Annotated in this window: 52 protein-coding genes (2 of these 52 only partly in view); 25 read left to right on the forward strand and 27 right to left on the reverse strand. The window is 72.5% G+C overall.

The genetic code is table 11. The features are described from left to right. Positions 1-598: the 3' portion of an enolase C-terminal domain-like protein gene (locus tag ACIGDI_RS17505; RefSeq protein ID WP_399897040.1), read on the forward strand. Its footprint begins 494 nt before the window's first position; 598 of the gene's 1,092 nt are visible here — the last part of the coding sequence; its start codon lies off the left edge, out of view; it ends in the stop codon at positions 596-598. Between the two features lie 39 nt (positions 599-637). On the opposite strand, the gene ACIGDI_RS17510 is transcribed toward ACIGDI_RS17505, so the two are convergent. Then, the gene (locus tag ACIGDI_RS17510; RefSeq protein WP_399897043.1) at positions 638-1,657 is read right to left on the reverse strand and encodes an SDR family oxidoreductase; all 1,020 of its coding nucleotides are present in this window, start codon (positions 1,655-1,657) and stop codon (positions 638-640) included. A 24-nt stretch (positions 1,658-1,681) separates the two neighbouring features. Then, complete coding sequence (locus ACIGDI_RS17515) at positions 1,682-2,200, reverse strand: phage holin family protein (RefSeq protein WP_399897046.1); 519 nt, start codon at positions 2,198-2,200, stop codon at positions 1,682-1,684. Positions 2,201-2,338: 138 nt separating this feature from the next. Here ACIGDI_RS17515 and ACIGDI_RS17520 point away from each other — a divergent pair, with 138 nt between their 5' ends. Beyond that, on the forward strand, positions 2,339-2,887 hold the full coding sequence (locus tag ACIGDI_RS17520) for a hemerythrin domain-containing protein (protein ID WP_399897049.1): 549 nt from the start codon (positions 2,339-2,341) through the stop codon (positions 2,885-2,887). 82 nt (positions 2,888-2,969) lie between these two features. Next, positions 2,970-3,317 carry a VOC family protein gene (locus tag ACIGDI_RS17525; RefSeq protein WP_399897052.1) on the forward strand — a complete coding sequence of 116 codons (348 nt, stop codon included), beginning with the start codon at positions 2,970-2,972 and terminating at the stop codon, positions 3,315-3,317. A gap of 6 nt (positions 3,318-3,323) precedes the next feature. Here ACIGDI_RS17525 and ACIGDI_RS17530 read toward each other — a convergent pair whose 3' ends face one another. From ACIGDI_RS17530 to ACIGDI_RS17555, 6 genes are all read right to left on the reverse strand, one after another. After that, positions 3,324-5,252, reverse strand: coding sequence for a DUF5107 domain-containing protein (locus tag ACIGDI_RS17530; protein ID WP_399897055.1), 1,929 nt, complete (start codon positions 5,250-5,252; stop codon positions 3,324-3,326). Between the two features lie 69 nt (positions 5,253-5,321). Further along, the gene (locus tag ACIGDI_RS17535) at positions 5,322-5,867 is read right to left on the reverse strand and encodes a GNAT family N-acetyltransferase (RefSeq protein WP_399897058.1); all 546 of its coding nucleotides are present in this window, start codon (positions 5,865-5,867) and stop codon (positions 5,322-5,324) included. A gap of 29 nt (positions 5,868-5,896) precedes the next feature. Further along, a complete protein-coding gene (locus tag ACIGDI_RS17540; RefSeq protein WP_399897061.1) occupies positions 5,897-6,832 on the reverse strand; it encodes an LD-carboxypeptidase in 936 nt (311 codons plus the stop codon). Continuing rightward, positions 6,829-8,781 (reverse strand): prolyl oligopeptidase family serine peptidase, encoded by a 1,953-nt coding sequence (locus ACIGDI_RS17545; RefSeq protein ID WP_399897064.1) that lies wholly within the window; start codon positions 8,779-8,781, stop codon positions 6,829-6,831. The genes ACIGDI_RS17540 and ACIGDI_RS17545 overlap by 4 nt, the downstream gene beginning before the upstream one ends. 16 nt (positions 8,782-8,797) lie before the next feature. Continuing rightward, positions 8,798-10,102: a M20/M25/M40 family metallo-hydrolase gene (locus ACIGDI_RS17550; protein ID WP_399897067.1), complete on the reverse strand. Its 1,305-nt coding sequence runs from the start codon at positions 10,100-10,102 to the stop codon at positions 8,798-8,800. Continuing rightward, the gene (locus tag ACIGDI_RS17555; RefSeq protein ID WP_399897070.1) at positions 10,095-10,928 is read right to left on the reverse strand and encodes a M55 family metallopeptidase; all 834 of its coding nucleotides are present in this window, start codon (positions 10,926-10,928) and stop codon (positions 10,095-10,097) included. Before ACIGDI_RS17555 ends, ACIGDI_RS17550 begins: the two co-directional genes overlap by 8 nt. Before the next feature lie 125 nt (positions 10,929-11,053). Between ACIGDI_RS17555 and ACIGDI_RS17560 the strand changes: the two genes are divergently transcribed. After that, positions 11,054-11,284 carry a hypothetical protein gene (locus tag ACIGDI_RS17560; protein WP_399897073.1) on the forward strand — a complete coding sequence of 77 codons (231 nt, stop codon included), beginning with the start codon at positions 11,054-11,056 and terminating at the stop codon, positions 11,282-11,284. 10 nt (positions 11,285-11,294) lie between these two features. On the opposite strand, the gene ACIGDI_RS17565 is transcribed toward ACIGDI_RS17560, so the two are convergent. The 4 genes from ACIGDI_RS17565 to ACIGDI_RS17580 all read right to left on the reverse strand — a co-directional run bounded on the left by ACIGDI_RS17565 (position 11,295) and on the right by ACIGDI_RS17580 (position 17,838). After that, a complete protein-coding gene (locus ACIGDI_RS17565; protein WP_399897076.1) occupies positions 11,295-12,020 on the reverse strand; it encodes a class I SAM-dependent methyltransferase in 726 nt (241 codons plus the stop codon). A 174-nt stretch (positions 12,021-12,194) separates the two neighbouring features. Continuing rightward, positions 12,195-14,708 (reverse strand): SpoIIE family protein phosphatase, encoded by a 2,514-nt coding sequence (locus tag ACIGDI_RS17570; RefSeq protein ID WP_399897078.1) that lies wholly within the window; start codon positions 14,706-14,708, stop codon positions 12,195-12,197. A 144-nt stretch (positions 14,709-14,852) separates the two neighbouring features. Further along, the gene (locus tag ACIGDI_RS17575) at positions 14,853-17,225 is read right to left on the reverse strand and encodes an MFS transporter (protein WP_399897081.1); all 2,373 of its coding nucleotides are present in this window, start codon (positions 17,223-17,225) and stop codon (positions 14,853-14,855) included. 169 nt (positions 17,226-17,394) lie between these two features. After that, entirely contained in the window at positions 17,395-17,838 is a 444-nt protein-coding gene (locus ACIGDI_RS17580; RefSeq protein WP_399897084.1) for an SRPBCC family protein, read from the reverse strand. Positions 17,839-18,027: 189 nt separating this feature from the next. On the opposite strand from ACIGDI_RS17580, the gene ACIGDI_RS17585 reads away from it, so the two are divergent. The 3 genes from ACIGDI_RS17585 (at position 18,028) to ACIGDI_RS17595 (ending at position 21,237) form a co-directional block, all read left to right on the forward strand. Continuing rightward, positions 18,028-19,071, forward strand: coding sequence for an Rv2578c family radical SAM protein (locus tag ACIGDI_RS17585; RefSeq protein WP_399897088.1), 1,044 nt, complete (start codon positions 18,028-18,030; stop codon positions 19,069-19,071). A 135-nt stretch (positions 19,072-19,206) separates the two neighbouring features. Further along, positions 19,207-20,781, forward strand: a complete 1,575-nt coding sequence (locus tag ACIGDI_RS17590; protein ID WP_399897091.1) for an alpha/beta hydrolase — start codon at positions 19,207-19,209, stop codon at positions 20,779-20,781. A 57-nt stretch (positions 20,782-20,838) separates the two neighbouring features. Then, positions 20,839-21,237, forward strand: coding sequence for a RidA family protein (locus ACIGDI_RS17595; RefSeq protein WP_399897094.1), 399 nt, complete (start codon positions 20,839-20,841; stop codon positions 21,235-21,237). Positions 21,238-21,272: 35 nt separating this feature from the next. Here the strand turns inward: ACIGDI_RS17595 and ACIGDI_RS17600 are convergent, their stop codons facing one another. Further along, complete coding sequence (locus ACIGDI_RS17600) at positions 21,273-21,848, reverse strand: adenylosuccinate lyase (RefSeq protein ID WP_399897097.1); 576 nt, start codon at positions 21,846-21,848, stop codon at positions 21,273-21,275. A 394-nt stretch (positions 21,849-22,242) separates the two neighbouring features. Between ACIGDI_RS17600 and ACIGDI_RS17605 the strand changes: the two genes are divergently transcribed. The 9 genes from ACIGDI_RS17605 to pssA all read left to right on the forward strand — a co-directional run bounded on the left by ACIGDI_RS17605 (position 22,243) and on the right by pssA (position 33,196). Beyond that, on the forward strand, positions 22,243-24,048 hold the full coding sequence (locus ACIGDI_RS17605; protein ID WP_399897100.1) for a 3-hydroxyacyl-CoA dehydrogenase family protein: 1,806 nt from the start codon (positions 22,243-22,245) through the stop codon (positions 24,046-24,048). A 160-nt stretch (positions 24,049-24,208) separates the two neighbouring features. After that, positions 24,209-25,024: a TetR family transcriptional regulator gene (locus ACIGDI_RS17610; protein ID WP_399897103.1), complete on the forward strand. Its 816-nt coding sequence runs from the start codon at positions 24,209-24,211 to the stop codon at positions 25,022-25,024. A gap of 411 nt (positions 25,025-25,435) precedes the next feature. Continuing rightward, positions 25,436-26,779, forward strand: coding sequence for a crotonyl-CoA carboxylase/reductase (ccrA, locus tag ACIGDI_RS17615; protein WP_200697876.1), 1,344 nt, complete (start codon positions 25,436-25,438; stop codon positions 26,777-26,779). Between the two features lie 17 nt (positions 26,780-26,796). Then, a complete protein-coding gene (locus ACIGDI_RS17620) occupies positions 26,797-28,845 on the forward strand; it encodes a protein meaA (protein WP_399897107.1) in 2,049 nt (682 codons plus the stop codon). Then, positions 28,842-29,801: an HpcH/HpaI aldolase/citrate lyase family protein gene (locus ACIGDI_RS17625; RefSeq protein ID WP_399897110.1), complete on the forward strand. Its 960-nt coding sequence runs from the start codon at positions 28,842-28,844 to the stop codon at positions 29,799-29,801. Before ACIGDI_RS17620 ends, ACIGDI_RS17625 begins: the two co-directional genes overlap by 4 nt. A 5-nt stretch (positions 29,802-29,806) precedes the next feature. After that, positions 29,807-30,319, forward strand: a complete 513-nt coding sequence (locus ACIGDI_RS17630; protein WP_200697879.1) for a MaoC family dehydratase — start codon at positions 29,807-29,809, stop codon at positions 30,317-30,319. Between the two features lie 3 nt (positions 30,320-30,322). After that, positions 30,323-31,528: an acyl-CoA dehydrogenase family protein gene (locus tag ACIGDI_RS17635; protein ID WP_103783615.1), complete on the forward strand. Its 1,206-nt coding sequence runs from the start codon at positions 30,323-30,325 to the stop codon at positions 31,526-31,528. Between the two features lie 170 nt (positions 31,529-31,698). Continuing rightward, positions 31,699-32,355 carry a phosphatidylserine decarboxylase gene (locus ACIGDI_RS17640; protein ID WP_058922170.1) on the forward strand — a complete coding sequence of 219 codons (657 nt, stop codon included), beginning with the start codon at positions 31,699-31,701 and terminating at the stop codon, positions 32,353-32,355. A gap of 22 nt (positions 32,356-32,377) precedes the next feature. After that, positions 32,378-33,196 carry a CDP-diacylglycerol--serine O-phosphatidyltransferase gene (gene pssA, locus ACIGDI_RS17645; protein ID WP_399897678.1) on the forward strand — a complete coding sequence of 273 codons (819 nt, stop codon included), beginning with the start codon at positions 32,378-32,380 and terminating at the stop codon, positions 33,194-33,196. 1,108 nt (positions 33,197-34,304) lie between these two features. Here the strand turns inward: pssA and ACIGDI_RS17650 are convergent. Further along, positions 34,305-35,435 (reverse strand): glycerate kinase, encoded by a 1,131-nt coding sequence (locus ACIGDI_RS17650; RefSeq protein ID WP_399897114.1) that lies wholly within the window; start codon positions 35,433-35,435, stop codon positions 34,305-34,307. 200 nt (positions 35,436-35,635) lie between these two features. On the opposite strand from ACIGDI_RS17650, the gene ACIGDI_RS17655 reads away from it, so the two are divergent. Both ACIGDI_RS17655 and ACIGDI_RS17660 read left to right on the forward strand, forming a co-directional pair. Next, positions 35,636-36,709 (forward strand): ADP-ribosylglycohydrolase family protein, encoded by a 1,074-nt coding sequence (locus ACIGDI_RS17655; protein ID WP_399897117.1) that lies wholly within the window; start codon positions 35,636-35,638, stop codon positions 36,707-36,709. A gap of 26 nt (positions 36,710-36,735) precedes the next feature. Beyond that, positions 36,736-37,230: an NUDIX hydrolase gene (locus tag ACIGDI_RS17660; RefSeq protein WP_142143898.1), complete on the forward strand. Its 495-nt coding sequence runs from the start codon at positions 36,736-36,738 to the stop codon at positions 37,228-37,230. A gap of 40 nt (positions 37,231-37,270) precedes the next feature. Here the strand turns inward: ACIGDI_RS17660 and ACIGDI_RS17665 are convergent, their stop codons facing one another. Continuing rightward, positions 37,271-37,651 (reverse strand): hypothetical protein, encoded by a 381-nt coding sequence (locus ACIGDI_RS17665; protein ID WP_399897120.1) that lies wholly within the window; start codon positions 37,649-37,651, stop codon positions 37,271-37,273. Positions 37,652-37,731: 80 nt separating this feature from the next. On the opposite strand from ACIGDI_RS17665, the gene ACIGDI_RS17670 reads away from it, so the two are divergent. Then, positions 37,732-38,487 carry an SIR2 family NAD-dependent protein deacylase gene (locus tag ACIGDI_RS17670; RefSeq protein WP_399897123.1) on the forward strand — a complete coding sequence of 252 codons (756 nt, stop codon included), beginning with the start codon at positions 37,732-37,734 and terminating at the stop codon, positions 38,485-38,487. Here ACIGDI_RS17670 and ACIGDI_RS17675 read toward each other — a convergent pair. Beyond that, a complete protein-coding gene (locus ACIGDI_RS17675; protein WP_399897126.1) occupies positions 38,484-38,966 on the reverse strand; it encodes a methylated-DNA--[protein]-cysteine S-methyltransferase in 483 nt (160 codons plus the stop codon). The two genes, ACIGDI_RS17670 and ACIGDI_RS17675, sit on opposite strands and share 4 nt — an antisense overlap. A 32-nt stretch (positions 38,967-38,998) precedes the next feature. Further along, complete coding sequence (locus tag ACIGDI_RS17680; protein ID WP_399897129.1) at positions 38,999-40,483, reverse strand: AlkA N-terminal domain-containing protein; 1,485 nt, start codon at positions 40,481-40,483, stop codon at positions 38,999-39,001. 147 nt (positions 40,484-40,630) lie between these two features. Between ACIGDI_RS17680 and ACIGDI_RS17685 the strand changes: the two genes are divergently transcribed. Together ACIGDI_RS17685 and ACIGDI_RS17690 are read left to right on the forward strand one after the other, a co-directional pair. Then, positions 40,631-40,990, forward strand: a complete 360-nt coding sequence (locus ACIGDI_RS17685; RefSeq protein WP_399897132.1) for an ArsR/SmtB family transcription factor — start codon at positions 40,631-40,633, stop codon at positions 40,988-40,990. 16 nt (positions 40,991-41,006) lie between these two features. After that, on the forward strand, positions 41,007-42,167 hold the full coding sequence (locus tag ACIGDI_RS17690) for an MFS transporter (protein ID WP_399897681.1): 1,161 nt from the start codon (positions 41,007-41,009) through the stop codon (positions 42,165-42,167). 410 nt (positions 42,168-42,577) lie between these two features. Here ACIGDI_RS17690 and ACIGDI_RS17695 read toward each other — a convergent pair whose 3' ends face one another. Further along, entirely contained in the window at positions 42,578-43,453 is an 876-nt protein-coding gene (locus ACIGDI_RS17695) for a M48 family metalloprotease (RefSeq protein WP_399897136.1), read from the reverse strand. Positions 43,454-43,513: 60 nt separating this feature from the next. Further along, on the reverse strand, positions 43,514-43,897 hold the full coding sequence (locus ACIGDI_RS17700; protein WP_200697888.1) for a BlaI/MecI/CopY family transcriptional regulator: 384 nt from the start codon (positions 43,895-43,897) through the stop codon (positions 43,514-43,516). A gap of 220 nt (positions 43,898-44,117) precedes the next feature. Here ACIGDI_RS17700 and ACIGDI_RS17705 point away from each other — a divergent pair, with 220 nt between their 5' ends. Next, on the forward strand, positions 44,118-45,059 hold the full coding sequence (locus ACIGDI_RS17705) for a lysylphosphatidylglycerol synthase domain-containing protein (RefSeq protein ID WP_399897139.1): 942 nt from the start codon (positions 44,118-44,120) through the stop codon (positions 45,057-45,059). 30 nt (positions 45,060-45,089) lie between these two features. Here the strand turns inward: ACIGDI_RS17705 and ACIGDI_RS17710 are convergent, their stop codons facing one another. The 3 genes from ACIGDI_RS17710 to ACIGDI_RS17720 form a co-directional block, all read right to left on the reverse strand. Continuing rightward, entirely contained in the window at positions 45,090-45,857 is a 768-nt protein-coding gene (locus tag ACIGDI_RS17710) for a phosphatase PAP2 family protein (RefSeq protein ID WP_399897142.1), read from the reverse strand. Positions 45,858-45,982: 125 nt separating this feature from the next. Next, positions 45,983-46,600, reverse strand: a complete 618-nt coding sequence (locus tag ACIGDI_RS17715) for a phosphatase PAP2 family protein (protein WP_399897145.1) — start codon at positions 46,598-46,600, stop codon at positions 45,983-45,985. Beyond that, positions 46,597-47,262 carry a DedA family protein gene (locus tag ACIGDI_RS17720; protein ID WP_399897148.1) on the reverse strand — a complete coding sequence of 222 codons (666 nt, stop codon included), beginning with the start codon at positions 47,260-47,262 and terminating at the stop codon, positions 46,597-46,599. Before ACIGDI_RS17720 ends, ACIGDI_RS17715 begins: the two co-directional genes overlap by 4 nt. A gap of 130 nt (positions 47,263-47,392) precedes the next feature. Here ACIGDI_RS17720 and ACIGDI_RS17725 point away from each other — a divergent pair, with 130 nt between their 5' ends. The 3 genes from ACIGDI_RS17725 to ACIGDI_RS17735 all read left to right on the forward strand — a co-directional run bounded on the left by ACIGDI_RS17725 (position 47,393) and on the right by ACIGDI_RS17735 (position 51,394). Then, a complete protein-coding gene (locus ACIGDI_RS17725; protein ID WP_272176706.1) occupies positions 47,393-47,818 on the forward strand; it encodes a BlaI/MecI/CopY family transcriptional regulator in 426 nt (141 codons plus the stop codon). A gap of 52 nt (positions 47,819-47,870) precedes the next feature. Next, positions 47,871-48,821 (forward strand): M56 family metallopeptidase, encoded by a 951-nt coding sequence (locus ACIGDI_RS17730; protein WP_399897152.1) that lies wholly within the window; start codon positions 47,871-47,873, stop codon positions 48,819-48,821. Positions 48,822-49,540: 719 nt separating this feature from the next. Then, complete coding sequence (locus tag ACIGDI_RS17735) at positions 49,541-51,394, forward strand: M1 family aminopeptidase (RefSeq protein ID WP_399897155.1); 1,854 nt, start codon at positions 49,541-49,543, stop codon at positions 51,392-51,394. Between the two features lie 63 nt (positions 51,395-51,457). On the opposite strand, the gene ACIGDI_RS17740 is transcribed toward ACIGDI_RS17735, so the two are convergent. The 5 genes from ACIGDI_RS17740 to ACIGDI_RS17760 form a co-directional block, all read right to left on the reverse strand. Beyond that, positions 51,458-52,252: a hypothetical protein gene (locus ACIGDI_RS17740; RefSeq protein ID WP_399897158.1), complete on the reverse strand. Its 795-nt coding sequence runs from the start codon at positions 52,250-52,252 to the stop codon at positions 51,458-51,460. 180 nt (positions 52,253-52,432) lie between these two features. Continuing rightward, the gene (locus ACIGDI_RS17745; protein WP_399897161.1) at positions 52,433-52,942 is read right to left on the reverse strand and encodes an O-acetyl-ADP-ribose deacetylase; all 510 of its coding nucleotides are present in this window, start codon (positions 52,940-52,942) and stop codon (positions 52,433-52,435) included. Positions 52,943-53,009: 67 nt separating this feature from the next. After that, a complete protein-coding gene (locus ACIGDI_RS17750) occupies positions 53,010-54,422 on the reverse strand; it encodes a phytoene desaturase family protein (protein ID WP_399897164.1) in 1,413 nt (470 codons plus the stop codon). 110 nt (positions 54,423-54,532) lie between these two features. Then, complete coding sequence (locus ACIGDI_RS17755; protein WP_399897167.1) at positions 54,533-55,399, reverse strand: inositol monophosphatase family protein; 867 nt, start codon at positions 55,397-55,399, stop codon at positions 54,533-54,535. 84 nt (positions 55,400-55,483) lie between these two features. Then, a protein-coding gene (locus tag ACIGDI_RS17760) for a gamma-glutamyltransferase family protein (protein WP_399897170.1) crosses the window boundary here: on the reverse strand, positions 55,484-55,753 show its end. It continues 1,560 nt past the right edge of the window; the window shows 270 of its 1,830 coding nt (coding positions 1,561-1,830); the start codon falls outside the window, past its right edge — the gene reads right to left on this strand; its stop codon occupies positions 55,484-55,486.

The following is a 55,753-nucleotide window of genomic DNA, read 5'->3' on the forward strand; positions in this document are numbered from 1 at the left end:
GGGCTGGGGCCGGGCCGTCCCCCGCGATCTGGCCCGGGTCCGTGCGGCGCGCCATGTCATCGGCGACGAGGCGGAGTTGTACGTCGACGCCAACGGCGCCTACACCCGCAAGCAGGCCGTCCGGGTCGGCCACGCCCTCGCGGACCACGGCGTCGGCTGGTTCGAGGAACCGGTCTCCTCCGACGACCTCACCGGCCTGCGTCTGGTGCGCGACGCCCTGGTCTGCGACGTCACGGCAGGCGAGTACGGCTACGACCTGCCGTACTTCGCCCGCATGATCGCGGCGGGCGCGGTCGACTGCCTGCAGATCGACGCCACGCGCTGCGGCGGCATCACGGAGTTCCTTCGCGCCGCCGCCCTCGCCCAGGCGCACGGCCTGGAGGTCTCGACCCACTGCGCGCCCCACGCGCACGCGGCGGCCGCCGCCTCGCTGCCCAACATCCGCCACATGGAGTGGTTCCACGACCACGTCCGCATCGAGGACATGTTCTTCGACGGAGCCCTGGACCCGACGGGGGGTTCGGTACGTCCGCTGGGCGGCGTGGGCCACGGCCTGACACTCCTGGCCGACGAGGTCACGCAGTACCGGGTGGGCTAGGGGCCTTTCGTTCGCGGCCGAGCCGATGAACGGCCGGTCCTAACGGCGGACCAGGCGGGTCAGCCTGCGGGCGGCCAGGACGGCGGCGCCCGCGGTCAGAGCCGCGCCGGCCCGGGTGCGGTTGCGGGAGACCCAGTCCTGCGGGCTGCTCCCGTGGGACTCCTCGTCGAACCGCCCGTGGGTCCCGAAGTCCCGGCCGTGCGGGCCGTCCGCGGGTGTCCACAGGTTGGCGGACTCGCCGTGCTCGCCCTTGTCCTGCTGGGCCTCGAACCCGGTCCGTGCCAGGTACCGGTCCAGGACCCCGGGGGCCACCGCGTTGGCGATCAGGGTGGCCACGGTGGAGCCGCCCACCCAGTACTCGCGGCGCCGACCGTGCGAGGCGGCGTGCACGATCGCCCGTCCGGCGACCTCGGGCTGGTAGACGGGAGCCACCGGCCGGGCCTGACCCGGCATCCGGCTGAGCACCCAGTCGAACTGCGGGGTGTTGACGGCGGGCAGCTGCACCATCGTCGTACGCACACCGCTGCGGGAGTGCAGCAGCTCGCAGCGCAGCGACTCGTTGAACCCCTGGATGGCGTGCTTGGCGCCGCAGTACGCCGACTGCAGCGGAATGCCGCGGTACGCCAGCGCGGAGCCGACCTGCACGATCGTGCCGCGGTCGCGCGGCAGCATGTGGCGAAGGGCGGACCTGGTGCCGAACACGTAACCCAGGTAGGTCACTTCGGTGACCCTCTTGAACTCGTCCGGGGTGATCTCGGTGAACGGCGCGAAGACGCCGGCGAAGGCGTTGTTGACCCAGACGTCGATGTGCCCGAAGGTGTCGACGACCTTCTGGGCGGCGTCGTCGACGGCCTTGGCGTCGGCCATGTCCACGGGGACGACCAGCGCCTCGCCGCCGGCGCGCTGCACCTCGTCGGCGGCCGCGGCGAGGCCCTCGCGTCCCCGGGCCAGCAGGGCGACCCGGTCGCCCCGGGCGGCGAAGGCCACGGCCGTGGCCCGGCCCACGCCGCCGCTGGCACCGGTCACCACGACCGTCCTACGGCTGCCCGGTACCTGCATTCCCCAGCGCCTGCGCACCTCGCGTCACCCCCGGTGGTGCGGCCGCTCGGGGTCGATGTTCCCCTGCGTCGGCGCCGGTACCCCGGGCACACCGGTCGTCGGCATTCCGGCCACGGGCGCCCCGCTCGCGCCGGCCGCGCCGCCGGGCGCCACGGGCGGCACCGGCGGGTACGGCGGAGTGGCACCGTGCGTGCGGTCGCGCTCGGTGGCGCCCGCCGTCTCCGCCGCGTGCTCCGGGGTGGGCCGGGACGCGGAGGGACGGGCCGCGCTGCGCAGGGCGTAGGCGACGGCGCCCAGGATCACCGCGGTGACCAGCGCGGCTGCCCAGTCGGGCAGCGCGTTCGCCAGCGCGAGACCCACGGCGAGGGCGAGTGCCGCTCCCGCGTAGAGGGCCACGGCGCCGGACGCGCCGTACAGCATGGCCCTGCGGCGCTGCTTGCGAGTCTGTTCCCGCAGTTCGTCGCGCACGGTCTCGCGCGCCACCTGCGCCAGCTCGTCGACCAGGTGCTTGTCCAGATGCTCCAGATGATCCAAGCCTTCCATGACCGTCGGGTACCCGTACACCCGTACGGGTAACGCGCTCCGTCACGGCTGGAAAGCAGCGCGTCAGCCCAGGGGCGCCGGGTACCCGCCCGGCTCGCACGACGAAACCCTCACACAACCCATCACAGGAGTCACAGCATGACGGAGCGCACCGACGTGGTGGAGCTGCTCAAGGAGCAGCACACCCGGATCCGAGAGCTGTTCGACGAGGTGGCGAACACCAAGGGCGGGGACCGGAAGCGGCACTTCCACGATCTCGTCCGGCTCCTCGCGGTGCACGAGACCGCCGAGGAGGAGGTCGTCCACCCCTTCGCCCGCAAGAACATCGACGGCGGTGAGCTGGTCGTCAAGGACCGGATCGAGGAGGAGGAGAAGGCCAAGCAGGCCCTGTCCCGGCTGGACGACATGGATCCGGACTCGCCCGAGTTCCTGGACGAGTTCGCGGCCCTGCGCCAGGACGTCCTCGCGCACGCCGACAACGAGGAACGGTACGAGTTCGCGCACTTCGCGCGGATCGCCGACCGCGGCAAACTGGAGGCCCTGGCCCGCGCGGTGCGGGCGGCCGAGGCGCTGGCACCCACCCGCCCGCACCCGGGCACCGACACCGCCCTGAAGAACGTGGCGGTGGGGCCGATGGCGGCCGTCATCGACCGCACCCGTGACGTCGTACGCAAGGCGATGGGCTGACCCACGCCCGAGGGGCGGCCGGGAGCGGGGTGATCACCGGAACGGATCACCTCACCCGGCCGTCCCAACTAGGCTCGTCGGCATGGACATTCTGGGAGCCACGCTGCGCATCTGCGTCGACGACCTGGAGACCGCGGTCCCCTTCTACGAACGCCTCGCGGGCGGCCACGCCCTCCGCTTCGAACGCGGTGGCGTCCAGGTGGCCGCGGTCGGCTGCTTTCTGCTGATGAGCGGCCCCGAGGCCGAACTGGACGTGCTGCGCAAGGTCGCGGCGACGATCGCGGTGAAGGACCTCGACGAGGCCCACCGGGTGCTCACCGAGCTCGGCGCCCGCATCGTCGCCGGGCCGTTGCCGACGCCGGGGGGCCGCAACCTGATCGCGATGCACCCGGACGGCACGGTGTACGAGTACGCGGACCGCAATCCGTAACGCCCCTCACGCCTCCGGCGGCCGCATGCGGAAGTCGTAGTGCGCCGGCAGGGGTTCGTCGCTCAGTCTCGCCCACAGCCGGCCGATCGTCTCGGCCCCCTCTCGCAGGTCGGCGACCTCGAAGCCGGCGCGGAAGATGTCCAGCGCCTCCTCGGGCCTCGCCTCCGCGAGCAGCAGTCCGGCCTCGATCAGCCGGAACCTGCCGCGCCGCCGGACGGCGGGCCGGAGCCGGTCCCAGACGGTACGCGCCGGTGCGGTGCGGCCCACGGCGAGCAGTGCCTCGATCGCCTCGCGACCCAGCGCGGCCGTGGCCGCCGTCCACGCCTCGCCGTTGTCGCGCCGCTCGGCGCACAGGTCGTCGAAGGCTTCCGCGTACCGGTCGGCGGCCCGCTCGGGATTGCCGCTGACCTGGTCGGCGACGGCCAGGCAACGCAGCAACGGCCACAGCGACGGGGAGAGTTGCAGGGCCCGCTCCCAACTGCGCACGGCCTGCGCCCGGTCGCCTGCATGCCACTGGGCGACGCCCAGGTGGTATTCGGTGAGGGGGGTGGCCGGCGCGGCCTCCAGCATGTCCCGCCAGTGCGGGGCGACGAGCGTCTCACCGGGCGGCCGCACCCGGCGCGGCTCGGGGAGGTACCCGGCGCGCAGGAGGTGCAGCCAGGGCGCCTGGGCGTCGCCGAGTGTGCTCTCCTCGAAGGGCGTGCCGGGCAACTTCAGGTCATCGCGCAGCACTTCGAGGGCGCCCCAGCCGGAGCCCGTGGCGAGGATCTCGGCCGGTTCGGAGTCGGCGCACGGCTTCCAGGCGGCGTACGCGGCGTCGACCCGGGCGCGCGGGAGGGCCGCTTCGAGGCGGGCCTCCACGTCGTCGGCGGTCGGCGGCGAGTCGAGCGGACCGTACGCCTCCAGCCATGACACCTCGCTCTCGGCGTCCAGTCGTACGTGCTCCAACTGGGTGCGGGCGAGGCCTGCCTGGATCTCCAGATAGCCCTCGGTGCCGGGTTCGGTGAGCCACTGCTGCCAGCGGCGGCCGCCGGGCGCCTTGCCCCAGATGAAGAGCTTGCGCCCGCGCAGCGCATCGGTGGAGGTCTGCACCAGTCCGTGCCCGTCCTCGTCGAGGGCGGCGATCCAGCGGCGGCGTTCCTCGGGCAGGTCGTAGAAGTAGTCGGCGGCGTGCGGGTGTTGCTCGATCTCCGCGTGCGAGGGTGCGGCCACCTTGGTCAGCCGGCGCTCGTAGCCGAACTGCCAGGCCTCCTCGGCGGGCACGAGGACCCGGCGCGTCTCGGGGACGGCGATGTTGGACCACCAGTACGTCGGCACCGGCTTGGGGTGGGGGTTGCGGACGCGGACGCCCACGTACAGGAAGTCGGAGCGGTCCGGCAGCCAGAGGTCGACCTGGAAGGGGAGGTCGCGCAGGCGCTCCCACTCCCACAGCCGGAGCATCTCGCCGCCGTCGGGTGCGGCGACGCGGGCCGCGTGCAGGGGTGAGCAGGACAGGGTCGTGTGGCCGGTGGCGCCGATGTTCCATTCGACGCCGCCGGAGAACCAGGCGCCGTTGAGGGCGAAGGCGGCCGGCTGGAACACGGGGTTGCGGTAGAGGAGTTCGCGGCCGGTCGGCTTGTGCAGGAGGGAGGCGACACGGCCGCCGAGCCCCGGCAGGACGGTGGCGCGCAGCCGGTCGTTCTCGATCACGAGGGCGTCGATGTCACGGGGCTCGCGCGAGCGCCCGTATCCGTCGCGCACGCGCACCGGCAGCAGGCTGCGCAGTGGCTCGTAGCCCGCCTGACGGGCCATGTCACGCGGCAGTTCGTCGCGCTCGCGGTCGTCGATGCGGTGTACCTCGTGCGGGAGCCGCAGTGGGGGCAGCGGATTGTCCGGGCCCAGCTCCGCCGCCGGCATGGTCAGTACCTCACGTCGGATCGTCGTCACGATCACCATGGAAGCCGCTGACCGGTGATCCGGCCAGGGGAGCTACCGGTCAGGATTGCGCAAAGGCCGCCCCACGGGTCATCCCGTCATCTCGACGGTGATCGCCCACCGCTCGTGGTCGCGCCACGCCCCGTCGATGAAGAGCATGTTCGGGGAGAAGCCCTCCAGGCGGAAGCCGCAGGAGCGGGCCAGGGCGATCGAGGCGGTGTTGTCCGGCTGCGCGTTGATCTCCAGGCGGTGCAGTCGCATCGGCCCGAACGCGTGGCCCACCACCAGTTTCAGTCCCTCCCGCATCAGCCCGCGGCCGACGGCGTGCGCGAAGACGCCGTAGCCGAGCGCGCCGCACTGGAAGCCGCCCTCGACGATGTTGTTGATGTTGATGAACCCGGCGATGGCGCCGTCGTCCTTCTCGCACACCAGGAACCCGGCCTTGGTCGGGTCCTCGATCAGCCTGCCGGCGTAGGCGGTGTACGCGTTCGCCGTGTCCGGCGGGAACAGCCAAGGATGGTGCAGGTCCTTGCTCTCCCGGGCCCGTGCGGTGAACTCGGCGCCGTCCCCGTAGGTGAAGTGGCGTATCCCCACCCGGGGCCCCTCGGCGAGATAGCGGGAAGCGGTGTGCGGCATCCGGCCAGCCTACGACGCGCCGGCTCCGGTCAGCGCAGCGAGGGCTCGTCCAGGGTCAGCGTGGCCGCGTCGGCGTCGAGCGTCGCGGACACCCCGAAGGGGATCGTCAGCGCGCCCGCGCAGTGCCCGAATCCGAACCCCTCGACGACCGGGACGCCGAGCCCGCCGAGCCGGTCGACGAGCAGCGGACGCACCCTCTCGTACGGCTCGCACTGCTCCCACGACCCGAGCAGCACCCCCCGCACCCCGTCCAGCCAACCCGCGCGCCCGAGCTGGGTGAGACAGCGGTCCAGGCGGTACGTCTCCTCCCCGACGTCCTCCAGGCACAGCAGTCCGCCGCGGGCACCGGGCCGGGCCTGCGGGGTGCCCAGTTCGGCGGCGAGCAGGCACAGGCAGCCCCCGAGCGTGACGCCCCGCGCCCGCCCGGGAACCAGGGCGCTGCCGCCCGAGGTGATCGTGCGGACGCTCTCCGGCGCGAAGAGGGTGGCCTTGAGATGTTCCTGCGCACCGGCGTTCTTGATGAAGTCGACACCGGCCGCCATCGGCCCGTGCAGCGTGACCAGCCCGAGCCGCGCGGCGAACGCCTCGTGCAGCACGGTGACGTCGCTGAAGCCGACGAACACCTTCGGCCCGGCCGCCCGCATCGCCTCCCAGTCGAGGAGGTCGACCATCCGCTGCGCCCCGTAACCGCCCCGCGCGCACAGCACCGCGTCCACCGAGGGGTCGCACCAGGCGGCCTGCAGATCGGCCGCGCGGTCGGCGTCCGCACCCGCGAGGTAGGTCAACTCCCCGTGCCGGTCCAGCACATGGGATCCGACGACCGGGTCGAGGTCCCAGCCCCGCAGCACGTCGAGGCCGGCCTGCAGCCGCTCCTCGGGCACCGGTCCGCTGGGCGCGACGACGGCGACACGGGCGCCGGGGGCGAGCCGGGACGGCCGGACGAGTTCTCGTACCGCTTCTCTCACTTGGACAGCTCCAGGGTCGGGACGCCACGCGGGTTGAGCCCGAACACCTGGGCGTACAACGACAGTTCGGCCTCCATGCAGCGGATCATGGTGTCGGCGCGCCGGAAGCCGTGCCCCTCGCCCTCGAAGGCGATGTAGGCGTGCGGCACCCGCTGCCCGCGGATCCGCTCCAGGAACCGCTCGCACTGCGCGGGCGGGCAGATCACGTCGTCCAGCCCCTGGAGCAGCAGGAACGGCGCGGTGACGCGGTCGGCGTGCTCGGTGGGCGAGCGTTCCGCGTACCGTCCGGGCACCTCGGCGAGCGGTCCGACCAGCGACTCCAGGTACCGCGACTCGAAGTCGTGGGTCTCCCCCTCGGCCCAGGCGGCGAGGTCGAGGACGGGGTAGATGATCGTGCCGCAGGCGTAGACGTCGGTCTGGGTGAGCGAGGCGGCCGTGGTCCAGCCGCCCGCGCTGCCGCCGCGGACGGCGAGCCGGTCGCGGTCGGCGGTGCCCTCCTCGGCCAGGGCGAGGGCGACGGCCGCGCAGTCCTCGACGTCGACGACGCCCCACTGCTCGCGCAGCCGCTCCCGGTACTCGCGGCCGTATCCGGTCGAACCGCCGTAGTCGACCTCGGCGACCCCGATGCCGCGGGAGGTGAAGTAGGCGATGGACAGGTCGAGGACGAGCGGCGATCTGCTGGTGGGGCCGCCGTGCGCCCAGACTACGTACGGCGGCAGTTCGTCGCCGGGAGGGACGCAACCGGGGTTGTGGGGCGGGTAGATGTGGGCGTGGATGTCGCGTCCCGCGGGCCCGGTGAAGGTGCGGATCTGCGGCTCGGGGTAGTGGGCGGGGTCCACGGCGTCCTCGTGCTCGGCGCCGACCACCCGGGCCCGGCCGGTCCGGGTGTCCAGCTCGACCACCTCGTAGGCGCTGCGCGGGCTCGCCCCGACGGAGACGACCCGCTCGCCGTGCACCGCCAGCGTGGGCGCGAACTCGGTCCAGGGGCCGGCCGCGTCGACGATCTCGCCGGTCTCCGGGTCGAGGATGCCGAGGGCGGTGGCGCCGCGCCCGTGCACCACGGCGACGAGCCCGTTGTCGAGCGGGGCGAACCAGCGGTGGCCGAGTTTCCACAGCGGCCCGGCGAACTCCTCCTCGCGGGGGCACAGGGGTACGCCGTCGCGGTAGAGGTTCCACCAGCCGGTGCGGTCGCTCGCGTACAGCAGGGACCCGTCGGCCGCCCAGTCGGCCTGCGCGATCGACTCCCGCGGCCCGCCGGCGACGGTCCGCGGCCGGCTCAGCCTGCCGTCGTCGCGCACCTCGGCGACGACCAGCTCGGTGCCGTCCCAGGGCATCCGCGGATGGTCCCAGACGAGCCAGGCGGCGCGGCGTCCGTCGGGCGAGATCCGGGGTCCGGTGACGAACCGGTGCGCGCCGTCGCTCAGTTCGCGTACGGCGTCGCGGTCCTGCGCGGCCGAGCCGTCCAGCGGTACGGCGGCCAGGACCCGGCGTACGTCGGCGGGCCCGTCGCCGGTGAACTCCTCCAGGACGCACCACACTTCGCCCCGGTCGGGCAGCAACCGCGGCTCGGCCCAGCGCAGTCCGCCGCCGACGGGCGACAGCGGCGTCAACGGCCGCGGCTCGCCGCCGGGTTCGCAGCGGTAGAGCCGCTGGTCGGCGAAGTTCACGAACACCACGACCGGGCGGCCGTCCAGGACCACGCCGGCCCAGGGGTGGCCGCCGTACTCGATGACCCGGCTGCGCACGTTCCACGGCGCGGGCAGCACCGTCTCCTCGCGGCCGTCGGCCCGTCTGCGCACCAGGGTGCGCCGGCCGCCCTCCTCGGGCCGGGGCTCGGTCCACCAAGGCTCGTCGCCGACGAAGCCGACGTACTCGGGGTGCCCGTCGTGCGCGGCGGTGAGCGCCGCGTCGATGGGTGAGGGCCAGGAACCGTAGCGCAGCGTCTGCACGTCTCCTCCGACTCGCCTAGGCCGTGCGCAGGAAACGGTCGAGTACCCGGACACCGAAGTGCAGTGCCTCCACCGGCACCCGCTCGTCGACGCCGTGGAACATGGCCTGGTAGTCGTACCCCTCCGGCAGCCTCAGCGGGGTGAAACCGTAGCCGGTGATGCCGAGGCGGGAGAACTGCTTGGCGTCCGTGCCGCCCGACATGCAGTACGGCACCACGTGGCCCTCGGGCGCGAACTCCTCGACGGCCGCCCGCATCCGGGCGTAGGTCGGCGAGTCCACGGGCGCCTGCAGGGCGACCTCGCGGTGGTGGAACTCCCAGTCGACGTCCGGTCCGGTCAGCCGGTCCAGGGTGGCGCGGAACTCGTCCTCGCCGCCCGGCAGATACCGTCCGTCGACGTACGCGACGGCCTCGCCCGGGATCACGTTGACCTTGTAACCGGCGTCCAGCATGGTCGGGTTGGCGCTGTTGCGGACGGTCGCCTCGACGAGCTTGGCGGCCGGCCCGAGCTTGTCCAGGAGGGCGTCGACGTCGTCGAGGCCGCCGTCGATGCCGTAGAGCGCGGCGAGTTCGGTCAGGGCGGCCCGTACGGTCGGGGTCGGCCGCAGCGGCCACTCGTGCTCGCCGATGCGGGTGACGGCGGCGGCGAGGCGGGTCACGGCGTTCTCCGCGTTCACCTTGGAGCCGTGCCCGGCGCGCCCGCGCGCGGTGAGCTTCAGCCAGCCGGTGCCGCGCTCGCCGGCGGCGATCGGATACAGCTGCCGGCCGTTGCCGTCGTGGAAGGTGAACGCGCCCGACTCGCTGACGCCCTCGGTGCACCCCTCGAAGAGGCCGGGATGCTCGTCGGCGAGGAACCCGGAGCCGTCGCGGGCACTGTCCTCCTCGTCGGCGGTGAAGGCGACCACGACGTCCCGCCGGGGCCGGACGCCCTCGCGCGCCCACTGCCGCACCACGGCGAGGATCATCGCGTCCATGTTCTTCATGTCGACCGCGCCGCGGCCCCACACGACCCCGTCGCGGATCTCGCCGGAGAAGGGGTGCACGCTCCAGTCGTCCGCCTGGGCCGGGACGACGTCCAGGTGACCGTGGAGCAGCAGCGCGTCGGCGGACGGGTCGCTGCCCTCGACGCGGGCGACGACGTTGGTGCGCCCCTCGGTCCGCTCCAGCAGGACGGGTTCGAGGCCCGCCCCGGCCAGCTGCTCGGCCGCGTACTCGGCGGCGGGCCGCTCCCGGCAGTCACCGCCGCCCCGGTTGGTGGTGTCGATCCGGATCAGGTCGGAGGTGAACCGGACCACCTCGTCCAGTGCCTGCTGGTCAGCCATACTGCTCCTCCACCGCGGCCGAGACGATCGTGGTGACCGCCTTGAAGGTACGGATGCCCTCGTACATGGTCCCGCTGGTGTACGCCACCTTGCGCTCCCCGATCCGGTCCACGCCGGGCACGACGGTGGCGGCCATGGCGAGATGCTCGGCGTCGAACTCCAGGGCGATGGTGAACGGACCGTCCCGCAACGGTTCGTGACGGACCGCCAGCCGGGCCGCCTCCTTGGCCGCGGCCCGGATGTCGGCGGCGGTCCTGGCCGGTGTGCGGCACACGGCCGCGTACCGCGAGACATGGTCCTTGACGGCGACCTTCAACGCCTCCGGCGCGTACCCGAGGGCGTCCTCGCAGGCCACGTCGTCGCCGGTGACGAGGACGACGGGCACCCCGTACTCGGCGACGACGTGCGCGTTCAGCAGGCCCTCGCTGGCTCTGACGTCGTTCAGCCACACCCCGGTGATGGAGTTGGCGAGGTAGGTGTGGGCGAGGACGCCCTCCATGCCGGCGCCCGCGTGGTAGCCGACGAACGCGATCCCGTCCACGTCGCCGTGCTGGACGCCCTCGACCATGGACAGCGACTTGTGCCGTCCGGTGAGCATCTGCGTCCGCTCGTCGAGCCGTTCCAGGAGCAGGTTGCGCATGGTCCAGTGGGCCTCGTTGACGACGACCTCGTCCGCCCCGCCGTCGAAGAACCCCAGCACGGCCGCGTTCACGTCCGAGGTGAACATCGAACGGCACCGCTCCCACTGCGGTGTCCCCGGCAGCACGTCCGCCGGCCAGGTGACGCCCGTGGCACCTTCCATGTCGGCGCTGATCAGGATCTTCATGATGCGCCACGTTACGCGCCGGGACGGGTCCGGTTCCAGGACTCGCTGCCTCGGAGGAGCCCGGGTTGCGCCGGCGGGCGCGACGGCGTCGGATGGGAGTGCGTCGATGCCGAAGGCGAGGGCCCATGACGAAGCACGATCCCGCGGCGGACGACCGGCGTCCCGGCGGCCCTCCCGTGCGCTGCCAGGGGCCGTACGGCCGCCCGGAGGACGGAGCGGACTGCCCCGACCCCGCCCGCTTCGAGGTCGTCCGCTACCGGCGGCCGGCGCTGGCCGTGTGCCCGGTGCATCTGGGGCCGTCCCTGCTGATGGCGGGCGATGTGCTGTGGCCTCCGCGGATCTCACTGGTGCGCTGACGCGGCGCCCTCAGCTCGCGCGGCCCGCCACCAGCCACTTCGAGGGCAGCTCGATCCGGATGCCGTCGGAGGTGAACTCGGTGGTGACGAGGGGCAGTTCGCCGGCCGCCAGCACTGTCAGGCCGGCCGCCGCCAGATACCCGGGCACGTCGTCGTCGGCGACCTCACCGGGCGCGAGGCCGTGCCGGAAGACCGGTGCGAGCTTGGGCGGCGGGCCGGAGGGGCTCTGCGCCAGGCCCAGCAGGACGGGTTTGGCGGTCTCGGACAGCTCGACGAGGAAGGCACGCCCCCGCTCGCCCACGAGCGTGGCGATGCCGTCCACCATGGCCTGCCGGTCGTCGGGTTCGGTCTGGTGCAGGACGCCGCGCATGTAGACGTTGGCGTCGCCGAGTTCCGCGTGCAGCGTCTCGGTCTCGTTCTTCTCCACGGCGTCGAGCACCCGGTACGTGGCCTGGCCCGCGGGGTCGGCGTGCCGGGCGTGCTCCACGGCGGCGGGCGACAGGTCGGCGCCCACCACGTGCCGGAAGCGGTCCGCGAGGAAACGGGTCTGGGTGCCGTTGCCGCAGCCGAGGTCCACCATCGCCAGGCCCGAGTCGACCAGGTGGGGCGCGAAGAGGCCGAGATGGACGCCGGCGGTCAGTGCCGGTTCCGCGTCCCAGAAGACGGCCCCCTCGTCCTCAGGGGCCTCGCGCCAGAAGCCCTCCCATGCCTCCCGGTACCTGCTCGTCACGCTCATGTCCGACTCCCCAGGGTACGCCGCGAACCCGTCCCAAGTGACGGGCCAGTACGGTCTACCGCTCCCCCGGCATGGCTACAAGCGCGTGGCGCATACCTTCACGCCGCATTCGACAGGAGCGCGCCCCTGGCGCTACGCACACCCTCTTGTGGTGCGCGGGTGACCGGTGTGCCGTCAGCGCCGGGGCAGCGACAGCTCGAACCACACGGTCTTGCCGGTCGTCGTACGGCTGGTGCCCCACTCGCGCGCGAGAGTGCTCACCACGCGCAGTCCGCGCCCGAAGTCGTCGCCCGGGGCGGCGCTGAGCAGGGTCGGCAGTTCGTGGTCGTCGTCGTCCACTTCGCACAGCAGGGTGTCGCCGCGGACGAGCCGCAGCAGGACCGGCCGGCTGTGGGAGTGCCGTACGGCGTTGGTGACGAGCTCGCTCACCAACAGCTCGGTCTGGGCGGCGAGTTTCGCCAGCCCCCAGTCGTGGAGCTGTTCGCGGACCACGGCACGCGCGCGTGAGACCTCGACCGGGTCGAGGGAGAGCCGCCACTCGGCGACGTCGTCGGCGTCGATGCCGTTGAGCCGGGCCATCAGGAGGGCGACGTCGTCCTTGCGGCCGCCGCGGCCCGCTTCCGAGAAGGTCGCGGCGAGGGCGCGGATGATGGCGTCGCAGGCGTCGTCCATCGACGCGGCCGGGTGGGCGGCGGACTCGCTGAGGGTCGCCAGGCCCACGCCGATGTCCTCGCCGCGCACCTCGACCAGTCCGTCGGTGCACATCACGATCCGGTCGCCGGGCTCCACGCGCACGCGGACCGCCTCGAACGGCACGCCGCCGACGCCGATGGGCGCGCCGGTCGGCAGGTCGAGCAGCTCGCTGCGGCCGTCCTCGGCACGCACCAGCACCGGCGGGATGTGGCCGGCGTTGGCGAGGTGCAGTTCGCTCGCGATCGGGTCGTAGACGGCGTACAGACAGGTCGCGAGGTAGTTGTCGCCGAGGCGCTGGGCGAGGTCGTCGAGGTTGCGCAGGAGCTGGGCGGGCGGCAGGTCGAGTGCGGCCATGGTCTGCACGGCCGTACGCAACTGACCCATCATGGCCGCCGAGTTGAGACCGTGGCCCATGACATCGCCGACGACCAGGGCGGTGCGGGCGCCGGGCAGCTTCACGGAGTCGAACCAGTCGCCGCCGACGCGTCCCAGCAGGGTGCCGGGCAGGTAGCGGGTGGCGATGTCGCAGCCCGGCATGCGCGGCGGGATGTGCGGCAGCATGCTGTCCTGGAGGGTGTCGGCGACACTCTCCTGGTAGGTGTACATGCGCGCGTTGTCGAGCACGAGGCCCGCGCGGGCGGCGAGTTCGGCGCCGGTGACGCGGTCCATGTCGTTGAAGACGGGCCGCTCCGGGTGGCGCAGCAGGATCATGAAGCCGAGGACGACGTTGCGCGCCTTCAGGGGTACGACCAGCATCGACCGGTGGTTGATCAGCGGCCGGATGTCCCGCTTCTCGAACTGCGAGGCGATGGCGTGGCCCATCTCCTCGGTGATGCGCGGCACCAGGACGGGTTCGCCGGTGGTCATGCACTGGAAGAACGGTGTGTGCGCCGGGAACGGCATGGCCTCGCCGACCGGCACGACGTCGTCCCACCGGCCCGGTTCGTCGGTGTGTTCGACGGCGACCCGGTGCCACATGGTGGTGGTGTCGGGGACGCCTTCGGGGAACCCCTCGCCGGCGACGACCTGTTCGCGCAGATAGGTGCCGGCGACGTCGGTGAAGCGCGGCACGACGGCGCGGCTGACCTCGAGGATCGTCGTGGCCAGGTCGAGGGAGGTGCCGATGCGGCCGCTGACCTCGTTGAGGAACTCCAGGCGCTCGCGTACGGCCGCGTACTCCAGGTCCTCGCCGTCGTCGGCGAGTTCCCGCGGTGTCGGTAATCCGTCGGCGACGGCGCGCGCGGCGCGCTCGCGGCGGGCCCGGCGCTGCACACGCCGGGGCACGCCCCAGTCGGGGGTGACGGGCACCCGGTCGTTCTGGCTGAACTCCAGCACGGGATAGCCCAGTTCGAGGACCTGCGCGACGATCCGGGCGCTCTCGTCGACGCTCATGCTGGGCAGGATCTCGGGCAGCCGGCCGGCCAGGTCCTCGGCCCCGGGGAAGTCGGTGTGCAGGGCGAAGCCGGGTGCGATCCGCTCGAACGCCAGGTCGTCGTCGGGCTCGTCCTGGTGGAGCCTCGCGGTGTCGGCGGCGAGCACGAGCAGCCGCTCCTGGCCGGGGCCCACCAGCGGGTACGCCCACCACAGCACGTCGACGCGGTCGCCGGCGCGGCCCGGCTCGCCCCGCCCGGGGACGGTCAGGCGGGCGCGGCCCGCCGCCGGGTAGGAGAACCTGCCGTCCAGCGACGACTCGAGGCCGGGGCCGAGTCCGTCGTAGGCCGCGAACGCCCCGTACTCCGGGATGTCCTCCTCCTCGGGCAGCACGCCGGAGACGGGCAGCAGGTCGACGGCCGCGCGACCGATCGCCTCCTCCTTGGGGACGCCGAACAGACGACGTGCGCCGGTACTCCAGTGGGAGACGAGCCCGCCACGGTCCACGACGACCACGGCCAGCGGGACACGGCCGGTCGCGGCATGGGCGTCCGCCGCGCCGCTCCCGGTTCCGAGGCTGGGAGGTGTGTCCCTCTCGGTGCCACGGTCAGCGCCACTTTCCATGGCCCAGGCCCTCTCTCCCCATGGCTCGGCAAGATCTGTGCCGCCTGCTCCACCGTACGGCTCCGGCCGGTTGCGGTGTGCGGCAATGCGCGAATTGATGCGCGGCGCGACCGCCCGCGCGCGGGGGGCGCACACCGGGGTCCGTCAGTCCTCGTGGCCCAGCTGCAGGTCGCGCTCGGTACGGCCGCCGCCGGCCACCTGGAGCACGGTGGCGACCGGCGGGTAACCCGCGGCGATGACGGTGTACTCGCCGGTCGCCAGGTCTACGAAGCGGAATGTCCCGTCCGGTCCGGTGGTGAGCGAGTCGACGACGTTGCCCGCCGCGTCGAGCAGCGTCACGCGGGCGTCCTCGACAAGCCGTCCGCCGCCCGCGCGCACGGTGCCCCGCAGCACCGCGCCGCCCGCGAGTTCGACGTCCTGGCGGGTCTCACGGGAGGCCTGAACGGTGACCGGGAGCGCGACCGGACGGTAGGTGTAGGCGCTGGCGGCCAGGGTGTACTCGCCGGCGACGAGTTCGGTGACGAGGTAACCGCCCTCGCGTCCGCTGCGGGTGGTGGCGACGACCTCGCCGTGCACATTGGTGAGGGTGACCGTGGCGTCCCGTACGGGTGTGCCGTCAGCGGTGCGCACCTGGCCTGCGAGGCGTCCGGCGCCGCCCAGGACGATGTCCAGCTCGACGGGGCGCTCGCCGACGGTGACGGTGACGGCCTGGGGCTGGTGGCCGCCCGCGGCGGCGATGAGCACGTACGAGCCCGTGCCGGGCGTGGACAGCGCGTACCGGCCGTCCTCGCCGCTGGCCCCACGGCCGATCTGCTGCCCGGTCACGTCGATCAGGGTGAGGGCCGCGCGGGCCACGACGGTCCCGTCGGAGTGCTGCACCGTGCCGCAGACGGGGATTCCGGCGGTGTGCGGCGACCGGCCCCGCGGGACCCGGGCGTCCGCGGTCACCGGGTCCGTTTCGGCTGCGTTGTGGGACACCAGTGGTTTCTCCTTGAGGAAGAAGGCGAAGAGCACACCGAGGGCGAGCACCGGCACGAGGTGGAGGAAGATGCCGGGCATGGCGTCGGCGTACGCCCGGACGTAGTCGTCGCGCAGGGGTGCGGGGAGCGCGTGGACGAGCCGCGGGGTGATGGACTGCGGGTCGGGGAGCCGGGCGCCCGCGGGGAGGCGTTCGTCGAGCGCGTCGGCGAGCCGGCCGGCGAAGAGGGTGCCGAAGACCGCGGCGCCGACACTGCCGCCGATCTGCCGGAAGTAGTTGTTCGCGCTCGTCGCCGTGCCGAGGTCGGCGGGGCGGACGGAGTTCTGCACGGCGAGGATCAGGACCGGCATCACCATGCCGATGCCGGCGCCGAGGACGGCCATCCAGAGGCTGTACTGCAGCCGGGACGTGTCCACCTGGAGGCGGGACAGCAGCCACATGCCGACGCAGGAGACGGCGCTGCCGAGCAGCGGATAGACCTTGTAACGGCCGGTGTGGCTGATGAGCTGGCCGCAGACGACGGAGGCGCCCACGATGCCGCCCATCATCGGCAGCATGAGCAGACCCGACTCGGTGGCGCTGGCCCCGTCGACCATCTGCAGGTACGTCGGCAGATAGCCGGCCGCGCCGAACAGCGCGACCCCGGTCACCAGGCCGACCAGGCCGGTGACGACGAAGACGGGGTCCCTGAACAGCCGTAGCGGGATGAGGGGTTCGGCGGCGAAGTGCTCGGCCACGAGGAAGAGTACGGCGGCGACCGCGGCCCCGGCGCCCAGGCCGAGGATCGTCCGCGAGTGCCACGGGTACTCCGTGCCGCCCCAACTGGTCACCAGGACCAGGCAGGTGGAGGCCGCGGCCAGCAGCAGGGCGCCCGGCACGTCGATGGGCCGCCGGTGTCGCGGCTTCGGCAGTCTCAGTACGGCGGTGACGACGGCCAGGGTGACGAGGCCGAAGGGGACGTTGAAGTAGAAGCACCACCTCCAGGAGAGGTGGTCGGTGAAGTAGCCGCCCAGCAGGGGGCCGGCGACCGACGCGAGCCCGAAGGCGGCGCCGATGAGGCCCATGAAGCGGCCGCGCCGCCTCGGCGGCACGATGTCCGCGATGATCGCCTGCACGCCGGTCATCAGGCCGCCCGCGCCGACGCCCTGGACGGCGCGGAAGGCGATCAGCTGGTCCATGGACTGCGCGCGGCCGGCGAGTCCGGCGCCGATCACGAAGACGACGATGGCGAACTGGAAGACGCCCTTGCGGCCGAGGAGATCGCCGAGCTTGCCGTAGACAGGCAGTCCGACCGTGGCGGTGAGCAGATAGGCGGTGATCGCCCAGGACATCCTGTCGAGGCCGTGCAGCTCACCGACGATCCTCGGCAGCGCGGTGGCGACGATCATCTGCTCCAGGGCGGCCAGCAGCAGCGCCAGCATCAGCCCCAGGAAGACCAACCGCACCCGGCGCGGGCTCAGTTCGGCCGTGGCCGCCGGTGCCGGGGCATCCGTCGGCGCGGGCGCCGCCTCCTCGTGCGCCAGAGTGGTCCCGCCCACGTGCCGCTCCCCTCGTCGCGCCTGCCGCACAATTCCCGCGTAAGCGACAACTGCGAGCAAGCGCGGCGAGTTACGGAGTCCGGGCGCGCCGGGCGGAGATCCACTCGAACCGGTGAGAGGGCCGGTGCGGGGGAGCTACGAGGGGCAACGCCCCCCGTTCACCACCTACTTACTTCTCCACCTCGGTGGCGAGCTTCGCGAGCACCGCGTCGTAGATCCGGCCGAGGCCCTTGGGCGCGAACGTCTTCTCGAAGAAGCCGCCGATGCCGCCGGCGCCGTTCCACACTGTGGTGACGACCACGCGCGACCTGCCCTCGCCGGCCGGGGTGACCGTCCAGGTGGTGACCATGGAGGAGTTGCGGTCCTTCTCCACGAGCTGCCCGTCGGTGGGCTCGGTGACCTCCAGGAGACAGTCGCGGACGCGCTTGCTGGTGGCCTGGAGCTTCCAGTGGACGAGGGTTCCCTCGCCGTCGCCGCCCTCGCGCACCTCGTACTCGCTGAAGTGCTCGGGCAGCAGCTTCGCGCGCGTGCCGCTGTAGTCGGCGAGGGCGTCGAACACCTTCTCCGCGTCCGCCGCGACGACCCGCTCAGTAGTGGCCTCGACCTGCGCCATCGATTTCCTCCAGGCTTGCGTTCTCGGGGTAGGGGCAAGCCAACCACCCCCGCCCACGACCACCCAAATCGGGGTGCCCCAGGTCGCCACGGAGACGTCTCGAGGGCGTCGGAAGCGATCAGAAACAGGCCTTGCACGATAATTCGAACACGTGTTTCACTCTCGGGGTAGCGGCACCGAGGAGGCGTCATGCGCTGGGAGAACCTCACAGTGGAGTCCGGCGGTCACAGCCGGGCGGCCGACGCCGCGCTGTTCGGCGCGGACGCGGTCGTGAGCAGGACCTTCGACACGCCGGAGTTCCGCGGGATCACCTTCCACGAGGTGCGGGCCCGCTCGATCGTCAACCGGGTGCCGGGCGCCTCGCGGATGCCCTTCGAGTGGACGGTCAACCCCTACCGGGGGTGCTCGCACGCGTGCGTGTACTGCTTCGCCCGCAAGACGCACACCTACCTGGACCTCGACTCGGGGCTCGACTTCGACTCCCAGATCGTGGTCAAGGTGAACGCCCCGGAGGTCCTGCGCCGCCAGCTGGGCTCGCGTCGCTGGCAGGGCGAGCACATCGCGATGGGCACCAACGTCGACTGCTACCAGCGCGCCGAGGGCCGCTACCGCCTGATGCCGGGCATCCTCTCCGCCCTGCGCGACCACGCGAACCCCTACTCGATCCTGACCAAGGGCACGCTGATCCTGCGCGACCTGGACCTGATCGTGCAGGCGGCCCAGGTGACGGACGTCGGCATCTCGGTCTCGGTCGGCTTCACCGACCCCGAGCTGTGGCGCACGGTGGAGCCCGGCACGCCCGCGCCGGAGCGCCGCCTGGAAGTGGTGCGCGCGTTCACGGACCACGGCATCGGGTGCGGCGTGCTGATGGCACCGGTGCTGCCGTTCCTGAGCGACCACCCGGGCCAACTGCGCGCCACCGTGCGTGCCATCGCGGCCTCGGGCGCCACCTCCGTCACCCCCCTGGTGCTGCACCTGCGCCCGGGCGCCCGCGAGTGGTTCATGGCCTGGCTGGCCCAGCGGCACCCGCATCTGGTGGCGCGCTACGAGCGCCTGTACGCGGACGGCGCCTACGCCCCGAAGTGGTACCAGCGCCGGATCACCCGTCAGGTCCACGAGCTGGCCCAGGAGTACGGGATCGGCCCCGCGCGCGCGGGGATGCCCCGGCGGATCCGGGAGCCGGAGCCGGTCGAGGCGGCCGTGTCCGAACCGACCCAACTTTCGCTGATCTGAGAGCAATCGAGCGCATCCCTCGGCCCGATCGGGTCAAGTATCGCCAGAACGAGTTCTTCCGGGGCCACGGTCCGGGACGATTCGGCGAGGACCGTGACATTCGCGGCCCGACCCCCTCCGTCCTGGGAGGACTCCATGAGAAAACGCGCAGCCGTGCTGTGCGCCGCCGTCGTCGTGGCCGGGACGGTCACGGCCGTCCCCGCCGACGCGAGCGCCCCGGGCACCGCGGACGCCGCCCACGCCGTGACGCTCACCTGGAAGAGCTGCGGCACCACCGACTATCCGACGCTGCAGTGCGCGTCCCTCGAGGTCCCGCTCGATCACCGGCATCCGTACGGCAAGCAGATCACCCTCGCCCTGTCGCGGGTGAAACACACCACGAAGAAGAGCCTGGGCCCGCTGCTGGTCAACCCCGGCGGGCCGGGCGGCAGCGGCCTCACCTTGGCCGGGTTCGTGGCGTCCTCACTGCCCAAGTCGGTCGCGTCCCGCTACGACGTCATCGGCTTCGACCCGCGCGGGGTGGGCAAGAGCAAGCCCGCCCTCGACTGCGCCCCGGGCCACTTCGACCCGGTGCGCCCCGACTCCGTGCCGAGCACACCGGCGATCGAGCGGGCCGACCTGCGGCGCGCCAGGTCCTTCGCCGCCGCCTGCGGCCGCAAGTACGCGAGCGTGCTGCCGTACATCGACACCCTCCAGACCGTGCGGGACATGGACGCGATCCGGGCGGCCACCGGATACCGGAGGACCAGCTACTTCGGCTACTCCTACGGCACCTATCTGGGCGCGGTCTACGCCAAGCTCTTCCCCCAGCGCGTCAAGCGCCTGGTCCTGGACTCGATCGTCGACCCGACGGGTGTCTGGTACGACGACAACCTCGGGCAGGACTACGCCTTCAACGACCGCCACCGGGCCCTGATGTCCTGGATCGCCAAGTACGACTCGACGTACAGGCTGGGCACCGATCCGGAGAAGATCGAGGCCAAGTGGTACGCGATGCGCGGGGCGCTCGCGAAGAAGCCGGCCGGCGGCAAGGTGGGCGCCTCGGAGCTGGAGGACACCTTCATCCCCGGCGGCTACTACAACGGCTACTGGCCTTACCTCGCCGAGGCGTTCGCGGCCTACGTGAACGACAAGAACGCCGATCCGCTGGTGGAGGCGTACGAGAACTTCGGCGCGGTCGACGCCTCCGGGGACAACGGCTACAGCGTCTACACCTCGGTGCAGTGCCGCGACGCGGTCTGGCCGCGCGACTGGAACCAGTGGCGCAAGGACAACTGGGAGGTGTACGACAAGGCCCCCTTCATGGCGTGGAACAACGCCTGGTACAACGCGCCGTGCGCCTTCTGGCCGACGGACTCCCTGCACCCGGTGAACATCGCCAACGGCAAGCTGCCGCCGGTGCTGCTGTTCCAGGCGACGAACGACGCGGCGACGCCGTACGTGGGCGGTCTGACGGTCCACCGGATGCTGGCCGGTTCGAGCTTCGTCGTCGAGGAGGGCGGCGGGAACCACGGCATCACGCTCAGCGGCAACACCTGTCTGGACAAGTACCTGGCGAAGTACCTGTCCGACGGCACGGTGCCGCGCGGCGGCGGCGAGATCGACGCGGTCTGTCCGAAGCTGCCCGATCCCAAGCCGCTGACCTCGAAGGCGGCCTCGCCGTCGGCCCGCGGTTCGGCGCTGCACGGCCTGGTGGGCTTCCGCGGCTGACGGCCGACGGCCCGGTCGGGGGCGGGCGTTGTCAGACCCGTGGTCCACCATGGACGCATGAGTGAGCTGACCAGGATTCCCGCCCCCGACGGGGTCTTCCCCGCCGCCCAGTACAGCCACGTCGTCATGGGCACCGGCCGCCTCGTCGCCGTCGCCGGACAGGTCGCGGTCGACGAGGAGGGCAAGCCGGTCGGCGAGGGCGACCCCGAGGCCCAGGCCCGCCAGGTCTTCGAGAACCTCCGCCGCTGTCTGGCCGCCGCCGGCGCCTCCTTCGACGACGTCGTCAAACTCACCTATTTCGTCACGGACATGGCCCACATGCCGGCGATCCGCGCGGCCCGCGCCGAGCACATACCCGACGACCGCCTGCCGACGGCGTCGGCGGTGCAGGTCGCCGCGCTGGTCCGGCCGGAGTTCCTGCTGGAGGTCGAGGCGCTCGCCGTGCTCGCCGAGTGATCAGCTGTGCGTGAGGCGGGGCGTCCGACCTCTCGTCACCGCTGCTTCGGGATCCGCGCCAGCGCCCGCACCGCCGCCTCCGCGAGGGCCGGGTGCGCCAGGGCCTCGTTGAGCACCGGCCGGGCGCGGGCGTCCTCGAGCGTGCCGAGCCCCTCCACGCACGCGAGGGCGACCCGGCGGTAGGGATCGTGCGGGCGCAGCCTGCGCTCCAGCGTCGTGATCAGCGCCGGTACGGACTCCGGGGCGCGCAGCCGCGTCAGCAGACGGACCGGGTGCAGGGCGTATGCGACGCGGAGTTCGTTGGTGGCGAGGGCGGCCGCGGCGCGCGCCGTGCGGGGGTCGCCGAGCCGGGCGAGGGCATGGGCGGCGGAGGCGCAGCGCTGCGGGTCACGGTGGTTCAGCAGCAGGACGAGGGACTCGAAGGCACGCCGGTCGCCGGCGACGCCCAGCCGGAACGCGGCCAGTTCCCTGGCCCACAGCGGCTGCCCCGGCTCGGTGAGGACGCCGGCCAGCTCGTCGAGGTCTTCGGTCGCCGTCAGCCGGTCGTACGCGACGGACCCTCCGGACTCCTGCCGTAAACGCTCCGTGAGTGATCGCAACTCTTCGTCCATGGCACCGAGATTAGAGGGGCCGCCGATCGCTCGGGACGTACATCACAAACACGAGGTCTGGCGCGCTCGTTACCCACCGGTTAAGCTCAGACGAGCGAGTTACCCACTCGCACCCCCTTGCGGCGGCCTGGTGACGCAGCCGTCGTGAGAGCAGTCGGTTCGGTACCTCATGTACCGCAGCACGACCCGGCCCCGGGACAGGGCCGGTCGGATTCCCTCCGTTCGCTCCGGGCGTGTGCACGCCCTCGGCGACGGCACCGGGCGTGTGCGCTCGCAGCCCGGCAACACCCGCACTCATCCACGCACCCGGTGCGCCATGGCACGGCTTCGGCCGGGCCCGGCTCGGCGCACCCGGGGGCGCTCCCAGTCGTCACCCTCATTCCTGGAGTCCGCGATGGCCACTCCCCTGTCCCAGCCCCCTCAGTCCCCGCTCCGGACCGTTGCCGTCGTCGGTCTCGGCACCATGGGCACCGGCATCGCCGAGGTCCTCGCCAAGGCCGGCCGCGAGGTCGTCGGCATCGACATCAGCGAGGCCGCCGCCTCCAAGGCGGTCGCCGCCCTGGAGGCCGCCACCGCCCGCGCCGTGGAGAAGGGACGGCTGAGCGAGCAGGAGCGCGCCGACGTCCTGGCCCGTGTGCGCACCTCCACCGATCTGCGCGCCGCGGCCGACGCCGACCTGGTCATCGAGGTGGTTCCGGAGTCGTACGAGATCAAGCACCAGATCTTCCGCGAGCTCGACGGGATCGTGCGCCCGGAGACGATCCTGGCGACCGGCACCAACGCCCTGTCCGTGACCCGTCTGGCCGCCGACTCGGCCCGCCCGGAGCGCGTGCTCGGCCTGCACTTCTTCAACCCGGCGCCCGCGATGAAGCTGGTCGAGATCGTCTCCTCGGTCCTGACCGCGCCCACCGCCGTCGCGGCCGTCACCAACCTCGCCCTCGACCTCGGCAAGGAGCCCGTCGCGGTCGGCGACCGGCCCGGATTCGTCGCCGACGGGCTGCTGTTCGGCTACCTCAACCAGGCCGCCGCGATGTACGAGGCGAAGTACGCCTCCCGTGAGGACATCGACGCCGCGATGCGGCTGGGCTGCGGGCTGCCGATGGGGCCGCTCGCGCTGCTCGACCTGATCGGCATCGACACCGCGCGCACGGTCCTGGAGGCCATGTACGCCGAGTCCCACGACCGGCTGCACGCCCCCGCGCCGATCCTCAAGCAGCTCAGCGAGGCCGGTCTGACCGGCCGTAAGTCGGGCCGCGGCTTCTACAGCTACGAGGCTCCCGGCAGCGCGACGGTCGTGCCGGACGCGCTGACGCCGGCCTCCGGCGACCTGACGGTGCCCGGCCGTCCGGTCCGCTCCGTCGGCGTCGCCGGTTCCGGCACCATGGCGTCCGGCATCGCCGAGGTCTTCGCCAAGGCCGGCTACGACGTCGTCCTCGCCGCCCGCAGCGAGGAGAAGGCGCAGGTCGCCAAGGCCCGTATCGGCAAGTCCCTCTCACGCTCGGTCGACAAGGGGCGGATGACGGCCGAGGCCGCCGCGCAGACCCTGGAGCGGATCACGCCGGCCGGCTCGTACGAGGCCTTCGCGGACGTCGACCTGGCCGTCGAGGCGGTCGCCGAGGACCTGGAGGTCAAGCAGCAGCTGTTCCAGGCGCTGGACAAGGTCTGCAAGCCGGGCGCGGTCCTGGCCACCACGACCTCCTCGCTGCCCGTCGTCGCCTGCGCCCGCGCCACCTCGCGCCCGCAGGACGTGATCGGCATGCACTTCTTCAACCCGGCGCCGGCGATGAAGCTCGTCGAGGTCGTGCGTACGGTGCTGACGGCCGAGGACGTCCACTCGACGGTCCGCGAGGTCTGCGTCAAGATCAGGAAGCACGCCGTGGACTGCGGCGACCGGGCCGGCTTCATCGTGAACGCGCTGCTCTTCCCGTACCTCAACAACGCGATCAAGATGGTGCAGGAGCACTACGCGTCCCTCGACGACATCGACGCGGCGATGAAGCTGGGCGGCGGCTACCCGATGGGGCCCTTCGAGCTGCTGGACGTCGTCGGCCTCGACGTCTCCCTGGCCATCGAGAAGGTCCTGCACCGCGAGTTCCGCGACCCGGGCCTCGCGCCGGCCCCGCTCCTGGAGCACCTGGTGGCCGCGGGCTGCCTGGGCCGCAAGACCGGCCGTGGCTTCCGTGAGTATGCCCGGCGCTGACGGCGTCGGCGACTGGTTCAGAGGCGAGAAGGACTGGGGCGGACTGCTCGAGCCGGGCAGCCACCCCGCGTCCGCCGGACCCGGCACACCCCCGCCCGCGGCGGGCGGGGGAACCCCGGTACATGCGCGCCAAGCTGCGCACATGCAGTACGTTCGGGTCATGTCCCAGCCCGCCAAGTCCTCACGTACACCAGCTACGCCCGACGCGCCGGAGAGTGCCGCAGGCAGCCGTGCCGCCGCCCAGCGGCTCAAGATGCGCCGAGAACTGGCGGCCGCGGCCATGGAGCTGTTCGCGACCAAGGGGTACGAGGCGACCACCGTCGACGAGATCGCGGCCGCGGCCGGGGTCGCGCGCCGCACCTTCTTCCGTCACTTCCGCTCCAAGGAAGAGGCGATCTTCCCCGACCACGACGACACCCTGATCCGGGCCGAGGCGGTGCTGAACGCGGCTCCCGCGCACGAGCACCCCCTGGACACGGTGTGCCGCGGCATCAAGGAAGTCATGCGGATGTACGCGGCCCGGCCGGAGATCTCGGTCGCCCGCTACAAGCTGACGCGCGAGGTGCCGACCCTGCGCGAGGCGGAGATCGCGTCGGTGGCCCGCTACGAGCGCCTCTTCACCCGCTACCTCCTGGGTCATTTCGACGAGCACGCGCACGACGACGACGCCAACGACGACCCGCTGCTGGCGGAGGTCGCCGCGTCCGCGGTGGTCACGGCCCACAACCACGTCCTCAGGCGCTGGCTGCGGGCCGGCGGGCAGGGGGACGTGGAGGCGCAGCTCGACCACGCCTTCGCGATCGTGCGCAAGACGTTCGGGACCGGCATCGGGGCCGGCCGGTCGAACGCCCCGAAGGCCGCCGCCTCGCCCGCGTCGGTGTCCGCCCAAGGTGAGGTCCTGGTGGCGGTGGCGCGTACCGACGCGCCCCTGGACGAGGTCATGCGCACCATCGAGCAGGCCCTCAAGGAGCGCTGAGCGGCGGATCGACCTGTGATGACGGCCACCCTTCGGGGTGGCCGTTTTGCCATGTCAGAACCCTTTTCACGCGGATTTCAGAGGCGGTTCGATCGATCATCGCTCATTTGTTACGTAAAGATTTCACCTGAGAGCAAGTCCTGGCACTCAGTGCCTTGTCACGTGACACGCGGTGTCATACCTTGAAGGAGTCCGGGCGGCCGGCGTGCAGAGACCATGCGCACGTCGGCTGTCCCCTCAAGCCCATGGCTTGAGCGCCCGGACGCCTGCGTCACAGGCACCCTCCCGCGCCACAAAGCGCTGCCGAACAGCACGACCGCCGAACCGACGGCACTTCCGAAAACCCTCAGCAGCACACCGACGTAACCCTCAGCGTCTCCCCTCAAGACGCCATTCGCCGGAGGCAACACCGTGACCGTGAAGGACATCCTGGACGCGATCCAGTCGAACGACTCCACGTCGGCCGACTTCGCCGCTCTGCAGCTCCCCGAGTCGTACCGCGCGATGACCGTGCACAAGGACGAGACGGAGATGTTCGCGGGCATGGCGACCCGCGAGAAGGACCCCCGCAAGTCCCTGCACCTCGACGAGGTGCCGCTGCCCGAACTCGGCCCGGGCGAGGCCCTGGTGGCCGTCATGGCCTCTTCGGTCAACTACAACTCCGTGTGGACCTCGATCTTCGAGCCGCTGTCCACCTTCGGGTTCCTGGAGCGCTACGGCCGTACCAACGAGCTCGCCAAGCGCCACGACCTGCCGTACCACATCATCGGCTCCGACCTCGCGGGCGTCGTCCTGCGCACCGGCCCGGGCGTCAACGCCTGGAAGCCCGGCGACGAGGTCGTCGCGCACTGCCTGTCCGTCGAGCTGGAGTCCTCCGACGGCCACAACGACACGATGCTCGACCCCGAGCAGCGCATCTGGGGCTTCGAGACGAACTTCGGCGGCCTCGCCGAGATCGCGCTCGTCAAGTCCAACCAGCTGATGCCCAAGCCCGGTCACCTGTCGTGGGAGGAGGCCGCCGCCCCCGGCCTGGTCAACTCCACCGCCTACCGGCAGCTGGTCTCCCGCAACGGCGCCGGCATGAAGCAGGGCGACAACGTCCTGATCTGGGGCGCGAGCGGCGGACTCGGCTCGTACGCCACCCAGTTCGCGCTGGCCGGCGGCGCCAACCCGATCTGCGTCGTCTCCAGCGACCAGAAGGCGGACATCTGCCGCTCGATGGGCGCCGAGGCGATCATCGACCGCAACGCCGAGGGCTACAAGTTCTGGAAGGACGAGAACACCCAGGACCCGAAGGAGTGGAAGCGCTTCGGCAAGCGCATCCGCGAGCTCACCGGCGGCGAGGACATCGACATCGTCTTCGAGCACCCCGGCCGCGAGACCTTCGGCGCGAGTGTCTTCGTCACCCGCAAGGGCGGCACCATCACCACCTGCGCCTCGACCTCCGGCTACATGCACGAGTACGACAACCGCTACCTGTGGATGTCGCTGAAGCGGATCATCGGCTCGCACTTCGCCAACTACCGCGAGGCCTGGGAGGCCAACCGGCTGATCGCGAAGGGCAAGATCCACCCGACGCTGTCGAAGACCTACTCCCTCGAGGAGACCGGGCAGGCCGCGTACGACGTGCACCGCAACCTCCACCAGGGCAAGGTCGGCGTGCTGTGCCTCGCCCCCGAGGAGGGCCTCGGCGTGCGCGACGAGGAGATGCGCGCCAAGCACATCGACGCCATCAACCGCTTCCGCAACATCTGAGACACCCGGGGTCATAGATGACTGAGCGTCAGAACGCCGACGGGGCAAGGGAGAAGGACCGGCCGTGGCTCATGCGCACGTACGCCGGCCACTCCACGGCCGAGGCGTCCAACGAGCTGTACCGGCGCAACCTCGCCAAGGGCCAGACCGGTCTGTCGGTGGCGTTCGACCTGCCGACGCAGACCGGCTACGACTCCGACCACATCCTCGCCCGCGGCGAGGTCGGCCGGGTCGGCGTGCCGATCGCGCATCTCGGTGACATGCGCCGGCTGTTCCAGGACATCCCCCTGGAGCAGATGAACACCTCGATGACGATCAACGCCACCGCCATGTGGCTGCTGGCGCTCTACCAGGTCGTCGCCGAGGAGCAGGGTGCCGACATCACCAAGCTCCAGGGGACGACCCAGAACGACATCGTCAAGGAGTACCTGTCCCGCGGGACGCACGTCTTCCCGCCGGTCCCCTCGCTCCGCCTGACGACGGACATGATCGCGTACACGGTCTCCCACATACCGAAGTGGAACCCGATCAACATCTGCAGCTACCACCTGCAGGAGGCGGGCGCCACGCCGGTCCAGGAGATCGCGTACGCGATGTCCACCGCGATCGCGGTCCTCGATGCCGTGCGCGACTCCGGGCAGGTCCCCGAGGAGAAGTTCGGGGACGTCGTCGCCCGCATCTCCTTCTTCGTGAACGCGGGCGTCCGCTTCATCGAGGAGATGTGCAAGATGCGCGCGTTCGGGCGGATCTGGGAGAAGATCACGCTCGAGCGGTACGGCATCCAGAACCCCAAGCAGCGCCGCTTCCGGTACGGCGTCCAGGTCAACTCCCTCGGTCTGACCGAGGCGCAGCCGGAGAACAACGTCCAGCGGATCGTGCTGGAGATGCTGGCCGTGACCCTCTCCAAGGACGCACGCGCGCGTGCCGTGCAGCTCCCGGCCTGGAACGAGGCCCTCGGCCTCCCCCGCCCCTGGGACCAGCAGTGGTCGCTGCGCATCCAGCAGGTGCTCGCCCACGAGAGCGACCTGCTGGAGTACGAGGACATCTTCGAGGGCTCGAAGGTGATCGAGGCCAAGGTCGCCCAGCTCGTCGAGGACTCCCTCGCCGAGATCGAGCGGATCCAGGAGATGGGCGGCGCGATGGCCGCCGTCGAGTCCGGCTACCTCAAGGCCCAGCTCGTCTCCTCGCACGCCGAGCGGCGCGCCCGCATCGAGTCCGGGCGGGAGAAGATCGTCGGCGTCAACATCTTCGAGACGACCGAGCCGAACCCGCTGACGGCCGATCTCGACACGGCCATCCAGACGGTCGACCCGGCCGTCGAGGCGCAGGTGATCGCGGGCCTGCAGCACTGGCGCGACACCCGCTACCAGCCGCCGTTCAACCACCCGCGCCCCTGCAAGGCGCTGGAGAGGCTGAAGGAGGCCGCCAAGGGCACCGACAACCTCATGGAGGCCACCCTGGAGTGCGCCCGCGCCGGCGTCACGACCGGCGAGTGGGCCGGGGCCCTGCGCGAGGTGTTCGGCGAGTTCCGGGCGCCGACGGGAGTCTCCTCCGCGCCGGTCGCGGTGGCCGCCGAGGCGGGCTCCGCGCTCGGCGAGGTGCGGCGCAAGGTCGACGCCACCGCCCGCGACCTGGGCGTCGGCAAGCTGCGCTTCCTGGTCGGCAAGCCCGGCCTGGACGGGCACTCCAACGGCGCCGAGCAGATCGCCGTGCGGGCGCGCGACGCCGGCTTCGAGGTGGTCTACCAGGGCATCCGCCTCACGCCCGAGGAGATCGTGGACGCCGCCCTCGCCGAGGACGTGCACGCGGTCGGCCTGTCCATCCTCTCCGGCTCGCACGCCCAGCTGGTGCCGGACGTCCTGGAGCGGCTGCGTGTGGCCGGTGCCACAGATATACCCGTCATCGCCGGTGGGATCATCCCCAATGGAGATGCCGAGCAGCTCAGGGCCGCCGGAGTGGCCGCCGTCTTCACCCCGAAGGACTTCGACATCACCGGGATCATCGGCCGCATCGTCGACGAGATCCGGAAAGCGAACAAGCTCGACCCCCTGGAGGTCCCCGCATGACCGTCAACCGTCTCCGCCCGCGGCGCTCCTGCCTGGCCGTGCCGGGCTCGAACCCCCGCTTCCTGGAGAAGGCCCAGGGTCTCCCCGCCGACCAGGTCTTCCTCGACCTGGAGGACGCGTGCGCGCCGCTCGCCAAGCCCGAGGCGCGGCACACGATCGTCAAGTTCCTCAACGAGGGTGACTGGACCGGCAAGACGAGGGTCGTGCGCGTCAACGACTGGACGACCGAGTGGACGTACCGCGACGTCGTCACGGTCGTCGAGGGCGCCGGCCAGAACCTCGACTGCATCATGCTGCCGAAGGTGCAGGACGCCCAGCAGGTCGTCGCCCTCGACCTGCTGCTGACGCAGATCGAGAAGACCATGGGCTTCGAGGTCGGCAAGATCGGCATCGAGGCGCAGATCGAGAACGCGCAGGGCCTGAACAACGTCAACGAGATCGCGCAGGCCTCCCAGCGCGTCGAGACGATCATCTTCGGCCCGGCCGACTTCATGGCGTCGATCAACATGAAGTCGCTGGTCGTCGGCGAGCAGCCGCCCGGCTACCCGGCGGACGCCTACCACTACATCCTGATGAAGATCCTGATGGCCGCCCGCGCCAACAACCTCCAGGCGATCGACGGCCCCTACCTGCAGATCCGCAACATCGACGGCTACCGCGAGGTCGCCCAGCGCGCCGCCGCGCTCGGCTTCGACGGCAAGTGGGTGCTGCACCCGGGCCAGGTCGAGGCGTCCAACGAGATCTTCTCGCCCTCCCAGGAGGACTACGACCACGCCGAACTGATCCTGGACGCGTACGACTACTACACGTCCGAGGCGGGCGGCAAGAAGGGCTCGGCGATGCTCGGCGACGAGATGATCGACGAGGCCAGCCGCAAGATGGCCCTGGTCATCTCGGGCAAGGGCCGTGCGGCGGGGATGGCCCGTACGTCGAAGTTCGAGATCCCGGAGGCCTGAGCGCGATGCAGTTCGGACGCACCTACGAGGAGTTCGAGGTCGGGGCGACGTACAAGCACTGGCCGGGCAAGACGGTCACGGAGTACGACGACCACCTGTTCTGTCTCCTCACCATGAACCACCACCCGCTCCACATGGACACCAACTATGCGGAGAAGACGACGGACTTCGGCAAGAACGTCGTCGTGGGCAACTACATCTACTCCCTGCTGCTCGGCATGAGCGTGCCGGACATCTCCGGCAAGGCGATCGCCAACCTGGAGATCGAGTCGCTCAAGCACGTGGCGCCGACCTTCCACGGCGACACGATCTACGGCGAGACGACCGTGCTCGACAAGTGGCCGTCCAAGTCGAAGAACGACCGCGGCATCGTCTACGTCGAGACCAAGGGCTACAAGCAGGACGGCACGCTGGTCTGCGTCTTCCGCCGCAAGGTGATGGTGCCGACCGAGACCTACATCAAGGAGCGCGGCGGCGAGCAGCCCGGCCGCCCGGAGCCGAAGTCGCAGGAGAAGTAAGCCATGGCCCGTCTCGCCCAGACCGCCGGTCTGACCGACGTCCAGCAGGAGATCCTGTCCACCGTCCGCGACTTCGTGGACAAGGAGATCATCCCGGTCGCGACCGAGCTGGAGCACCGCGACGAGTACCCCCAGCAGATCGTCGACGGCCTCAAGGAATTGGGCCTGTTCGGCCTGATGATCCCCGAGGAGTACGGGGGCCTGGGCGAGTCGCTCCTCACCTACGCGCTGTGCGTGGAGGAGATCGCCCGCGGCTGGATGTCGGTCTCCGGCATCATCAACACCCACTTCATCGTGGCGTACATGCTCAAGCAGCACGGCACGCAGGAGCAGAAGGACCACTTCCTGCCGCGCATGGCGGCCGGCGACATCCGCGGTGCCTTCTCGATGTCGGAGCCGGGTCTCGGCTCGGACGTGTCCGCCATCACCTCCAAGGCGGTCAAGGACGGCGACGAATACGTCCTCAACGGCCAGAAGATGTGGCTGACGAACGGCGGAACGTCAAGTCTGGTCGCCGTACTAGTCCGAAGTGATGAAGGACACCCCGAGGGCACCGCGCCCCACAAGTCCATGACGACCTTCCTCGTCGAGAAGGAACCCGGCTTCGGAGAGGTCCGCCCCGGCCTCACCATCCCCGGGAAGATCGACAAGATGGGCTACAAGGGTGTCGACACCACCGAGCTGATCATGGATGGCCTGCGGATTCCGGCCGATCGGGTGCTCGGCGGCGTCACCGGTCGAGGTTTTTACCAAATGATGGACGGCGTCGAGGTGGGCCGCGTGAACGTCGCGGCGCGTGGCTGCGGCGTCGCTCAGCGTGCCTTCGAGCTGGGCGTTCAGTACGCCCAGCAGCGCCACACCTTCGGCAAGCCGATCGCCCAGCACCAGGCCATCCAGTTCAAGCTGGCCGAGATGGCTACCAAGGTCGAGGCCGCGCATGCGATGATGGTGAACGCCGCACGCAAAAAGGACTCCGGGGAACGAAACGACCTTGAGGCCGGCATGGCGAAGTACCTCGCCTCCGAGTACTGCAAGGAGGTCGTGGAGGACGCGTTCCGGATTCACGGTGGTTATGGCTTCTCGAAGGAGTACGAGATCGAGCGTCTCTACCGTGAGGCACCGATGCTCCTCATCGGTGAAGGTACCGCCGAGATCCAGAAAATGATCATCGGTCGCAGGCTGCTCGAAGAGTATCGATTCCAGGGCTAGATGTCCGGATACGGGGTGTTTTCTTGGAGAAGAAGATCACACCCCGTCAACACTCTTCGGCCGCCGACTCGGCTTCCTGGCTTGCCCAGTTGTGGCCGTCGACCGGTACGATCCCCGGAAAGCCGCCGTCCCCCGTTACAGCGCGGCATCATCCGCTACGAAGGTCATCCATGCCCCACAGCCAAACCTCTGCACCACGCGACAGCCTGGCAGGCGTACGTCTTGCGCGCGGAGCATCGCCGTGGCTTCTCCCGACCGTCGCCACCGCAGCCCTCAGCCTGGCCCGCGCCCGCCGCTCCGGCGTCGCCAAGGCCGTGGCCGTACCCGCCACCGCGCTCGCGGCCGGCATGCTGTGGTTCTTCCGCGACCCCGAGCGCGAGATCGCCCCGGGCCGGGTCATCTCCCCCGCCGACGGTGTGGTGCAGAGCATCATGCCGTGGAAGGACGGCCGCACCCGCGTCGCGATCTTCATGAGCCCGCTCAACGTCCACGTCAACCGGGCGCCGCTCTCCGGCACGGTGACGTCGGTCGAGCACATCCCCGGCGGGTTCGTTCCGGCGTTCAACAAGGAGAGCGAGAACAACGAGCGCGTAGTCTGGCACTTCGACACCGAACTCGGTGACATCGAGATGATCCAGATCGCCGGCGCGGTGGCCCGCCGTATCGTCCCCTACATTCCGCAGGGCACGAAGGTCGAGCAGGGCGACCGTATCGGTCTGATCCGCTTCGGCTCGCGCGTCGACATCTACCTGCCGGAGGGCGTGGAGGTGGCGGTCGAGGTCGGTCAGAAGACCGTGGCTGGGGTGACTCGCATTGACCGTGATTGATCCTGATACCCAGGCGGGCTGGGTGCCCGAGGCGGACGAGGTCGACGACGAGGAGGAGATGCCTCTTTCTCTCCGCCTCTCGATAGCGGACACCCTCACCCTCGGCAACGCGACGTGCGGCTTCATGGCGGTGTACTTCACCACCACCGGCATCCTGATCCCGCACCTCACCGGCGACCAGGAGACCGGCATGGCCCGCCACAGCGCGGCCACGGCGGTCATCCTGATGCTGTGCGCGGCGGTCTTCGACCTGTTCGACGGCCTGGTCGCGCGCAAGCTGCGCTCCTCCCCCATGGGCGCGGAGCTGGACAACCTCTCGGACCTGATCAGCTTCGGTCTGGCGCCGGCGTACTTCGTCCTCGTCTACGGCATGGTCGCGGACGACGCGCACCAGAGAGTGGCCGCGGTCGGGGCAATCGTGGTGCTCCTGGCCGTCGTACTGCGTCTGGCGCGCTTCTCGTGCGTGACCGTCCCGAACGGGATGTTCCAGGGCATGCCCTCGCCGTTCGGCGCGCTGACGGTCGTCTCGATCGTCCTGCTGGAGCTGCCCTTCGTGGCGACGCTGCTGGCGATCCTGGGCACCGCCTGGCTGATGGTGAGCCGGGTCGAGTACCCGAAGCCGCGGGGGCGCCTCGCGGTGGCGATGCTGACCTGGATCGTCGTGTCCATGGGCCTGCTGGCCGCCTGGGCGTTCGACGCCCCCAGCGGCCAGCTGCTCCTGCAGACCGGCTGCGCGCTGCAACTCGTCACGGGCGCGGTCATCCCACTGTTCGCCACGGCCCGCCGGGTGAACAACTTCCGCGACAACCGACGTGAGGCGCGGGCGGCGCAGCTGCCGTAGCCGCCGCGACGCTAACGAGGGGCCCCGAACCGTGACGGTTCGGGGCCCCTCGCTCATGCGGTCCCTCCCCTGGGCGTCAGGGCTTGGCGGGTGCAGGCCTGGCCGCCTTCGACGCCTCGGCCTCGCGTACGACCCTCATGCCGCCGGTGAACGCTCTTGCCCGCCCCGAGGATCACGCTCTCGCGGGAGGAGGCGGCCGCCGGGTCGCCGAAGTCCTGGACGACGCCGAAGCCCATGTCGCGGGAGTCGATGGACGCCTACCGGCTGTCGGCACCCCAACGCCGACCGGCCCGGCACCGGGTCGGGTCCACGAGCGGCGGAGGGCCCACGGCCTGGCCCGAGAACGACCGGCGCCCACCCGCCCACGGCCCGACGCGGGAGCGACCGGCGCCGGATTCGGCAGGCGGCACAGGCCGGGCACGGAGCGACTTCGGCTCCGCCGGGACCGGCGTGGCCGCGCCGGACCGGTGGGCCCAGCCCGGCGGCCTCGGCCGACACGGCCCGACGGCCACCCCGCCCACGGCCTGGCCCGAGAACGACCAGCGCCGACCCGCCCCCACGGCCCGACGCGGGACCGACCGGGGCAGGCTTCGGCGGGCGGCACAGGCCGGGCACCGAGCGGCTTCGGCTCCGCCGGGACGGGCGTGGCCGCGCCGGACCGGTGGGCCCGCCCGACGGCCTCGGCCGACACGGCCCGACGGCCACCCCGCCCACGGCCTGGCCCGAGAACGACCAGCGCCGACCCGCCCACGGTCCGACGCGGGAGCGACCGGCGCCGGATGCGGCGAGCGGCACAGGCCGGGCACGGAGCGACTTCGGCTCTGCCGGGATGGGCGTGGCCGCGCCGGACCGGTGGGCCCGCCCGGCGGCCTCGGCCGACACGGCCCGACGGCCACCCCGCCCACGGCCTGGCCCGGGAGCGACCGGGGCAGGCTTCGGCAGGCGACACAGGCCGGGCACCGAGCGGCTTCGGCTCTGCCGGGACGGGAGTGGCCGCGCCGGACCGGTGGGCCCGCCCGGCGGCCTCGGCCGACACGGCCCGACGGTCACCGTGGCGGCCTCGGCCGATACGGCCCGGCGGCCGCCGCGCCCGGGAAGGGCCTGGCGATCAGGTCAGGAAGTCCCGGGCGATCTGTTCCGCCACTCGCTCCAGGATCGGGCCGGCGTCCGCGATGCACTTGGCGACGTCCGGTTCGATCTCCGTCAGGGCGTACGCCCGGCGGATGCCCGCCCGGCCGAGGGCCTCCGGCGGCAGGGCGAGCCGTCCGCAGACGGCGACGACCTCCTTGTCGGCCGCGCGGGCCGCCGCGGCGACGCCGGCCGGGGCCTTGCCGTGCAGGGTCTGCTCGTCCAGGGAGCCCTCGCCGGTGATCACCAGGTCCACCCGTTCCAGCGCCGGGGCGAAGCCCAGCACGTCGAGCATGACCTCGATGCCAGCGCGGAAGTGGGCTCCGAGCAGGAGGGCGCCGTACCCGATGCCGCCCGCGGCGCCCGCGCCCGGGGAGGCCGCGTACTCGGCGGCCCGCGGGCCCACGGCCTCCTCCAGGACCTTCGCGTAGTGCGCGAGAGCCGAGTCCAGGGCCGCCACGTCGTCCGGGGAGGCGCCCTTCTGCGGGCCGTACACGGCCGGGGCGCCCTTCGGGCCGGTCAGGGGGTTGTCGACGTCGCTGGCCAGGACCAGTTCCACGTCCGCGAACCGCGGGTCCAGGCCCGACAGGTCCGCCGTGGCCAGGTCGTCGAGGCCGCCGCCGCCCGGCGGGACCGGCTCGCCGTCCGCGTCCAGGAAGCGCGCGCCCAGCGCCGACAGCATCCCGGCGCCGCCGTCCGTGGTCGCGCTGCCGCCGACGCCGAACACGATCGTGCGGGCGCCCGCGTCGAGGGCCGCCCGCAGCAGTTCGCCGGAGCCGTACGTGGAGGCCGTCAGCGGCGCGAAGACGCCCTGGGGCAGCCGCTGCAGCCCGCTGGCCTCCGCCATCTCCACGACCGCCGTGTCGCCGCGCAGCGCGAAGGCCGCGGTCACCTCGTGCCCGAGGGGCCCGGCGACGCGCACCTCCCGTCGCTCGAAGCCCGCGGCTACCGCGGCGTCCACGGTCCCGTCGCCGCCGTCCGCGACCGGCAGCGACGCCACCTCCACGGCCGGCACGACCCGGCGCAGGCCGGCCGTCACGCGCTCGGCGACCTGCACGGCCGTCAGCGACCCCTTGAACTTGTCCGCGGCGATGAGCACGCGCTGTGTCACCTGATTTCCCCTCGCTCTCCGGGCCTCGCGCACGTCAAGGCCAGTCGCGCCGCTGCGACCTTAACCGGAGCAGACCCCCGCCGTCATGCACCGCCCAGAGCCTGGGAACGGCGTGGGAGCAACGTACGAGCCCCGTGGGAAGCGCCTGTGCGGACGCCCGAAACCGCACACGCGCCCCCGGAATTGGGTAAACCGGAAGCATGACCCCTGTGGGCACCGAGCAAGAGCTCACCGACCGCGTCCTCGGGGGCTGGCTGGGCCGGATCGCGGGCAACATGCTCGGCAAGCCGGTCGAGCAGGGCGACCTGTGGACGCGGGACCGGATCGACCGCTATCTGCGGCAGGCCGCCGCCCTGCCCCTGACCGACTACCTCCCCGAGCCGGCCGTCGAGAGCGACGGCTTCGAACTGCGCCCCGAGTGGCGCCAGTGCGTACGCGGCCGCATCCACGGCAGCTGCCGCGACGACGACGTCGACTACGCGATCCTCGGCCTCGACCTGCTGGAGACCCACGGCTTCGGCTTCAGCACCGAGCAGGTCGGCGACCTGTGGCTGCTGAGACTGCCGTACCTGCAGACGTTCACCGCGGAGCGGGCGGCGTACCGCAATCTCGCGAACGGTCTGAAGCCGCCGCTGACCGCGACCTACGACAACCCGTACCAGGAGTGGATCGGCGCCCTGATCCGCGCCGACATCTACGGCTGGACGTGTCCCGACGCCCCGCGCCGGGCCGCGTCCCTCGCCCGGCGGGACGCGGTGCTGTCGCACACCGGCAACGGCGTGTACGGCGCGATGTGGGCGGCGGCGCTGATCTCGGCGGCGTTCACGGCGCCCACGGTCCGGCACGCGGTGGACGCCGCGCTGGCCGTGATCCCGGCGAGCAGCCGTCTGGCGCGCACCGTGCGCCGGGTCGTCTCGCTCCACGACACTCGGATGACCTGGGAGGACACGCTGACGACGGTCGCCGAGGAGACCGCCGGGCTCGGCTGGATCCACACCGTCCCGAACGTCGCGGTGCTGACCGCGGGCCTGCTGTACGGCGACGGCGACTTCACCCGCACCATCACGCTCACCGTCCGCGGCGGCCTGGACACCGACTCCAACGGCGCGACGGCGGGTTCGGTGGCCGGCGTCCTGACCGGGGCGGCCGCGATCCCACCCCAGTGGACGGACCCCCTGGAGGACACCGTCCGCAGCGCGGTCTTCGGCTTCGACGGCGCCCACATCAGCGACCTGGCGGAGCGGACCGTTCGGCTGGTGGGCGAGGAGGAGTGAGCGCGGCGGCTGGTTACCCTTCCTGGATGAGCAGCTCTGAAGACTTCGCCGCGTACGTCGCGGGTCTGCCCCGCATCCTCTCCGGTGCCGCCGCCCTGTTCCGTGACACGGCGGGCCGGGTCCTGCTCGTCGAGCCCAACTACCGCGACGGCTGGGCCCTGCCCGGCGGCACGATCGAGTCCGACGACGGCGAGACCCCGCGCCAGGGCGCGCGCCGCGAGACGCTGGAGGAGATCGGCCTCGACCGCGAGCTCGGCCGCCTGCTCGCCGTGGACTGGGTGTACCGGCCGGGCTGGCCGCCGCTGGTGGCCTACCTCTACGACGGCGGAGTCCTCGGCGAGGACGAACTGAAGGCGATCCGCCTGCAGGAGGAGGAACTGCTGTCCTGGCGGCTGGTGGAGCGCGCGGAACTCGGCGACTACCTCCTGGGCACCCTCGGCGGCCGCGTCCTGGCCGCCCTGGACGTCCTGGCCGAGGGCTCGGGGACGGCGGAGCTGGAGAACGGGCGGCGGGTGGGCTGACACCACCCGGCACACCGCTCGGTACACCGCCCGATGAGCCTCAGGGGCCGCCGAGTTCCGCTATCAGGTCGGGGTCCCGCATGCCGGGCAGGGCGTATCCCGCGTCCTCGTCCCAGGGGACGTCCAGGTCGTCCATGTGCACGTGCCACTCGCCGTCCGGCAGAGCGCGGCGCAGCTCCGTCAGCGCGTCGAGCACCGAGGCCACGACCGGCAGCAGACGGCCCGGGTCCAGCGGCATCTTGGTGGACCCGGCGAGCAGCTCGTCCGGCTCGTCGGCGTTCCTCGCGTACAGGGTGAGGCACTCCTGGTCGTCGTACGGGAACGCGGCCAGGTGCGCGGCGACGACGCGCTCCACCTCGGCCGACTCGGCCTCGGTCAGCGGCAGGGCGCGGCGCGCGCGGTAGTAGAGGGAGACGCTCATGCGCCGAGCGTAGGGGCGGGGTCTGACAGCGGCCGATATCCGTTGGCCGGGCCCGGATCGCGCGATCTACCCTCGGTGCCATGTCCAAGCCCCTCGTCGCCGTGCTCAGCGGCGCCGGTATCTCCACCGACTCCGGCATTCCCGACTACCGCGGGCCCAACGGGCTGTGGCGGAAGGACCCCGAGGCCGAGAAGCTCGTGACGTACGAGTACTACATGGGCGATCCGGAGATCCGGCGGCGGTCGTGGCGGATGCGGCGCGAGAGCCGGGCGCTGGCGGCCGAACCCAACGCGGCGCACCGGGCGGTGGCCGAGCTGGAGCGGTCCGGGGTGCCGGTGCGGGTCCTCACGCAGAACGTGGACGGGCTGCACCAGCTCGCCGGGATGCCCGCGCGCAAGGTGCTGGAGCTGCACGGCACCGCACGGCAGGTGGTGTGCACGGGCTGCCGTGCCCGCGGTTCCATGGAGGACGCCCTCGCCCGCGTCGAGGCCGGGGAGGCGGACCCGGCGTGCCTGGAGTGCGGCGGGATCCTGAAGTCGGCGACCGTGATGTTCGGCGAGCGGCTCGATCCGGAGGTACTGGGCCAGGCCGTCGCCATCGCCAAGGCGTGCCAGGTGTTCGTCGCCGTCGGAAGCAGTCTCCAGGTGCAGCCCGCCGCCGGACTCGCCGGTGTCGCGGCCGACCACGGCGCGCGGCTCGTCATCGTCAACGCCGAGCCGACGCCGTACGACGAGATCGCGGACGAGGTGATCCGGGAGCCGATCGGCACCGCGCTGCCGAAACTGCTGCGGACGCTGGGCGACGGGGACGTCCCGGTGCGCCCCGCGGCCGGCTAGAAGAGGGCCGACCCCCGCTCGAAGTCCAGCAGCCGGCGCTTGCGGGGCAGGCCGCCGCCGTAGCCGGTGAGGCTGCCGTCGGCGCCGACGACGCGGTGGCAGGGGACGATGATGCCGATCGGGTTCCGGCCGTTGGCGAGGCCGACCGCTCGGGAGGCGCCGGAGTTGCCGAGGGCGTCGGCGAGTTCGCCGTAGGTGCGGGTCTCGCCGTAGGGGATGCGGCGGAGCTGGTCCCAGACGGTGCGTTGGAACGGGGTCCCGTGGAGGCGGAGTTGGAGGGTGAACTCCTTCAACTCGCCCGCGAAGTAGGCCTTCAGCTGTTCCTGGGCCTCGTCGAAGAGGGTGTCGTCCCGGTCGCCGAAGGTCTCCTGTGCCGGGCGGTGGCGCTGGTCGGTCATGTAGAGGCCGCAGAGGGTGCCGTCCTCGGCGACGAGGGTGAGGGGGCCGTAGGGGCTGTCGGTGACGGTGTGTCGTCTCACTGGATGTCCCTGCTTTTGTGCACCGGGTTTTCTTACACCGGGAGGAAGTTGATCGGGTGGCTGTCGGTCGCCCACAGGTACTGGACCGCGTACGCCCGCCAGGGCCGCCAGGCCGCCGCGCGGGCCGTGAGGGCCGCCGGGGTGGAGGGCAGGCCCAACTCCTGTGCGGCGCGCCGGATTCCGAGGTCGGTGGGGAGGAAGGCGTCGGGGTCGCCGAGGGCGCGCATCGCGATGACGTCCGTCGTCCAGGGGCCGAAGCCGGGGAGGGCGAGGAGGCGGGCGCGGGTCTCCGGCCAGTCGCTCTCCGGGCCCAAGTGGATCGCGTCTGCGGCCAGTTGAGTGACGAGGGTGGTGAAGGTGGTGCGGCGGCTGCGGGGCATCGCCAGGGTCTCGGGGTCGACGGCGGCCAGGGCCTCGGGGGTCGGGAAGAGGTGGGTGAGACCGCCTTCGGGATCGTCCACCGGATCGCCGTGGGCGGTGACCAGGCGGGCCGCGTGGGTGCGGGCGGCGGCCGTGGAGACCTGCTGGCCGAGGACCGCCCGTACGGCGAACTCCGCCTCGTCGACGGTGCGCGGGACGCGCCGGCCGGGAGCCTTGTCGACCAGCGGGGCGAGCAGCGGGTCCGTGCGCAGCTGGTCGTCGATCGCGACCGGGTCGGCGTCCAGGTCGAGCATGCGGCGGCAGCGGCTGATGGCGACGGGCAGGTCGCGCAGGTCGCTGAGGGTGAGGCGGCAGGCGATGTGGTCCGGCTGCGGGGTGAGGGAGGCGATGCCGTGGCCGTAGGGGAGGCGGAGCGTGCGGCGGTAGGCGCCGTCGCGCCACTCCTCGACGCCGGGTACGGCGGTCGCGGCGAGGTGACCGAAGAGGTTGTCGGGGTTCAGGGGGGCGCGGAAGGGGAGGCGGAGGGCGAGGGTGCCGGGGGTGGTGGCCGGGTTCCTGTTCCTCGGCAGGCGGGCGCGCAGCTCGCTCGGGGAGAGGGCGAAGACCTCGCGGACGGTGTCGTTGAAGGTGCGGATCGAGGAGAAGCCGGCCGCGAAGGCGATCTCCGCCATGGGGAGCGGGGTCGTCTCGACCAACAGGCGGGCCGTCTGGGCGCGTTGGGCGCGGGCCAGGGCCAGCGGGCCGGCGCCGAGTTCGGCGAGCAGCTGGCGTTCGATCTGCCGGGTGCTGTAGCCGAGGCGGGCGGCGAGGCCGGGGACGCCCTCGCGGTCGACGACGCCGTCGGCGATCAGGCGCATCGCGCGGGCCACGAGGTCGGCGCGCTGGTTCCACTCCGGGGAGCCGGGGCTGGTGTCCGGGCGGCAGCGCTTGCAGGCGCGGAAGCCGGCCTGCTGGCAGGCGGCGGCGCTCGGGTAGAAGGTCATGTTCCGGGGCTTGGGCGGGACGACCGGGCAGCTGGGCCGGCAGTAGATGCGGGTCGTCAGGACCGCCGTGAAGAACCAGCCGTCGAAGCGGGCGTCCTTCGACTGGACGGCCCGTACGCAGCGCTCTCGGTCGGTGTGCATCCCGTTCTGCATGTGTCCAGCATCGGCGATGGGCGCGGGCCGGGCTGGCGAGAATCCGACATGAACCTCGGCTGCCCTGGGACGGCGCGGATCGCCGGGAGCACCGCCGCCGTGTGAACGGCCGTTCGGCCGCCGGCGCCCGCTGGGTAGGATGCCCGCATGGGTCATGGAGCCGCCGCCGCGCAGGACGTCACCGAGCGCGTCCGTCTGGACGCGGGCAACGTCGCCAAGGTGGCGACCACGCTCCAGGCCCTGTCGACCCCCTCCAGGCTGCTGATCCTCGCACGGCTGCGCGAGGGGCCGCTGCCCGCCACCGAGCTCGCGGCCGAGGTGGGGATGGAACAGTCCGCGTGCTCGCACCAGTTGCGGCTGCTGCGGAACCTGGGCCTGGTCGTCGGTGAGCGCCGCGGGCGGTCGGTGGTGTACACGCTGCACGACCACCATGTCGCCGAGCTCCTCGACCAGGCCGTGTACCACGTCGAGCACCTGCGGCTGGGGATCAGTGACGCCGGGGACTGACCCCGTGCGACGGCGGATGTGGCCCTTGTACGCCGCCGGGTTCACCACCGCCTTCGGAGCGCACGGCATCGCCGCGAACCTCGGGGGCGCCGGTCGTGACGCCGTCACCTCGCTGCTGGTCCTGGGCGGTCTGCTGGCCCTGTACGACGGTGCCGAGGTGCTGCTGAAGCCGGTGTTCGGCACGGTCGCCGACCGGATCGGGGCGCGGCCGGTACTGCTGGGCGGGCTCGTGGGCTTCGTGGTCGCGTCCGCGGTGTACGTCCTCGCGGACAGCCCGGGGTGGCTGTGGGCGGCGCGGCTGGGCCAGGGGGCGGCGGCGTCCGCGTTCTCACCGGCCGCCTCCGCGCTGGTGTCGCGGCTCAATCCGGCGGCGAAGCAGGGGCGGGCGTTCGGGAGTTACGGCTTCTACAAGTCGATCGGGTACACGCTGGGCCCGCTGCTGGGCGGGGTGCTGGTGTGGGCGGGCGGGCTGCGGCTGCTGTTCACGGTGCTCGCGGTGCTCGGCGCGGCCGTCGCGGTGTGGGCGCTGATCGCCGTACCCGTCGTACCGCCGCTCCCCCGGGCCCGGCAGACCGTGCTGGACCTGGCGCGGCGGCTCGCGGACCCGACGTTCCTCGTGCCGACGGCCGCGCTCGCGGGGGCCACGGCCGCGCTGTCGGTCGGTGTGGGGTTCCTGCCGGTGTCCGGCAGGGTGGCGGGGCTCGGGACGGTGGCGACGGGGGCCGCGGTGTCGGTGCTGGCCGCCTGCGCGGCGGTCGTCCAGCCGCGGGCCGGGCGGGCCCTGGACGCCGGGCGGCTCGGCGCGCGCGCCGGTCTCACCGCGGGGCTGTTGCTGGCCGCGGCGGGCCTGGCCTGCGCGATGCTGCCCGGTCTGGCGGGCCTCCTGCTCGCCGCCGTCCTCATCGGCGTCGGCACCGGCCTGATCACACCGCTCGGCTTCGCGGCACTGGCCTCCGCCACCCCGCCGGAACGGCTCGGACAGACCATGGGCGCGGCCGAACTGGGCCGCGAACTCGGCGACGCGGGCGGCCCGTTGCTGGTGGCCGCGGTCGCCACGACGGCGACACTGTCGTACGGGTACGCGGCACTGGCGGTGGTGCTGGCGGGCGGGACGGCAGTGGTCGCGGCCGTGGGGGTGCGGCGGGGGGCGCGTGTGACGGGGCGACGGGGCGGGTGAGGTCGGGTGCGCTCTTAAGTCGGCAGGCCGGGGTGGGTGCGCGTGGGCCTGCGGGGCGGGGCGGCTGAGGTCGGCCGGGAACATCGACCGGCGGCCCGGGGCGGGGTGCACGTGGACCTGCGGGGCGGGGCGGGTGACATCGGCCGGGAAGTCCGGTCAGCGGCCGGAATGGAGTGCACACGTGCCTGCGAAACGCGACGGCTTACATCGGCCGGGAACTCAAGTCAGCGGTCGGCATCGAGTGCACACGTGCCTGCGAAACGGGACGGCTGACGTCGGCCGGTAACTCCGGTCGGCGGCCCAGCGGGGCGTGCACGCGCGCCCGCTGTCGTCGACGGTGTCGCGTAGGCCTGCGCGTGACCGCGGGGTATGGCTTCGGCCCGCGTCACCCGCCCGCCCGCGCGGCGCGCCTACAGCGCCCCTGCCGTCAGCAGGCTCAGCAGGTCTCCCGTGGCGTCCGCCGCTCCCAGGGCCGCCAGGGCGCCCACGGTCAGGATGGCCGCGGCGACGGGGCGCAGACGGCGTGGCGGGGTGGTCTGGAGGGCGGCGATGCGGCGGGTGACGGCGCGGTCGGCGAAGTGCAGGGCGCAGTCGGCGCCGTGGGAGATCAGGGCGGCTCGGGCCAGGGCGCGGGCCGTGGTGCGGCGGTCGCCGACCGCGCCCGCGGCCTGTTCGTCGGCCCAGCGTTCCACCAGGTAGGCGACGGCGCCGCGGACCGGCAGGAGCAGCGGGTTCGCCGCCGCGGCCAGGGTCGCCGCATGGACGTAGAACGCGTGCCGGTGGGTGAGGTGAGCGCGCTCGTGGGCGAGCAGGACCCGGCGTTCGGCGGGGCGCAGTGCGGCGAGCATGGCGCTGGTGACCAGGATCCGGCCCGGGTCGCCGGGCACGGCGAAGGCCTGGGGCCGCGGTGAGGCGGCGACGACGAGTTCGGTGCCGGGCGGGTGGCCCTCGCACAGCCGGCGCAGGGTGCGGCGGGTGGCGCGCTGGGCCCGGACCGCGCCCACGATCCGGCCGACGGCGACCGTGAGGAGGAGGAGCGCGAGGACGGCGACGACGTCGGGGACCGGTTCGGGCAGCGCGCGGCCGTGGGCGACGAACGGCAGGGTCTCACCGGCCAAGGTCGCGGTCAGCAGCGCCAGGGCCCACAGGGAGGCGCCGGCGGTGAGCACCGCGGCTCCGGTCAGCGCGCGGGCCGCCGCCGCGGGCGTCCCGAACCGGGCGAGCCGCGGGCCGGCCACGCCGAGCAGGAGCGACAGCAGGAGCGGGGTGTAGACGTCGATCCTCATGTGCCCCCTCCTGTCCGGCCGTGGCATTCGTATGCCGTACGACACCGCCGGTCGGCCCCGTCACGCACCGCCGTCGCCCAGCAGCCGGCGCAGGGCGCTCTCCTCCTCGGGGCTCAGTCCGGTCACGAACTGCTGCAGGGCGGCTATCGGGTCGGGCCCGCGGTCCAGGGCCCGGTGCATGGCCTCGGCGGTCATCTCGGCGGCGTTCTTCACGGGACGGTAGGCGCCGCGCCGTCCGTCGGCGTCGCGCAGGACGAGATCCTTGTCGTGCAGGCGGCGCAGGATGGTGTGCACGGTGTTGTAGGCGAGCCCGTCGCCGAGTTCGGACTGGATCTCGGCCGGGGTGAGGGCCTGTTCCGTGGCCCAGAGGGTGGCGAGGATCTCGCTCTCCAGCTCCCCGGGGCTGCGTCGCTCGGCTCTGCCGCGAGGGGTCGTGCCTGCCATGGCCACCACCTTACGGTGTGTAGGTTCCCTCGGTCACCGACTCGTACCTGCCCCTTACCCGCCTCCGGCGCCTCCTCGACCTACAGGTTGTAGGGTGAAGCGGGACCTGACGGATTGTAGGGCCGGGAGGGATGAGGATGACGAGAACGTCCGCCGCCTCTTCCACTGCCTCTTCCGCCCCCTCGCCGGAGCGGGCACCCGCCGCGATTCGGAACGGGGCATGAGCACGCCGGTCGGTCCGCCCACGAGTGTCGGCCGGCGACTGCCGTGGCAGAGCCTGCTGGGAGTCACGGTGGCGGCGGGCGCCGCGGCGCTCGCCGTACGGCACTGGCCGGTGCTGGACGCGGGGGCGGACCGGCTGGCCGTCGCCGACCGCGGCTGGCTGTCGCTCGCCGCGCTGCTCAGCGTGCTGACCTGGGGATGCGCGGCGCTCGCGCTGCAGGGGGCGGTGCGGGAGGCTTTGCCCGTACGTCGGCTGGTGGCGGCGCAGTTCGCGGCGTCCGCGGCGAACCACGTGCTGCCCGCCGGACTGGGCGCCGGTGCGGTCAACGTGCGGTTCCTGATGCGGTGCGGACTGCCGCCCGGCCGCGCGGCGACGGCCCTCGCGGTGAAGGGCACGGCGGGCACCGTGGTGCGGGGTGCGCTGATCGCGGGGCTCGCGATGGCCTGGCCGGGGACGCTGCGGGTGCCGGCGGTGGGGCGGTTGCCGCTGCTCGTGGGTGTGGGGGCCGCCGTGGCAGTCGCCGGCGCGGCAGTGCTGCTGCGGACCCGGCTGCGCCGCGGACTGGCCTGCGCGGTGGCCGATGTGCGCGGTGTGCACGAGCATCCGGGGCGGGCGGCGGCCCTGTGGGGCGGCTCGCTGCTGTTCGCCGCGCTGCACACGGGCGTCGTCCTGGCCGTCGTACGGGCTCTGGACGTGCCGCTTCCGGCCGGGCGGGTGGCGCTCGCGTATCTCGCCGCGAGCAGCGCCGCCGTACTGCTGCCGACCCCGGGTGGGCTCGGTTCGCTGGACGCCGCGCTCGCCTGGTCGTTGACGGCGGCCGGGGCGCCGGCGGGGGTCAGCGTGTCGGTGGTCATCGGCTACCGGCTGCTGACCGTGTGGCTCCCTCTGGTGCCGGGGTTGCTGGTGCTGGGCGGGCTGGTGCGCGCGAAGGCTCTCTGAGGGACGGCGGCTCACGCCTCCGACACGCGGTCAGTCCTCCGGGGACGTCGGCGCGGGCGGGGGTTCCGGTGAGGGCCGGGAGGGCGCCGCGGGCGTCCGGGGCGGTTCGGCGTCGCGCGGCGCGGTACCGGAGTTGCCGCCCGGCCGCCACCACTGCGGCCGCCAGCGGGTCAGGCCCCAAGCGCACAGGCTCAGCCAGGCGGTGGCGAGCAGCCAGCCCCCGAGGACGTCACTGGCCCAGTGCACGCCGAGGTAGGCCCGGGTCGCTCCGACGGCGGCCGCCCAGCACACCGCGAGCACACAGGTCGAACGCGCCAGGTCGGGGCGCGCGCGGCGGGTGACGGCCCAGCAGAGCAGGCCCGCGGCGAGGGCGGAGGTCGTGGTGTGGCCGGAGGGGAAGGCGTACCCGGAGGCGTACGCCGCCCAGTCGGCGGCGTCGGGTCTGGCCCGCGCGATGGACTCCATCACCGCTCCCCGCACCAGTTGCCCGACGAGCAGCACGGCCAGGGCGCACGGCACGGTTCTCAACCGCTCCCGGGCGTCACGCCCCGCGATCAGCCCGGCCGCGGTGACGATCAGGTACGGCCAGATTCCCGTTCCGGTCGCGGTGATGCCCCGTGCGAGGGCCTGCGCGACCGGTGGCCGGTGCCGGAGGGCCCACGTGTGCACGGCCCCGTCCCCGGGCAGCGGGGCGCCGTGCCGTACGCCCACCAGGATCGCGAGGCATCCGAACAGCGCGGCACAGAGGACTCCGGTCCAGACCGTCCCGGACCGCACCGCCTGCCGCGCCTCACTCACGCGGGTCCTTCGACGCGAACGCCCACGACAACTCCTCTCACGTGCGCGGGAACCGCGCGCCCGGCTCCCTCGCACCAGCGGCCGCACTCGTCGGCGACTCCGGCCGACCCGGCTGCGCCATACGGTCAGCCACCGCTCTGCGCGCCCGTCACCAGTTCACCGAACCGGGTCCCGGCCGCCCGCTCCACCAAGGGCGCCGCGCGGTCCGCCAGCAGCATCAGCGGCCACGCGAGCAGCGCGCCGAACGCGAGCCCCACCGCCACGTCGTGCGGATAGTGCACGCCGATCCAGACCCGGGAGACGGCCATCAGTACGGCGGCCACGGCCGCGATCCGGCCCAGTGCCCGGTCCGTCAGGGCCACCACCACCGCCGCGGCACCGGCGATCACCGCGTGGTTGCTGGGGAAGGACCAGTCGCCCACCGCCGGGCACGCCTCGACGGTGACGGTGTGCAGCGTGCGGCAGGGTCTGTTCTCGGCGACGGCCGACTTGACCAGGACGTCGACGACGTAGCAGAGCACGACGATCACGGGGGCCGCCAGCGACCGGACCATCCGGGCCTGCCCCGCGCCGCGGGCCCGCCACCAGGCGGCGAGCATCAGCACGCCGAACAGGGCGAGGCCGTAGTCGGACCAGACGGCGACCGTGGTGTCCACGGCGTGCGGCGTGTCGCGGGCCAGGTGGGTGATCCAGAGGTAGAAGCCGCCGTCGACCGAGGCGCCGCCGAAGGCGAGAGGAGTCATGAGGAGACCTCCGAAGAGGCGCGGCGGGCACGCGCGCGGCGTGCCTCCAGAGCGATCGGCGTCAAGGAGACGAGGACCACGACGGCGACCATGGGAAGGAGGTAGCGGTCGACGTTCGGCACCGAGGAGCCCAGGGCGTAGCCGCCGAGCACGAGACCGACCGTCCACACCAGGCCGCCGACCACCTGCCAGAGCGTGAAGGTCCGCACCGGCACGTCCAGCGCGCCGGCCAGCGGGTTCAGCACGGTGCGCACCACCGGCACGAAGCGGGCCAGCACGACGGCCTTCGCGTGGCCGTACCGCGCGAGCAGTTCCTCGGCCCGGGCCGCGCCCTCGTGCAGCTTCCTCGCCCTGCTGCGCGCCAGCAGCGCACGGCCTCCGCGACGCCCTATCCAGTACCCGGCCTGGGCCCCGAGCAGGGCTCCCACCGCGGCCGCCGGCAGCACCTGCCCGAGCGAGAGGTGCACCGAGCCGCGGACGCCGTTCGCGCACAGCAGGCCCGCCGTGAACAGCAGCGAGTCCCCGGGCAGGAAGAAGCCGACCAGGAGGCCGGTCTCGGCGAACAGCACCGCGGCGACGCCGAGCGCGCCGAAGGCGGACAGCAGGGACCCCGCGTCCAGGACGTTCACCGCTTGGGTCACGGCGAACTGGGCAGCTGCCATGCGGGCGACCCCTCTCATACTGGAACTCATACTGAAGGTGGACGGAGCGGGCGGCGGCCCGTGCCGAGCGACTACAGTCCTGTAGACCGACTACTGAACTGTAGACGAATAAGTGTCGAGGAGCGTTCCCATGCCCCACGGGCAGATTGACGAGCCGTTCGACGGCCCGGACGACGGGCGCCCGGAACGACGGCCGGCGGGCGAGCTGGAGGCGAGCGTCCTGGCCGCGCTGTGGGCGGCCGACGGTCCGCTCACCCCCGGCGCCGTCCAGCTGGAACTCGGCGACGGACTGGCCCGCACCACCGTCACCACGATTCTCACCCGGCTGCACGCCAAGGGCGTGGTGACCAGGGCCCGCTCCGGGCGCGGCTACGCCTACGCCCCGGCCCAGGACTCCCCCGGTCTCACCGCCCGCCGTATGCACGCCGAACTCGACAAGGACCAGGACCGCGGCACCGTCCTCGCCCGCTTCGTGTCCGACCTGAGCCCCGAGGACGAGCGGTTGCTGCGCGGTCTGCTCGCCGACGGCGCCGCGGGCCCGGACGACACCGCGTGACCGGCCGCCCGGACTCGTCCGGCGCCGCGGCGGCCTCTGGAGGAACCCTGTGATGTACGCCGTGTGGCTCCCGCTCCTGGTGCCGCTGCTCGCGGTGCCCGTGGCCCGGCGCGGCGCCGAGCTGCTGCCGCCGCGGACGGCCGCGTGGGCGCTGACCGCCCTGGCGCTGGTCCTCGCCGGCTCCAGTACGGCGGCACTGGCGCTGCTCGCGCTGGACGGCGCCCTGCGGCTGCCGTTCGTGGCGGCGCTCGGCCACTTCTCCCCGCACCTGCTCGGCGACGGTTCGCCCGCCACCGTGCCGGCCGCGGTCCTGGCCGCCCTCGCGCTGGCCGGCCTGGGCGTGCTGGTGCCCTGGCGGGCCCGCCGCCATCTGCGGGAACTGCGCGCCGCCCACCGCCAGTGCGGGCACGAGCCGGGCGCTGGCGACCTGTGGGTGCGGCCCGACACCCGCCCCGACGCCTACGCGCTGCCCGGCCGGCCCGGCCGCATCGTGGTGACCACCGGGATGCTGCGCGCCCTCAGCGCCCGGGAGCGTGAGGTGCTCTTCGCGCACGAGCGCGCCCATCTCGTCGGCCGCCACCATCTCTTCCTCGCCGGCGCGGAGCTGGCCGTTGCGCTGCATCCCGCCCTGCGCGGCCTGCGCGCGCCGCTGTCGTACGCCCTGGAGCGCTGGGCCGACGAGTCCGCCGCGCGGGCGACCGGCGACCGCGCCCTGACCGCCCGCGCGGTGGGCCGCGCCGCGCTCGCCGCCGGCGCGGCGGGCACCGCGCCCCGGCCACGGCTGTCCCTGACGGCCACCGCGGGCCCGGTCCCCCGCCGTGTCACCGCCCTGCTGAACCGCTCCGCGCCCGTCGGCCGGGTCCTCCCCCGCGCCCTGGCCTGCCTGCTCCTCGCCTGCGTCACCCTCTCGGCTGCCGCGGCCCTGGAAGCGGCCACCGACCTCCACAACGGCATCGAGACCGCCCAGGGCGAAACCGGCCACCTCTCGACACACGGCGGCTGACGGACACCGGGCCTGCGAATCGCGTTACCGCCCGACGGCCCTCCACGGCCTTCGCAACGCCGGTCGGCGGCCGCGGCCGGGGCGAGACCCCGCCACCTCTCCCCCACGGGGGCTGACAGACGCACCAGCCGACGAACTGCGTCGACCCGCGACGACCGCCCGCGGAGTTCGCCACGCCGGTCGGCGGGCGCGGCCCGGGACGTCGGCGCCGGGGGGCGAGGCCCCGCAGCGACTGACAGACACACCGCCCGGCCGACCGCGCCGCCGGTGGGCGGGCGCGACTGGGACGTCCGCGCCCAGGAGGCTGTCGGCTCGCTGCTGGCACCCGCTCCCGCCGGGCCCCTCCCGCAGGCGTGCGCGGTCGTTGTGGGCGGCGGTCGCACGGTGCGCAGGCGGCAATCCACCCGTCAGGCGGTCGCACGGCCGGCGGCCTACGCGACAGGCGGCCGCACGGGCAGCGGTCGACGCGGGCAGCGGCCACTCGGCCCACAGTCGACACGGACAGCGTCGACGCGACCGGCGGTCGGCGCGGGCCGTTGTGCCGACGGCCCGGCAGATCCAAGGAACCGCTGCCGCACAGGGGGTTCACAGAGGGATTTGCGTGGCATGCTCCCGTCAATCGTTCGATGCACGCAGTCCAAGGCCGCCCCCGGCGCACCCCAGCCGGGCTGGCGGTCGCCGAGCAGGCCGCAACCCCGGCCGCCGTAAAGGAGTCACGCGTGAGAACCATCCCCCACAGATCCGTCGCCGTGCGCGCCCTCGCCGTCACCGCGCTGGCCGCGGTGTCCCTTCTGCCCGCCGGTCCGGCGACCGCCGCGTCCGATGCCGCGGCCGCCTGCACCCCGGCCCAGGTCGTCGCCAACGGCGGCTTCGAGAGCGGCACTTCACCGTGGACGCAGTCGTCCACGAGCGTGATCACCAGCCGTTCCGGCGAGACCCCGCACGGCGGCACGAGCTACGCCTGGCTGGACGGCACCGGCGCCACCCACACCGACACGCTCTCCCAGAGCGTCACGATCCCGTCCGGCTGCTCCACCGCCACCCTGTCGTTCTGGCTGCACATCGACACCGCCGAGACGACCTCCTCGACCGCCTACGACAAGCTGACGGCGAAGATCGGCGGCACGACCCTGGCCACGTACTCGAACCTCGACAAGAACACCGGGTACGTGAAGAAGACCCTCGACGTCTCGTCCTTCGCCGGCCAGACGGTCGCCCTCGCCTTCACCGGCACCGAGGACTCCAGCCTCCAGACCAGCTTCGTCCTCGACGACGTCGCCCTCGACACCTCGGGCGGCACGACCCCGCCGGGCGACTCGACGCGGACGCCGGCCGCACCCTCGTACACCGTCAGCCTGAGCAGCAACACCGGCGGCACCGTCTGGACAGGCCACGAGAGCGCGACCTTCACCAACGCCTCCTCGACGGCGCTGAGCGAGGTGTACCTGCGGCTGTGGGACAACTACCACGGCACCTGCGACGCGATGCCGATCACGGTCACCAACGTCACTGGCGGTACGGCCGGTTCGCCGTCCGTCGGCTGCACGGCCCTGCCGGTCACCCTGGCCGCACCCCTGGCGCAGGGGCAGTCCGCCACGATCGGCTTCGACCTGGGCATCACCGTGCCCAGCGGCGCCGACCGGTTCGGCCACGACGGGGCGTTCAGCTTCATCGGCAACGCGCTGCCCGTCCTCGCGGTCAAGGACGGCTCCGGCTGGCACCTGGACCCGTACACCGACAACGGTGAGTCGTTCTACTCCCTGGCCGCCGACTTCAAGGTGACCCTCGACCACCCGAGCAGCCTGCTGGTCCCGGCCACCGGCACCTCGGTCGACACCCCCGGCTCCAGCGGACGCACCGTCACCACGGCGACCGCCTCCAAGGTGCGTGACTTCGCGTGGGCGGCCGGTCCGTTCAGCAAGATCTCCGGGACCTCGTCCGCCGGCACCGCGATCAACGTCTACTCCGTGTCGGGCATCAGCTCCTCCGACGCCCAGTCGATGCTCAGCACGGCGAAGACGGCCGTCGACGCCCACGCCGCGCGCTTCGGGGCCTACCCCTACGGCGAGTTGGACGCCGTCATCGACAACAACTACTGGTTCGGCGGGATGGAGTACCCCGGCTTCGTCCTCGACCTCGTCAGCACCACCGCACTCACCCACGAGATCGGCCACCAGTGGTGGTACGGCATCGTCGGCGACGACGAGTACAACAGCCCCTGGCTGGACGAGGCGTTCACCGACTACTCCACCGACCTCGCCCTCGGCAAGACCGGCACCAGCTGCTGGGACGGCGTCTCCTGGGCGTCCTCGGCGGAGAAGATCACCAACTCCATGGCGTACTGGGACGCCCACTCCTCCCGCTACTCCACCGTCGTCTACGGCTACGGCAAGTGCGCCCTGCACGACCTGCGCCGGCTGATCGGCGACACCGCGATGACCAAGTTGCTGAAGGACTACGCCGGTTCGCACTGGTACGGCGTCTCGACCACGGCCGAGTTCAAGGCGGCTGCGCAGGCCGCGACGACCACGGACCTGACGTCGTTCTGGAGCACGCACCGCATCGAGGGGTGAGCGCGGTGACCACGTGACGAGGCTGCCGGTCCTCCGCGGGCCGGCAGCCTCTCGCGCGTCGGGTCAGATCGCCGTGCCGCCGCCGGGCGTGTCGCGGCGGGAGAGGGCCAGGTAGCCGACGAAGCAGGCGATGGCGGCGGTCCAGGCGAGGGTGACCGGGCCCAGTCCCAGACCGAGGCCGCCCCGGGTGTGCCCGAGGGCCATCCAGTCGGCGAGGGAGGCACCGAGGGGACGGGTGATGACGTACGCCGTCCAGAAGGCGGGCACCGCTTTGAGGACCGCGACGCGGTGGGCGACGGCGGGCACGCAGATCGCGACGGCGAAGAGGATCACCGAACCGAGGTAGCCGAAGCCGACGGTCGCGGTGAGGTCCCCGGCAGCGGTGCCGAGGGCGAAGGTCGCGAGGACGGCCGCCCAGTAGAAGGCCTCCCGGCGGCGGGTGCGGATGCCGTGGATGGACAGGGTGCCCTCGACGGCGTACCAGAGGGCGAAGACGGCGGCGAGCGCGGCGAGGAAGAGCGGCGTGGACACCAGGTAGGGCACGCCGAGGCCGACGTGCAGGACGTCGGCGGCCATGGTGCCGAACACGCTGACCATGACGACGGCCGTCCAGTACACCCAGGCGACATAGCGGCGGACGGCGAACTGCAGGGCCAGGGAGGCGGTCAGGGCGAGGCCGCCGAGCGCGACCGCGGGCACCGGGCCGAGCAGACGGGCCAGGAGGTCCGAGGCGGTCTCGCCCATTCCGGTGGTGAGCACCTTGACGATCCAGAAGTACACGGTGACTTCCGGCACCTTGTTCGCCATGGTGCGCAGGGGAACGAGTGGCCGGTCGTCGAGGAGGTGCTCTGTGGTCATGCAGCGCACGATGGCACAGTGAACCGCCCGCGCCACAGGTGTCTTTGCCATGGCTTTGGGGCTTCCGGTGCATGAGTTTCACCAGGGCGCGACCAGCCTGAAAGCAACCTGAACAAGTTGGGAAATTGCTGGTCAGCGGGCTGCGGCTGCGCTAAGACGCCAAGGGACGGCAGCGGTGGGTCAGCCTAGTCGGCGGGCGAAGGTCTCGTACGCCGCGTCGTCGAAGAGAACGAACCGCACCTCTTCGACGGACGTCGGCGTCCCGCGCACCGTCTCGACCGCGATACGGGCGGCGTCGTCCATCGGCCATCGGTACACGCCGGCGGAGATCGCCGGGAACGCGACCGTCGCGGCGCCCAGTTCGTCGGCGACCCGCAGCGACTCCCGGTAGCAGGAGGCGAGCAGGTCGGAGCGGTCCTCGGTGGCCGACCAGACCGGGCCGACCGTGTGGATCACCCACCGCGCGTCCAGCCGGCCGGCGGTCGTCGCGACCGCCCGGCCGGTGGGCAGGCCCTTGCCGTAGTGCGAGGCGCGAAGCCTGCGGCACTCCTGAAGGATCTCCGGACCGCCCCGCCGGTGGATCGCGCCGTCGACGCCACCGCCGCCGAGGAGGGAGGAGTTCGCCGCGTTGACGACGGCGTCGACGGACTGCTGCGTGATGTCGCCCCGGACGAGCGTGATGCTGGTCATGGCTGCCTGTATACCCGACAGCAGGCCGACGCCGGTGGCGGCACCGAGGAGGCCGTACGGGGTGGGATCACCCCGTCTGCCGCAGCCTGCGCCATACCGCCTTCGCCGCGTTGTGGCCGGACATGCCGTGTACGCCCGGGCCGGGTGGGGTCGCCGAGGAGCAGATGAAGACCGCCGGGTGGGGGGTGTGGTACGGGAACAGGGTGAGCCTGGGGCGCAGCAGGGTCTGCAGGCCCGCCACCGCGCCGGTGCCGATGTCGCCGCCGACGTAGTTGGCGTTGCGGGCGGCGAGTTCGGCCGGGCCGGCGGTGGCGCGGGCCAGGACGCGGTCGCGGAAACCCGGGGCGAAGCGCTCCAGTTGACGTTCCATGACGTCCGTGAGGTCGCCCGTCCAGCCGCTCGGGACGTGCGCGTACGCCCAGAAGACGTGCTTGCCCTCGGGTGCGCGGGTGGGGTCGACGACGCCGGGCTGGACGGTGATCATGAAGGGCCGGTCGGGTGCCCTGCCCTCGCGGGAGGCCACGCGCAGGGCGGCCCCGATCTCCTTGCTGTCCGCGCCGATCTGGACGGTGCCGGCGGCCCGGGCCGGTTCGGCGGTCCATGGAACGGGGCCGTCCAGCGCGTAGTCGATCTTGAAGACGCCAGGACCGTACTTGTAGTTCTCGTAGTAGCGGCCGAAGCCCGCGATGCGGGCCAGGGCGGTGGGTGAGGTGTCGAAGACGTAGGCGCGCGCGGGCGGCAGGTCGTCGAGGCGCTTGACCTCGTAGTCGGTGTGGACCAGACCCCCGAGGTCCTTGAGGTAGGCGGTCAGGGCGTCCGAGATGGACTGGGAGCCGCCCTCGGCGACGGGCCAGCCGCGCGCGTGGGCGGCGAGCGCGAAGACGAGACCGATGGCGCCGGTCGCGACACCGCTCAGGGGGGCCATCACATGGGCGACGAGGCCGGCGAAGAGGGTCTTGGCCGGCTCGTCGTGGAAGCGGCGGGTGAGCCAGGTCGACGGGGGCAGGCCGGCGAGCCCGAAGCGGGCGAGGGTCACCGGGTCGCGGGGCAGTGCGGTGAGCGGCAGGGACATGAAGTCCCGCGTGAGGGTGTCCCACTTGGACAGGAACGGCGCGACCAGCCTGCGGTACGCGCCCGCGTCCCTGGAGCCGAACGACGCGGCCGTCTCGGCGACCGAGCGGGACAGCACGGCGGCGGTGCCGTCGAGGAAGGGGTGTGCCATGGGCAGCTCGGCGTGCAGCCACTTCAGGCCGTACCGCTCCAGGGGCAGGGCGCGGAACGCCGGGGAGTTGATGCCGAGCGGGTGGGCGGCGGAGCACGGGTCGTGCCGGAAGCCGGGCAGGGTGAGCTCTTCGGTGCGGGCGCCCCCGCCGACGGTGCCCCGGGCCTCGAAGACGGCCACGGAGAAGCCGCGGCGGGCCAGCTCCACAGCGGCCGTCAGTCCGTTCGGCCCCGCACCCACCACGACAGCATCGAGCATCGACGGCACCTCGGACCCCTTCGTCAGCCGATGGCCACTGGGGATCAGGATATGCCGGGGGTCTGACAGCCCCGGGGCTCGGGTACCGCCCGCCGGGACCGTCCTTCGGGTCAGGCCGTGGCCGACAGCAGCCCCACCACCCTGCGGGCCGTGGCCGCGTCGCGGGCCGCGGTGAACGGCAGGGCGTTGCCCCCGGTGATGCGGAACGGCTGGCCGGTGAGGGTCAGGTGGGCGCCGCCCGCCTCCTCGACCAGCAGCAGGCCGGCGGCGTGGTCCCAGGCCGCCTCCCAGGAGAAGGCTGTCGCGTCCGACTCGCCGCGGGCTATGGCGAGATACTCCAGGCCGGCCGAGCCGCACGCGCGCGGCGCCACGCCGTCGGTCCACAGGCCGAGCAGGGCGCGCTTCTGGTCGTCGGTCGTGTAGTCCGGGTGGGAGGTGGCCACTCGGAGGTCCCGGCCGGGCGCGGGCGAGCCGGCGTGGAGGCGCTCGCCGTTGAGGAACGCGCCCCGGCCCCTCACGGCGGTGGCGAACTGTCCACGGGCCGGTGCGTACGTCCAGGAGGCGAGCAGGACCCCGTGGTGCGCGAGGGCGACCAGCGTGCAGAAGCCGGGGTCGCCGTGCACGAACTGGCGGGTGCCGTCAACGGGGTCGACGATCCAGACCGGGGCGTCGCCGCCGATCGCCTCGTACGTCGCCGGGTTCGCGTGCACCGCTTCCTCGCCGACCACGACGGATCCGGGCAGCAGGGCGCCGAGCGTCTCGGTGAGGTACCGCTCGGCGAGCCGGTCGGCGTCGGTCACCAGGTCGTGCGGTCCGTTCTTCTGGTCGACCTCGTGGGCGGCGAGCCGGCGGAAGCGCGGCATGATCTCGGCCGCGGCGGCCGCGCGGACCGCCTCTTCGACGTCGGCGGCGTGCTTGGCGAGGAACTCTTCGTGTCCGGCGAGAAACTCTTCGTTGGTTTCCGTGTCTTCGATCATGACTCCATGAGAACACGCGCCACTGACAATCCCCGCCCGGCCGGTGGATGCCCGGTGGAATCGGAGTGAAATCGGGGATTCCGGTCATCGGCCGACGGCGTATCCCTGCATCCCGCGTGGGTTCGCCGCCGCCGACAGGATGCCGGTGCGCGGATCGCGTGCGACCGCGCAGAGCCGTCCCTCGGACCACGGGTCGCCCACGGTGACGTGGTGGCCGCGCCGGCGCAGCTCCCCGACGACGTTCGCGCCCGTCCGGGACTCCACGGTCACGCTTCCCGGTCGCATGCCGCGCGGGTAGAAGGAGCCCGGGAAGCTGTCGTTGTGCCAGTTCGGGGCGTCGATCGCGCCCTGCAG

Source organism: Streptomyces sp. NPDC085900 (assembly GCF_044540925.1).
Classification (GTDB): domain Bacteria; phylum Actinomycetota; class Actinomycetes; order Streptomycetales; family Streptomycetaceae; genus Streptomyces; species Streptomyces gilvifuscus.

Coding starts and splice junctions, on each gene's coding strand:
- ACIGDI_RS17510 (WP_399897043.1), bottom strand. CDS start 1,657: ATGCAGGTACCGGGCAGCCGTAGGACGGTCGTGGTGACCGGTGCCAGC.
- ACIGDI_RS17515 (WP_399897046.1), bottom strand. CDS start 2,200: ATGGAAGGCTTGGATCATCTGGAGCATCTGGACAAGCACCTGGTCGAC.
- ACIGDI_RS17520 (WP_399897049.1), top strand. CDS start 2,339: ATGACGGAGCGCACCGACGTGGTGGAGCTGCTCAAGGAGCAGCACACC.
- ACIGDI_RS17525 (WP_399897052.1), top strand. CDS start 2,970: ATGGACATTCTGGGAGCCACGCTGCGCATCTGCGTCGACGACCTGGAG.
- ACIGDI_RS17530 (WP_399897055.1), bottom strand. CDS start 5,252: ATGGTGATCGTGACGACGATCCGACGTGAGGTACTGACCATGCCGGCG.
- ACIGDI_RS17535 (WP_399897058.1), bottom strand. CDS start 5,867: ATGCCGCACACCGCTTCCCGCTATCTCGCCGAGGGGCCCCGGGTGGGG.
- ACIGDI_RS17550 (WP_399897067.1), bottom strand. CDS start 10,102: ATGGCTGACCAGCAGGCACTGGACGAGGTGGTCCGGTTCACCTCCGAC.
- ACIGDI_RS17555 (WP_399897070.1), bottom strand. CDS start 10,928: ATGAAGATCCTGATCAGCGCCGACATGGAAGGTGCCACGGGCGTCACC.
- ACIGDI_RS17560 (WP_399897073.1), top strand. CDS start 11,054: ATGACGAAGCACGATCCCGCGGCGGACGACCGGCGTCCCGGCGGCCCT.
- ACIGDI_RS17565 (WP_399897076.1), bottom strand. CDS start 12,020: ATGAGCGTGACGAGCAGGTACCGGGAGGCATGGGAGGGCTTCTGGCGC.
- ACIGDI_RS17570 (WP_399897078.1), bottom strand. CDS start 14,708: ATGGAAAGTGGCGCTGACCGTGGCACCGAGAGGGACACACCTCCCAGC.
- ACIGDI_RS17580 (WP_399897084.1), bottom strand. CDS start 17,838: ATGGCGCAGGTCGAGGCCACTACTGAGCGGGTCGTCGCGGCGGACGCG.
- ACIGDI_RS17585 (WP_399897088.1), top strand. CDS start 18,028: ATGCGCTGGGAGAACCTCACAGTGGAGTCCGGCGGTCACAGCCGGGCG.
- ACIGDI_RS17590 (WP_399897091.1), top strand. CDS start 19,207: ATGAGAAAACGCGCAGCCGTGCTGTGCGCCGCCGTCGTCGTGGCCGGG.
- ACIGDI_RS17595 (WP_399897094.1), top strand. CDS start 20,839: ATGAGTGAGCTGACCAGGATTCCCGCCCCCGACGGGGTCTTCCCCGCC.
- ACIGDI_RS17600 (WP_399897097.1), bottom strand. CDS start 21,848: ATGGACGAAGAGTTGCGATCACTCACGGAGCGTTTACGGCAGGAGTCC.
- ACIGDI_RS17605 (WP_399897100.1), top strand. CDS start 22,243: ATGGCCACTCCCCTGTCCCAGCCCCCTCAGTCCCCGCTCCGGACCGTT.
- ACIGDI_RS17610 (WP_399897103.1), top strand. CDS start 24,209: ATGTCCCAGCCCGCCAAGTCCTCACGTACACCAGCTACGCCCGACGCG.
- ACIGDI_RS17620 (WP_399897107.1), top strand. CDS start 26,797: ATGACTGAGCGTCAGAACGCCGACGGGGCAAGGGAGAAGGACCGGCCG.
- ACIGDI_RS17625 (WP_399897110.1), top strand. CDS start 28,842: ATGACCGTCAACCGTCTCCGCCCGCGGCGCTCCTGCCTGGCCGTGCCG.
- ACIGDI_RS17630 (WP_200697879.1), top strand. CDS start 29,807: ATGCAGTTCGGACGCACCTACGAGGAGTTCGAGGTCGGGGCGACGTAC.
- ACIGDI_RS17635 (WP_103783615.1), top strand. CDS start 30,323: ATGGCCCGTCTCGCCCAGACCGCCGGTCTGACCGACGTCCAGCAGGAG.
- ACIGDI_RS17640 (WP_058922170.1), top strand. CDS start 31,699: ATGCCCCACAGCCAAACCTCTGCACCACGCGACAGCCTGGCAGGCGTA.
- ACIGDI_RS17655 (WP_399897117.1), top strand. CDS start 35,636: ATGACCCCTGTGGGCACCGAGCAAGAGCTCACCGACCGCGTCCTCGGG.
- ACIGDI_RS17660 (WP_142143898.1), top strand. CDS start 36,736: ATGAGCAGCTCTGAAGACTTCGCCGCGTACGTCGCGGGTCTGCCCCGC.
- ACIGDI_RS17665 (WP_399897120.1), bottom strand. CDS start 37,651: ATGAGCGTCTCCCTCTACTACCGCGCGCGCCGCGCCCTGCCGCTGACC.
- ACIGDI_RS17670 (WP_399897123.1), top strand. CDS start 37,732: ATGTCCAAGCCCCTCGTCGCCGTGCTCAGCGGCGCCGGTATCTCCACC.
- ACIGDI_RS17680 (WP_399897129.1), bottom strand. CDS start 40,483: ATGCAGAACGGGATGCACACCGACCGAGAGCGCTGCGTACGGGCCGTC.
- ACIGDI_RS17685 (WP_399897132.1), top strand. CDS start 40,631: ATGGGTCATGGAGCCGCCGCCGCGCAGGACGTCACCGAGCGCGTCCGT.
- ACIGDI_RS17690 (WP_399897681.1), top strand. CDS start 41,007: ATGTGGCCCTTGTACGCCGCCGGGTTCACCACCGCCTTCGGAGCGCAC.
- ACIGDI_RS17695 (WP_399897136.1), bottom strand. CDS start 43,453: ATGAGGATCGACGTCTACACCCCGCTCCTGCTGTCGCTCCTGCTCGGC.
- ACIGDI_RS17700 (WP_200697888.1), bottom strand. CDS start 43,897: ATGGCAGGCACGACCCCTCGCGGCAGAGCCGAGCGACGCAGCCCCGGG.
- ACIGDI_RS17705 (WP_399897139.1), top strand. CDS start 44,118: ATGAGCACGCCGGTCGGTCCGCCCACGAGTGTCGGCCGGCGACTGCCG.
- ACIGDI_RS17715 (WP_399897145.1), bottom strand. CDS start 46,600: ATGACTCCTCTCGCCTTCGGCGGCGCCTCGGTCGACGGCGGCTTCTAC.
- ACIGDI_RS17720 (WP_399897148.1), bottom strand. CDS start 47,262: ATGGCAGCTGCCCAGTTCGCCGTGACCCAAGCGGTGAACGTCCTGGAC.
- ACIGDI_RS17725 (WP_272176706.1), top strand. CDS start 47,393: ATGCCCCACGGGCAGATTGACGAGCCGTTCGACGGCCCGGACGACGGG.
- ACIGDI_RS17730 (WP_399897152.1), top strand. CDS start 47,871: ATGTACGCCGTGTGGCTCCCGCTCCTGGTGCCGCTGCTCGCGGTGCCC.
- ACIGDI_RS17740 (WP_399897158.1), bottom strand. CDS start 52,252: ATGACCACAGAGCACCTCCTCGACGACCGGCCACTCGTTCCCCTGCGC.
- ACIGDI_RS17745 (WP_399897161.1), bottom strand. CDS start 52,942: ATGACCAGCATCACGCTCGTCCGGGGCGACATCACGCAGCAGTCCGTC.
- ACIGDI_RS17750 (WP_399897164.1), bottom strand. CDS start 54,422: ATGCTCGATGCTGTCGTGGTGGGTGCGGGGCCGAACGGACTGACGGCC.
- ACIGDI_RS17755 (WP_399897167.1), bottom strand. CDS start 55,399: ATGATCGAAGACACGGAAACCAACGAAGAGTTTCTCGCCGGACACGAA.